The organism is Erysipelatoclostridium sp. An173, assembly GCF_002160495.1.
GTDB lineage: Bacteria > Bacillota_I > Bacilli_A > Erysipelotrichales > Coprobacillaceae > Thomasclavelia > Thomasclavelia merdavium.
Genome location: NZ_NFKR01000010.1, coordinates 1 through 57,671, shown reverse-complemented (window position 1 = coordinate 57,671; position 57,671 = coordinate 1). Strand labels below are relative to the sequence as shown.

The window sequence follows — 57,671 nt, the reverse complement described above, 5'->3', positions numbered from 1 at the left end:
TTAAATTACTTTTCTAAAGTATGATCATTAAAAAAGAATACTGGTCCTTCATCAATACATTTATCTACATCAATAAACTGACTGATAAAATCAAAATATCCGTACTTACCTGATTTTTTTTCATGAAAAATAATACTATCTAACACTTTTGCCAGTACTATGAAAACACTTTTGAAGATATCAGAAAAATTTGCTTGATCTTCTAAATCAACAAATTTTGATAAATAATCATATAGCTGAGTATTTGCATATGGATTACAGATTTGCTCTAATCCATCAGCTAATGATAAAATATCTTCATGTGCATAATCTGTATAATCGCTGGTATATCCGTTTTTTAAATCAAATAAACGATTAATAACAATATTAATGATTTTCTTGGCTTCATAACTATCAATTGCATACAATTCATTGTAAACTAATAAATGCGATTCAACTACATAAAGTTCATCTTCCCACTTCTCTGTATCAGTTTTGATTTTGCCATAATTTCGCGCAATAGCACGTAAATTGGCCCGTTCTTCTTGAATATCAAATACATATTCTCCAGGAATATGATAAATTGGAGTTAATTTATCTAAAAATTTTTTCCATTTTTTACTATCAAATTCATCACTAAAAAAATTTTCTTTAACGTATATTTCGAAATAAAAAGCTAATAATTCAATTGCTCTTTCCTCACTTACTCCATGGTCAATAATTTGTTGATACATTTTGATAGTATTTGGCTCTAGATTATCCTTTAAATGTTCCTCAATTATAGGAATTATACATTGTCTTATAATTACTCTATCACTCATTTTTTGTTCCTTTCGTCTTTTTAATCAATAAATTTTGTTATTTATGAAAACAACAAGTACATCTATCATGTCTTATTATAACATTTTTTCATTCATTATTAAGAATTTATCGATATTAATATAGGATAGTAGAATATTTATTAAGTTATACTCACAAATAGAAAATAAGTTCTTTCAAAAATAAATCTTCACTTTATCAAATAAATGAAAATAATATTTATAGCTACCTATAATATTTCACAAAATAAATTATTTACTTTCTTAGATAACAGTACAAATTAACAAGATTCGTGTATAATAAGCAATGAATTAATTATAGGAGGTTTTATAATTGATACTTGAACAGATTAATCCTGATTTACTAGAATTAGCTAAAGAATCTGATACAGTTTTACAAGATATCTATAAGGAAATTGATGCGGTTTGTCTAGCGAATTCTAACCGTATATTATCTGCATTTATTGATAATAGAGTTTCTTATTCTGATTTTAGTGATATTAATGGATATGGAAATTATGATGAAGGAAGAAATAAATTAGAAAAGATTTTTGCTACTGTTCTTGGTTGTGAAGATGCTTTAGTACGGCCACAAATTATGAGTGGAACAAATGCAATTTATTTAACGCTTTCTGCTTTATTAAAACATGGAGATACGATGATTTCATTAACTGGAGCTCCATATGATTCTCTACAAGAAATGATTGGAATCAGTGGTAATTCTAGTCTTTCTTTAAAAGCAAATGGTGTTAAGTATGAACAGATTGAATTGATTAATGATGATTTTGATGATGAAAGTATTATCAATCGATTGAAAGAGAATAATGTTAAGTTGGTAGAAATTCAAAGATCAAGAGGATATTCTCATCGTAAATCACTTTCTATTTCTAAAATTGAAAGAATTATTAATAAGATCCGTACAGTTAATCAAGATGTTATTATCATGGTAGATAACTGTTATGGAGAATTAGTAGAAACTAAAGAACCTGGACATGTTGGTGCTGATATTGTTGTTGGATCATTAATGAAAAATCTTGGTGGTGGAATTGCTCCTACAGGTGGATATGTTGCTGGAAATGAGATATTGATTCACATGGTTGCTGAGCGTTTAACAGCTCCGGGAATTGGAAAAGACTTAGGTGCAAACTTTAATTTAAACAATACTTTTTTTAAGGGAATATTTATGGCCCCTAATGCTGTCAAAAATGCCTTAAAAACAGCTGTGTTTACAGCTTATATGTTAGAAAAGCTAGGATATTCTAATGTGTCTCCTCGCTATGATGAATTTCGTACTGATATTATTCAAACTTTAGAACTAAAAACTAAAGATAATTTAGTAAGTTTTACTCAAGGTATTCAACAGACAAGTCCTATTGATTCTTTTGTTCATGTTTTGCCAGCACCAATGCCTGGGTATCCATTTGATGAAGTTATGGCTGCTGGTAGCTTTACACAAGGTAGTACGATTGAATTAAGTGCTGATGCGCCTGTTATTGAACCTTATACATTATACTTACAAGGTGGTTTAACATTTGAATATGGAAAGCTATCGATTTTACTAGCATTATCAAATATGGAAAATAAGTTAGATTAAAATGTTTTTCTCGTTTTTTAAAATGGCAATAAGCTATGGACTTTTTGTTATAAAAATGATAAACTTTAGTCGAGATATTATTCAATAATGTATAAAATATCGATACCTATAAAAAATTACAATTGGGAGGTTTATTATGAAACACATTATGACTCTTGAAACTCGTAATCTTTGTGATAGCGCCAAAAACGGTGGTTGTGGTGAGTGTCAAACATCTTGTCAATCTGCTTGCAAAACTAGCTGTGGTATTGCTAATCAAAAATGTGAAAACACAAACAAGAAAAACGAGAAGTAATTTAAATCAAAAAATAATGCCGCCTACTTGGCGACATTTTTTATATTATAAAGGAGAAATTAAAATATGATACATCAATATAAATTAGGTGGATATAACATCGTGCTTGATGTTTGTTCAGGCTCTGTTCACGCAGTTGATGAAGTAGCTTATGAAATGATAGCTAAGTATCTTGATAAAGATAAAGATACATTAATTTCAGAAATGAAAGAACTTTATAAAGATCGATTAGATATTAGCGAAAATGATTTGTATGAATGCTATCAACAAATCACTGAACTTAAAGATGCTGGAAAACTTTTTGCTGATGATACCTTTGAATCGATGGCTGGAACTTTAAAAGAAAAAACATCAGGTGTTGTAAAAGCCTTGTGTCTACACGTTGCTCATACTTGTAATCTTAATTGCTCGTATTGCTTTGCAAGCCAAGGAAAATATAAAGGTGAACGGGCTTTAATGAGTTTTGAGGTTGGTAAACAGGCTCTTGACTTTTTAGTTGAAAACTCAGGAACTCGTCATAACCTTGAAGTTGACTTTTTTGGGGGTGAACCGCTAATGAATTTCCAAGTGGTAAAAGATTTAGTGGCTTATGCTCGTTCAATTGAAAAAGAAAAAAATAAAAATTTCCGTTTTACCTTAACAACAAACGGAATGTTAATTGATGATGAAGTAATTGAATTTGCCAATCGTGAATGTAGTAATGTAGTATTGAGTTTAGACGGTCGTAAAGAAATTCATGATCGTTATCGTGTGGATTATGCTGGCAAGGGAAGTTGGGAAAGAATTGTCCCAAAATTCCAAAAGCTTGTTAAAGCCCGTGGTGGCAAAGACTATTATATGCGTGGTACCTTTACACATGCAAATCCTGACTTTTTAAAAGATGTTCAAACTATGTTAGATCTTGGTTTCCGTGAACTAAGTATGGAGCCCGTTGTAAGCGGGGCTGATGATCCTTCTGCTCTAACCAAAGAAGATATGGAAATTGTAATGGATCAATATGAAAAACTGGCTGAACTTATGTTAAAACACGATAAAGAAAACGACCCGTTCACTTTCTATCACTATATGATTGATCTTACTGGTGGTCCTTGTATTTATAAAAGAATTTCTGGTTGTGGTTCAGGAACTGAATATATGGCAGTTACTCCTTGGGGTGATTTATATCCTTGTCACCAATTCGTAGGTGATGAAAAGTTTAAATTAGGTGATGTTTGGAAAGGTGTAACAAATCATCAAATCCAAGATAAATTTGCTTCATGTAACGTTTACGCTCATCCAGAATGCAAAGACTGTTGGGCAAGACTTTATTGTTCAGGTGGTTGTGCAGCAAATGCATACCATGCTACAGGTTCAATTACTGGTGTTTATGAAGCTGGGTGTGAGTTATTCCGCAAAAGAATGGAATGTGCAATTATGGTAGCCATCAATCGAGCTTTTTCAGGAAATGAATAATGAAAACACCAATTCATGATTTTATTGTCCGTTATAATAAGCAAAATCCCAAACGATTTCATATGCCTGGTCATAAAGGAGCTTCCTATTTAGGGTGTGAGACTTACGACATCACCGAAATCGTTGGAGCGGATAGTTTATATGAAGCCCATGGCATCATCAAAGAAAGTGAATTAAATGCAAGTAAACTTTTTAATTCGCGAACTTTCTATTCAACGGAAGGGTCTTCACATGCTATTCGGGCGATGTTATCACTAACTTTACAATATGCAAAAGAAAAATCTAAAAATCCTTTAATTTGGGCTGCAAGAAATGCTCATAGCACATTTATTAGTGCTGTTGCCTTATTAGACTTTTCAGTAAAGTGGTTGTATTCGCCCCATAATACGTATCTATCTTGTCTAATTGAACCAGATACACTTGATAAAGAATTAAAAAAAGCTAAACAATTACCGGTAGCAATTTATATTACTTCACCTGATTACTTAGGTAATCAAGCTAAAATTTTTGAATTAGCAAATGTTTGTCATAAATATGATGTCTTATTACTAGTAGACAATGCACATGGTGCTTATTTGAAGTTTCTCCCTACTTCATTGCATCCAATTGATTTAGGTTGTGACATGTGTTGTGATTCAGCTCATAAAACACTTCCTGTATTAACCGGAGGGGCTTATCTTCATCTATCAAAAAAACGATTATCTTTTTTAGATAGTGATGTAAAAGAAGCATTTAGATTATTTGGATCTACAAGTCCTTCTTATTTGATACTGCAATCTTTGGATTTAGCGAATGTATATTTAGAACAACTGACAAATAAATTAACTGATTTTATTCCAATTATTGATACTATGAAGCAAAAGCTTGTCGAAAATGGCTATCAGCTTATTGGTAATGAACCTCTTAAATTAACGATTGCTACAAAGGATTATGGATATAGTGGAAATGAATTTGCCAAGTTATTGGCAAAGCAAAATATAATTGTGGAATTTTCTGATCCAGACTATGTTGTTTTTATGTTTACACCTTCACATAAAGAAGCGGATATTCAATATTTGACTGATTATTTAATAAAAATTCCCCGTAAGCAAGCAATTAATACTTCACTACCTCAATTTTCTTATCCGACTGCATCTATGTCAATTCGTGAAGCCATGCTTTCACCTTTTGAAACATTACCTATCGATAAATGTATTGGTAAAGTCTTAGCAAAAGCTTCGGTTGGTTGTCCACCGGCAGTTCCGATTTTGGTTTGTGGTGAAGTAATTGATGAAAAAGCAGTTGAATGTTTTAAATATTATGGAATTCTAAGCTGTCATGTAATAAAATAATTTTGATTAAAGGAGCACTATACATTATTGTGCTCCTTTTTAACTATCCAAATTTTAAAGTATTCTCTTTAAAGGAAAAAGGCATAGACGACTTGCTCGACTATGCCAAATTTATAAATCTTAAACAATTTTTAACAGCTTCCCTTTTGTCCACCATCAATCCGAATAATCGTATTATTGATAAAATTTGCTTCATCACTAATTAAAAACTTAACTAAATAAGCTACTTCTTCTGGTTTACCATAACGATTGACCATTATTTTTTCTGTTTCTTCCTTTAAAAACTCTTCATCATATCCATCCAATTCATTTTCAGTACCAATGAATCCTGGGGCAATACAATTTACATTAACATATGGTGCAAATTCAAAAGCCAGATTATGCGTCATTGAAATTAATGCCGCTTTACTTGCATCATAATCAATACACATTGGATAATAAGTATTAATCCCATTAGTCGAAGAAATATTTATTATTCTTCCATATTCTTGATCGATCATATGACGATATACCCGCTTACTACAATTAAATGCCCCTACTACATTTACATCTAATGTTTTTCTAAATTCTTCAGCATTTTTTAAATGAAATAAGTTTGATAAATCAATTGCAGCATTATTGATTAAAATATCAATTCCACCAAAAGTATCTTCAATCAATGAAACCATTTCATCAACCTTGTCTTCTTTAGAAACATCACATTTAACTATCATACAACGAACATTATATTGTTTAATAATCATCTCTTTCAATGACTCAGCTTCTTTTGACGATGTTAAGTAATTAATTACTATATCATAGCCCTGTTTTGCTAGTTCAATAGCAATAGCTCTACCAATGCCTTGAGCTCCTCCGGTAATTAAGACAATTTTATTCATAATTTTAAAAAAGAGCTTAATTAAGCTCTTCCTGAGTATTTACCATCTGCTGTAAATACAACAATTACTTCTCCTTGTTCAATGAATTGAGGAACTCTTAATGTTAATCCAGTATTAGTAACAGCATCTTTTGTTTGGTTAGATGGTGCTCCTTTAATTGCTGGATCTGTTTCCACAACTGTTAATTCAACTTTTTCTGGAACTGATACTGATAATAATAATCCTTCAAAGAACATTAATGAAACAGTTGAACCTTCAATAATATAGTATTTAGTATCTCCTACTTGTTCTTCAGCCAATTCATATGTTTCATATGTTTCCATATCCATAAAATAATATGTACCATCTGCTTGATATGAATATTGAGCTTCTTTTCTAGAAATGTTTGCTGCTTCAAACTTAGTAGAAGCATTAAAGTTTCTTTCTTGAATTGCACCAGTTTTTAAGTTTCTCATCTTTGTTTTTAAGATAGCAGCTCCTTTACCTGGTTTTACATGTTGAAAATCTAAAACTTGACAAGGATCACCATCAACAATTAAAGTTAATCCTGTTCTAAAATCACCTGCTAAAATAGCCATATATTCCACTCCTAATCTAAATATTTTTTTACATACCTATTTTATCAATTTTATACTAATTCCTCAAGATACAATATGCTAGTTATTCTTGTTTTTCTTTAGTAAGTTCTTTAATATAGCTGCTTCTTTTAATATAACCATAAGTTATATTAGTGAAACATCATATTTTAACGTAAATAAGATATAACTATCATAAAGCAATATTAATAACTATTTCAAAGAAACTATCCTCTTGGTATATGTTTATTAGTATTTAATTTATATCTAAATTCTAATCTCCGACCCCAAAATCAGTAGGTATTCCTAAATAATCATATTTACTATTATTTTTTAAATCGTGATATTCTTCGTCAAACCATTTTATTAATTCTTCATCTCTTTTTATTGGCGTAGAATTATTACGATATATATTTATTGTTCCATGATCAAAATACTTGGTTAGTATTTCAATATCTTTTCTAATCATCTCTTTAGTTTGACCTTGGATACCAACCATTAAACAAGGTGAATCAAAATCTTCTAATATTTCTTCAATTTTGTCAAAATGAACATTTTTATTTAAAATATTGTTTCTCATTTCATCATCAAAAGTTTCGATACCAGTTTTTACTATAATTTCTATTTTAAATTTTTCTCTTAAAGCTTTTATCTTCTTTTTATATAAATAATGAGCTTCAATATATAATCTCTTTATTTTCTTTTCAACAATAATTTTATATATTCTTTCTATTGTTTCATCAGGTAGTTCAAAAAAACTACCTGAATTAATAACTTCTAATACTCCATATTGACCAGTTACATTATTCAATACTTCATCATTAATCTTCTTATTTTCATTTTGATTAACATCATTATCTTCAATATAATCACAAAACGAACACTTACCCCATATACATGGTCTTGACTTTAATAAAACTATCTCTCTTTTATCTTTTTCTAAGATATGACTATAACGCTCCATAATTACTCCTTAATATATTCTATAAATTTAACATTCTTTTCTAATCGTTTAAAAACAAATGTTCCTAAATACAATACAATTGCTTCACCAATAAAAACATACAGTGCATTAATTAAATAAGGTATATGATAAACTAAACTCAATTCCCCACCAATAATTAATCCTGTTGCTAGCGAACCAATTAAAGCCGAAAGATAAATATTCGTTACTCTATTCATAAAATAACATACAACTAATGTACTAAGCGGACCTACGATCCAATCAATAATTCCTAAAGGTGAAGGAATGTTTGCTATAAAACATCCTATTGCTAATCCAGGTATTAGCTTCTTGTTATAAAATGCTAATAATACAACAATCTCTGATAACCTTAATTGCAATTCTCGATATGCCAGCGGTTGGATCATCAAAGTTAACACCGCATAAACAGTAGCAACCATGCCGTTTAAAGTAATCATCTTAATTAAATCTTTTCTTTTTTTCATTTTCTTACCTCTCCAAAATTACAGTTTGAAGCCAAATAATAATAAAAAGTGGCAAAGCCACTTTCATTATTATTCTTAGTTTTTTATACTGGGTTTGGCTTTCGAACCAGTTTATTTAATTCTATTAAAGTTTATTAAAATTTTAATTATTTGTCAACTATCAAAAATATAATATAATGAAATCTTGACTATCTTCATAACTATAAATACGCACAACATTTTTACTTATCTACATTAAATTTACTAATATTAGAATATGTTGATTAATTGCAATATTTAAAAAATATTTTACAAATATTATTAAATTAATGTTTTGTCTTAAAATCAAATATATCTTTTATTCATTTTTAAAGTCGAAAAAATCATTTATTAAAATGTTATGGTGTTCTGTGCATTTTAATATCAAACCATACCGACCTATCACTGCATATAACCTACCATTATCATTAGGGAATTTTACATTATTATTTTTTAAAAATTTACTAGCTAATTTATAATGTAACCACTCTTTTTTATTATAACGATAACAATATGTCCATAAATTTTGTTCTTTTTTAACCGTAATTTAGCACTACATACAGGACATATTTTTTAATAAATTTTTGATTTAACTTGTTAATTTGCTTTTCCATAATTTGTGCCTCCATCCGAATTTGATATTATACCATAAACTTTTACAATAAATGATGTTTTTCCTTAATATTTCGACAATAGTTTTACATAAAATCAAATTTTTTCTGAAGAAATGAAAGCTATATTATTAACAAAGCTTAATCTTATTATCAAAAATTATTTTTAAATTTACCTTTTTTATACTTCATATGTTAAAATTTTCTAAATTTGATAGTTATCTAAATATAAAAATATTAAAATAGATTTGTTGTCAAATATACATATAGACTAATTTATATGTATATAGACATATTTATTTAAACATGATAATATAAGTGAAGTTAAAGCAAGGTGATATAGATGAATGTTTTATTATTTGGTGTTAGTAATGTTGGTAAATCAGCAATTGGTAAACGACTTTCCCAATTATTAGAATACGATTTTTATGATCTAGATAATGAAATAACAAAAGAATATAATATGACTCTAACTGATTTTTTAAATATATATGTTGATGATTATAATCGTCATAAAAGAAAAATAGATTTATTAAACAAATTAATCAAAAAATCAGAAAATTCTGTAATTGCTGTTTCACCAATTAATTACAAAGAACTTCTAAAACCATATCTTAATCGTAGAAATATTTTACCAATCGTACTTAAAGACACACCACAACATATTTTTGATCGATTAATTTTTTCTGACGAATTTGACAATGTTTATATTGATAATGAATATAAAAACAAACACAAACAATACTATCTTGATGAAATTTTACAAGATATTTATGCTTATCATGATATATATCAAGATATAAAATCAGATTTTTTTATTGATAATCGCTCAATTGAACAATCAGCTACTATTTTATGTGATTTAATAAAAAATAATAAACCAATAAAATATGCAGTTGATATTGATGATATCCTTTATGAAATGATATCAACTACAAGCGAATGTGCTTGTATGTATGATACAGTCAGTGGTCGTAAAATTTATATTAGTTTAAATAATCTCTATCCAGCAAGTTATAATGATATAATGGACTTGGTTTTAAATGATGATATTTATATTCAACTACCAACATTGGAAGATCTACTAAGTTTTAATTTTTATGAAGATTATTTAAACGAATTATCAGATGAAGTTATAAAAAATGACTTATTACAAAAATACGATGATATTAATCGAGATTTTCAAGAAGATTTAGATGAGTATGGTTTATTAGATGATTGGCTTCAGTATGAATATAATAAAAATTTGGATTTTGCTAAGAACTGGTGTAAAGCTAATAATATTGATTATGAAATACGCTCAGTCTTTGAAAAGCAGCATCTGTCATCTAATTTATAAAAAGATAAGTTCATATACAATGTCATTAAGTTAAGGCTTTAACTTAATGACATTGGCTTTTAACATAACCTTCATTTTGACTACATAATATTATAATAAGTCAAACTATTATACACATATGTTTTATTTAACAACTACATTTAGAATACCATTTTCTAAATCATTGATATTATATAAAGTATCTAATACATCAAATGTTTCTTTTAAATTGTGTCGAGCACTAATCCACCCTTTTCCATCAGTCACCCAAATAAAAGTAATACCCTGAATTTTATCAATTTCTTCTGCAATATTTTTAAAGCTTCTTGCTGTCTCATTAAGTTTACTTCCACCACTTTTATAAAAGTTAGTTTCAAATGCATAGATTTGATTATTTGTTTTTACAACAAAATCAAATCTTTTAGCTACATCACCAGCGTTAGTTAGCAAAGAAAGATCCATATTCCATCTATCTTCAATTTCTTTTGTATACATCTCTTTGTAGTATTCTACCCCTAATTCTTGAATATATTTTTCTAGCAGATTTTCCATCAAATGACCACCACGATTCTTTCGCCCGTTAGAATCTAATCCGACTTCTACTCCCAAAACATAATCTACTAAATTATTAATTATCCGATTTTGAATCAATTCTTTTAAACCAGTTTCTATCATGAATGTTAAATAGTCATCTATTAAATACTGATCTAAGACTACATTTTTATGGTATTTAAAGTTATAGGTTATAGATTTATCCTTTTCTTGAATCTCTATTTCATTATTTCTAACAGCTATTAATATTGGAATACACTCCAGTATTTTAGGATATTCGGTACATAGTTTTTTAAATTTACCATCGAAGTCTTTTACTCCAATTAATGAATTAAGAATATTTAATTCTATATTAATATTTTCAACATTTTTATATATTTTATCAAAATCTACATAATATTTATAATCTGCAATGTTACTTCTAAATGATTCAATCCACTGATCAAAATCACGTTTCATTATGTACATCACCTACTCTTTTTAATCCGAGTTCGTAATAATCTTTTTCTTTTTCAATACCAATAAATCTTCTGTTTAGTTTTTTACAAATAACACCAGTAGTGAAACTTCCAGCCATAAAATCACAAACAAGATCACCTTCATTAGTACTTGCTAGAATAATTTTTTCTAATAAATACTCTGGCTTTTGAGTTGGATGTTTGCCATATTTCTTTTCACTTTTTGGGGTCAATGATCCAACAAAAACATCTTTCATTTGTTTGCCTCCATTTAATTCTTTCATCAACTGATAATTGAATGTGTACTTAGCATTTTTTAGATTCTTTTTTGCCCACAATATTGTTTCTGTTGAATGAGTAAAGCAACGACATGCAAGATTTGGTGGTGGATTAGTTTTCATCCAAGTAATATTATTTAGTATTTTAAATCCTAATTCTTCTAACAAATATCCTATTATATAAATATTATGATATGTACCAGATATCCAAATAGTTCCGGTATCTTTTAAAATGCGTTTAGCTTCTAATAACCATCTACGATTAAAATCTATTTTCTCTTCAAGACTATAATTTTCATCCCAAGACCCTTTATTTACTGATACTTGCTTACCACCAGAACATGTAATACCACCATTAGATAAAAAATAAGGTGGATCTAAAAATATCATATCGATAGATTTTTCTTTAATACTAGGTAGTATTTCAAAAGCATCTCCATTAATTAATTGAATATCTGAATTATTTTTGTAATTAGTAATAATTACTTCTTCACCATTTCTATTAGAAGAGTCTGAATTAATTAACCTTTTTACACTTACTACTTCAATATTAAAATCTATATATAATTCTCTAATAAATTCGGTATTATGATTTGTTAACATACAATTGACACCCTTTAATGTTAATTGTTTAAAAAGATTTGCTAATCTAATATGTTCTTCCTTAGAAAAGCCTTCTTTTGTATATGATTCAAACGAAGTATCCTTTAATGGTGCATAAGGACTATCAAAAAAAACAAAATCACCTTCTTTGCAATTTTTACATGCTTTTTCAAAATCTTCACAGTTAATAGTTACACTCTGTAAATAATCAGATATTTGTTTTAAATTATCACGATCAAAAGAATTCCCTGTTTTCTTTTGATTAAATGGTACATTAAATAGTCCCTTTGAATTAACTCGATACAAGCCATTAAAACAATGTTTATTTAAATAAATAAACATTGCAGCAAGATCTGTATCCTTAACGTTATTTTTTATCTTATCGTTATAATTTTCTCTAATTTGGTAGTAAAATTCTTTAGGATTATTTACATGTTCGTTATCTAATTGCGTTAATTTATTAATTAATTCATCACAGTTTTCTTTTATACACCTGTAAGTAAATATTAATTCTTCGTTAATATCACTGATAGTTGCATTATTAAATGCAAAATTAAATAAAACCGCTCCGCCACCTACAAATGGTTCATAATAGTCATTAATACTTGATGGTAATCTTTCAGCGATTTTATCTAATAATTGTGTTTTACCTCCAGCCCACTTTACAAATGGTTTCATAATTCACTCCTTTTTCTTTTAGTTACGTACTAAAAGAAAAAAGATCTGAATTAATATTAAATTCGGACCTTTGCTGTTATTTATTCTTTAAATTTTAATCCTATCCATGCATGCCTTTTTATACTTCTTTTTTGAATGCACATATAGTTTCATTGTCGTAGTAGGCGAAGAATGACCTAATATCTCACTTAAACATTTATAATCAAAACCTAATTCAATACATTGACTTGCAAAATAATGTCGCAACGAATGGACGGTAACTTCTGGTAAATTAAGTTTTTTTAATTTGTTTTTAAAACGATATCTAAAAACTCTTGGTTCAATAAATTTATCAGTTTGTGTTAAATAATAGTTAGAATTACATTGAATTTTTAAATATGGTAATAGTGAATCAGGAATAGGTATAATTCTTTTGGAATTAACGGTTTTAGTTTCGGTAATAATTATTTTTGTTTTATTTTTATTTGATACATCTTGTATTCTTTGTAAAGTTTTATTAATCTTTATTTCTTTCGTATTTAAATTTATATCGCTATTTTTAAGTGCACACACTTCACCAATTCTCATTCCTGTACACATTATTAGTAATATTCCTTTACTAAAATAGTTATCATCATCCTTTAAATGATTAACTAATTTACTAAAATCATCAGCATCTAATAATACTACTTTATCCGGTATTTTGTTTATTTTAAAATTTAAATCCATATTTTCAATGTAATTTTTATTAATAGCATACCCAAAGCTTTGCTTTATGATATTAATTAAATCTTTAACGGTTTTTATTGATAAACCCCCTCGATTATCTAATCTACCATATTCCAGTTTATAATTGATAAATTGTTGTATTTCAATTTTTTTGATTTTTGAAATTTGTTTATTATTGAAATAAGGTTTTATATGATGTTCAACATGGAATTTATAAGTTGCATAAGTTGACTCTTTTACATTACTTTTTACTTCTAATAACCATTCATCTAATATTTCATCATATTTTTTTCTTTTTAATAAAATCATTTTATTTACACTCTCCTTTAAATAATTTTATAATAGGATAGATCAAAATCAAAAAAACTGTTAGAATATAAAAAAAGATATCTTTTAGTACGTAACTAAAAGATATCTCAATCGTTTTCATTTAATACATATTCAGTTATTACATCACAATCTTCAGGATATAAAATAATTTCACAGTCATCATACATCTCTTTAACTTTTACTAACGCTTCATCTTTAGAATTTGCTACAACTGTGAAATCTTTTGATAGATGTTCAAGAATAGTTATTTTATAGTTTTTCATTTATTATCACCACGTTTAATAGTTGATCATAATTATTAAAATGTCAATACTATTTTCTATTTCCACAAACGTATATATTCGCCTTTATTATTAGAAAACTTAATTAACTCTAAATCTCTAAGTTGTTGTAGAGTTTGTCTAATTTTAGATTTAATACTATTGTTAGTAGGGTGTTTTTTATGTAGCTCTTCTTCATAACTGTATAAATCTGATAGAGTAAATACATTGTTTTCAAATTGATCAATTATAAGAAATATTTCCTTTTGCCAACCTTTTAAACTTGAAATAATTTCATTAGAGTTTTCTTTTGATAATAGTACTATTTGATGAAGTGTATCTATAGGTTTAATAAAGCTTTCAAGATTAATTGATTTAAATGATTGTATATTATAAGTTGTTTTAAAAATTTCGCAATTGCTTCTATTAAATAAATTATTAATAATAATAGTTTTCAGTTTTTTAAATCTTAATTCTAAAAAATTAATATAAGCATCTTTAAGTTGAGCAAAGTCATTATAATCTTGATCTAACCAATTTAAATCTTCTTTTGTTGTAAAACTAAACTTTTGTTCTATTTCTTCTAATGATATATTTTTTTCTTTTAAAACAAATAAATATTTATCATCTTGGTATAAAGTCTTATCTCGCTTTTTTCTATTTATTTCTTCTCTTAAAAGGCAAAGATTTGCAAAAGAACTTATAGGTAAACCATACTTTACACCCTCGATTTTTGGTAACTTTTTCATCATTGTTTTAAGTTTGCCTTTAGGTGCTAAATGTTCTATATCATAAGTAACATCATCGTCTTGTTCATAAGCAGTAAATGAACGATTATAAATAATACTTAATAATAATTTATCTGCCCTCTTAGGTGTAGCCACCTTCTCAGCCTCATGTCTATTATTGATAACTTGTCTAAACCAATGATCTAATTCATTTTCGATGTTTTCTTCAGTAACATCAGAAGTATAATAATGGTAATTAATCGAAACATCATCCATTCGCTTATCACCTGTCCCGCGCCAATAATCATTTAAAATATCGATAAGATATCTTTTAAATGCATTTTTCCGAAATTCTTTTTTGAATTTTTTAAATGATTTATTTGATCTTTCAATTTCAATATTTCTCCCAATTACTATTTGATTATCATCATATGTTAAAGTAGAATATTTAGCATTAAAATAATTTCCGATCATTGAACATATTTGAAATTCTGTATGATAGATTTCAGAACTATCTCTTTTATTTAGTTTAAAATTTAAATATGGTTTAAGCAATTTATATATTGTGTTAGTAACGTCTAAAATATTAATTAGAAATTGATTTATTTTTTTATCATCCTTATCAAACACAATATTCAATATTTTTGGCATATCAGCTAATTTACTGTTTTTATTTGCAAGACAGCAATTTACCAAATTAAATCCACAACTTTCAACCTCCTTATCTTTTTTTGGTTTCCCAAATAACTGTGGATATCTTTTTATCAACATTTTACTAAAACCAAACAAGACTTGATATAAATTCAATTGTCTTGATTTTCTTATTTCATTAATATCATAACCATCAACCGTAAAGTTTTTATCTAAAATTGAGACATAAAAATTATCAACATAACTAATAATATCATCTAATTTATTATCATCTATTGTATATATTTTAGTTGACCAATTAGCTGATAAAATTTGATATTTGGACAAAATTGTTCCTCTGGAATTAATACGATTAAATACTTCGGGTAGATTGTCAGGATTTCCTGTATAAATGATAGCAGGTATTTCCGCATTGGCCAGATCTTCGCATTCTTCCTTGAATTTTGAAAATAGATCTCTTAAAATCAATGATATCTCAATTATTGATTTATCAGTGCATGTTGGAAATTGTTTTTGGATCTCTTGGGCACAATCAATATAATTTATATTTTTTACATCATTTAGCGTCTTATTATTATCTTTAACCCATTCACAAATAGTATTTTTAATTTTATTTTTGATTGCTTTCTTCTCACCATTAGAGGCAATATGATTGAATATAATTTCTAATGTTTCATCACTAATATCAGAATCTCGATAAAATTTTGCCGGTGAATGCAAATATTCATATATTGTAGAAGACCTTTGTAATCCATCAATTAATTGAAATGTATGATCTTCTTTTTCGTACAATAATATGGTTCCAAACGGATAACCCTTTTTAATAGAATCAATTAGTTTATCTTTCTGACCTTGTTTCCAAACTTGCCCTCTTTGATAATGTGGAACTCTTATATCTCGATTTTTAATTTTATCTGTTAATTCGCTAGCTTTAAATGTTGTTGCTTTCCAATTTGACATTTTTCTACTCTCCTTAATACTAATTAGATCATAAAAAGATCTATCTGTAAAGGGGATAGATCTTTGTCAATATTTAAATATTTTCACTTTTTTAATGGGAAAATAATAAATTTTAATTATTACAACAAGAAATAACACATCAAAACAAAAAAACATATCTCCTTGAATATCCAATGCCAAGATTGAAGAAATAAAAATTCAAGAATAAAAACAATCCTAAAAATACCAATGGATTTCTAAACTTTTCAAAGATGAGAAATAGAATTATGTTTTCGATAAATAGGTATTATAAAATCTGATGAGGAGAAAGATGCCCTTTAAAATATTATGAGGACATGTCGTATATGGCCTTTAAAATTTTATAAGGGGTCTCTATTCCTCATTTTTTGTTATAATCTGATTGTCTGGCTGCCCTAATGTTCGGCAATGAAATTAAATGTTCTAAAACATTATTTACAGCCAAATTTGCCTGAGATGCAACTAAAACCCTTTTATTCTGAGAAACAAATTGATAAATGGCTTCAGCTATTACTTTTGTTTTCCCACTGCCAGGAGGACCTTGCAACAGGCATACATCAGGAGCTGAAACCATTTTTCTCACTGCACTCTTTTGTGGTTCATTTAGATTTGGATTTTTCCAATTACTTATCTCTTTGATATTTTTTGGTAACCTTGCCTTATTAATGTCAAAGAGCCACATATCCAGTCCTTGTGCAATCGTATTTCGGATTTTTTAATCGATAATGGCTTTCTTCAATCTTTTATTTAAAACTATATCACTTAATTGAGACAAGACAACAAATCCATCAGTATCAAAATTTCGATATATTCTTCTAATTAGATCATCTCTTATAAATGAAATGTTTTCTAATTCTATTTCCAAAAGATCAACAATTGATTCAGGTAGTCTAAAAACAAGTTCATGATAAGTAGGGATTTCATATGTATCCTTAATTTTACCAACACATTTTTCTAATGTTAAAGTTTTTTATCCTCAAAAACAACATAATTTCTAAATTCATCCCAAACCTCTAAGTCAATATTTTCAATATCAATTTCTCCATCATTTGAAATAAAATCTAAAGATGCTCCATTATTATTGGAAGTACTTTGTATTTCCGTATCAATACTAAACTTCCATCTATCTTTTGAAGAAGTATTCCCATAAATATTAACTTCATTTTTAGTTAAATATTTTTTAAAATTCTTTAAATCAGTTTCAGAATCAGAAATTGTTAGAAAGTGAATGTTTCGTTCTTCAAAATCAATAAAAAAATAAATATATTTTAATGCGCTCATCCTATATAATGATAACTGTTCTTTCTAGTCAAGTTAGTCATCCCATAACTTCAATTCTGTCATCGTTTTATTTAGCATAGCTTTTGTGTTATCTTCAGTAATTAAATCAAAAAGGCAATTTGCACTAATTTTATTAAATGCAAAACTTACCTTAATAGATATGTCATTTTCTCTTTTAATTGTATTCTCAATAATATTTACATCTTCTAACTGTTGATTAGCAGATTATTTGAACAAAAAAATGAAAGAACGAGTCAAATAAAATTAATAAATATAATAAAAACAGTTAAAATAATTTGAGAAAATAATATGCAAATTATCTTAACTGTTTTATTATTATATTTTTTGTATCTTTCTTACTAAAAATTCTTTCTTATTTTTATCAGTGTGAAAAATTGACACATTTCTAATAACGCAACTTTAGTCTATTCCAGAAGCAAATATTTTACTAATGATTTCATTTATAGATTTATCATTTACCATTAGTTGAGGATAATCAAAATCTATTTTGTTAAACTTTTCAACTAAATAATCAGCTTCTTTATTACTTTTAAATTTATGAAGAATGATTGTATTGCCGTTGTTTTGATTTTTTATTTTTAGACGTATCTTTCTTTAATTTTTTCTGTTTGCTCTTTTTTTTGGATTATAGGGTTTTTGTTCCCCCTTATTTTTGGCACTAAGATATCTTGATACATATACAATTGAAGAATTTTTGTAAGTACAAGCTATCCCTGGAATATGTTTATCATCTTATCCTAATGCATAATATATTTACCAAACTTTTTGCAAAAAAATACAGATACATAATATGTTGATCCATTAACAATTTGTGGTATATCATCCGTTTTTAATAGTTCGATTTTTTTATGTATAGGACAAAACAGCATTTTATCACTTCTTTTTTTATATAAATTATTAGATAGGGTTACTATAAATCTTTATTAATCTCGAATATTAATATTTTATTTATTACATGAAATGTCTTCATCACTACAAATTTAAACATTCTATTCACAAATACTTATTAAAAAATATATAAGTAATTTTTAATATATCAATAAGATTTTTAATTCATCATTTTTATATGAAACCAAATCATTTACTTTTTTATTCAAAAAATAAGAGATATTATTTTCATCAATCGTCAGTTTGAATATTCTATTTTTGTTTTTACTTAATACTCTAAGTTCACTATTTATATTTATTCTCTTCTTCTTAATTCCTTTTACAACATCAGCACCAAATTTATCATAATATTCAATACGATCTTTTAACTTTAACTCAATATCATTTTCGTCAAGAAAATCTAATACATAAATACCACCGATAACATTCAAATATTGTACTAAGGATCTAAAATAGTCTTGTGAAATAATTCTACCATTTAGTTCATAGTAATCTATGACATTTAAGAAAGGGCGTAATAAATGAATATTTCTACTGAAATTACTTGTAAAAACATCATTAATCCTTGTAGCCATATCTTTTCTACCAAGAGTATCTGCAAAATGTAAAGGGTCATCTTGATTAGTCTCATCGTAAAGCATTTTACCTAACCACCATAATTTTGCTAAAGTATGTCTAACTTTTGATTTTGGATCTTGAGAAAAAAAATATCTAGATAGAATATAATTTTCCTTTTTCATGTTGTTAGATTCTCTAGGATTGCTCCATCGTTTTTGGATATATTCAAAAAAATCGCTATGTGCTAATCCAGTCCACAATCTTTCATCACACGCTTGTGATTCAGTCAACTCTTTTAATGCAGGATATAATAATTTGATATTTTCTAAATCCATTTTTGTTGGTTCATCTGGATTTATGTATAATTTAAATGGTTCACAATTAATATTAATTTCTTCAAATGGCTCTTCATATTGTTCATAAATCCATTCATTGTTTAAATCAGAATAATGTGTGATATTAGATTTCACATTAGCTTTAAAATAATCTAAAGCATCCTCTTTAAAGAAATGTAGTTTCACTCTAATCCCCTCCTTCTACTGATGTCAAATCATACAATGCATTTTTAATCGGAGCTTTTAATAGTTCTTGTGCAATAGACACTGACGATTTACTTTCAAAAATCTGACTATCAATACCAATATTTAATATTTCTAATTGTTTAGCAATACATCTATACCAATAACGATCTTCATAAGTTTCTCTCATTGTATAATCCTTAATTTGATCAATCACATATACTAAAACCGGAAGAACGATCATACTATGTATAACCGGTAGCTTATCTTGTCCTTGTAATTGAACAAAATATTGATACATTTCATCCCCTAATTGAATTTTAATTTTATTATCATTTTCTAAATCCACATCCATGTAATCATCCAAATCTAGTTTTTTTACTACAGAGATGATTGATGAGGATTTATAATTTTCTTCTTTATCCTTATCAACTATAAAAGCATAAGCATTATCATATCCTACGATATACCCTCTATTTATACTGAATGATGCGTCCAAATAATCTGAACTAATACCACTTTCTTTATTTATGATGAAATTTTTATTTGCTAGTAATAAACAACATATTTCAACTTTTGCGGACAACAAATGTGAGGCTATCTCGATAACACCTTTCAAATCATTTAATATAAATAATTGTCTATACGCAGTTTTTGAACATTCAACAAGAATGGTTAGTTTTATATCTTCTTTATCAATTCCATTTAAAATAAATTTGTTTGAAATTTTGGTTGTATAAATAATCTTTATTGATTCTTCATCATTTTCTATATTATATTCAAAGGCAAATTCATTTACAATATAATCATCAACGTCACTAGAATAAACAGGATATGAAAATAGCCTATTTCTTATTTGCATATAATTTCACCTCCAAATTACATTGGTAGTCTGATTCTATTGAAAATCGAATTATTTTAAAAAATCCTTTGTATATTCTCCCGATATGTATTGTATTTTGAGTAACTTTTAAATTTCTTCCGTCAGAGGTTGCAGACAGAATGTTAGCCTCAACATTTGTTGTTTCTCCTGAAATATAAACTTGCAATCTGTAATCTTCTATATTTTGATTTACCAATAATTTAATCGTATATTCATTTTTATTAATGTCACTTATAAAAATACGTTTTTTATAATTATTCACTTCTGAAAACTTTATAATTGGCCTATTCCCATCCTTGTCATTTCCTTGATGAGGCGCTCCTTCACCGTTTTTATTTTTACTATGATCATTACGAGGTACATCTTTTGTATCATATTCTCCATTATCATCTAACGATCCAGTATCTTCATATTCATAATATGAATTTTCATTTGATGAAGTCTTATAATTAATCGATTGTTTTACTTTATCTTTTTTATTAATTGTAACTTTAGACTTTTTATTTTCTAAAGATTCATGTTTTTTCTTATCTTTAGATAATTCGTAGAATTCTGGTAGTAAACCTTCCAATCCTTTAATATCAATTTCTTCTCCGTAACTCTCAGTACCTTTTTGAACTATCGTATCCTTAATCCATTTGTTTAAAGTTTTAAGAACTTTTTCTGCCTTTTTTATATTTTTTTCATGGTCATAACGATCTGGCTGCCAACACGTATGGGTAGGATCTTCCATTCTAGCAAAATATTGATTTAATTTTTCTCCTTCCATTGTTAGGATTGCAGAAAATTGAATACTTTTAGAAATACGATTTTTATCAAATAATTTCATGCCATTACTTCTTGACATTAATACCGTTCTATTAGCAAGTGAATCTTTAAAAATTTTGATTTTCAATTTTACCTTTCCAGTTATTCCATCAAAAAGATTAGTATTTTCATATACTTCTTCATCAGACAGTAAAACTTGATAATAATTAAAAGCAGAAGCGCATCCATCAGGTTTGTCTTTGTATTTTTCTAATAGTTCTTTTAGACTATTTTTATTCACTATTACATCTTGAATTTTTACTTCTAATTCAGAATTGTAAATTGCCAAGAGGAAGTTTTCTAAAAGTGATATGATGATTTTATCTTGCCAATCTGAATAATCATTAAATCCCATAATAAATATATCAGTTCCATATTCACTTCTATAATTGATTTCATCTAATTCATCAATCGTCTCACAACATGTTGTTGATCCATCTGACTGTAAAACTCCATAAAATCCATTACCAAACTTTTTCTCTCCATTTGTTATAAAAGTAGCTAATTTAGAAACACCTTGTGCCGCAGATTTTCCATCCTTATCATAAGTGTTAAAGAAAACTGTACGTAAAGATGATGCAGCATAAATAGAAGATTTACCAATCCCATAGCTACCACTATTGGATCCTGTCTTATTTGATACTCCTTCGGAACAAACCATACTAAACCATGATGAATTTTCTTCTTTATCATCACTGCCTGTTAATCCTGTTGTATTAAAATCACTTATACGCAAAACAGGAATATATTCAGACTCAAGAACCTTGCATGCATGATTAAAGAAATCTATAGACTTTTTATTTCCCCTATGTTCCCAATATCTTTTTGCATCATACATATACTCTTTCAATGTTACGTAACCAGGAAAAAATTCTTTTGGGATTGTAGATTTATAAAATTCCAATTTTACTGGTTTGCATCCATTAGTAGCATCTAATGAATTCTGACAAATCTCCCTGGTTAAAGATTCCATTATTTTTCCTTTAAATGTTTCAACACCACTATTTGAAATTCCTTGTATACCTAATCCGTTTGCAGCAGGAAAATTCCATTCTTCCATAATCACATCACCTTTCTAGTAATAACATATTTTTTAAGTTAATTTGTTATAATCATAACTAAATTCATAACAATAAAGTATAATTCTTACATTTGTGATTTATAAATTATACTAAAGATAAAACTTAGTTCCTTAAACAATTACGTTTTCTAAAATCAATCAAATAAAAAATAATATTTATATTTAACACATAATTAATACTTACCAAAGATCTTTAAACTCACAATCAGTACCTATATGCTCTATTATAGTCTATTTTTATAATTATTTTGCATTATTTTTCATATTTCCCCAAATTTATTAACCCTTGTCGATAACAATATATTAATTTCTAAAATAAAAAATTAAATTTCACATTAAAGAGACAAAGGTTAACTTTAGTCTTTCAGCATCTTATAAGTTATTGATACTAGAATAAAAACTGTACCGGTTAAATGGAAGAACTAGCTAGTATATGGTACAATGTCATAAGCTTAAATCAAAAAACAGGAAAGAGGTATATGACAATGACTAAACCAATATTTACAGATGAATTTAAACAAGGAGTAGTACAATATGTGTTGGAGCATCCAAATAAATCTAAAGTAGCTGTTGCTAAACAATTTGGTATTGCTGACAGCACAGTCCATAAATGGCTGTAAGTGGTCTATAATTAACACACTATAAGTGAACCGATGATTGTGAGATAATACTCGCAAAGGAGGTTCACTTATAATGAATAAAAATAACGAAACAATTGACTGGAATGCTTTGATCGATCAATACAAATCCAACCAGAACTTTATATCTATGATCGATTTCTGTAATCGTCATCATGTTTCCATTGATGATATGAAATATCATTATCATAAGCAAAAATCTGATCATACTAAAAAAGTAATTGAGCTTAGATCTATTAGTATGAACAAAAATTCTTTCATCCAATTGGAATATAATGGTTTTAGATTAAAGCTTTTCCCTGGTTTCGATTAAGAACTGCTTAGATCTGTTATCAGATGCTTATCCTATGATTCTTGATGTCAACAATGTCAAACGTATTTACATCATTACTGGTCGCACTGATTTTAGAAAAGGGATGCTTTCTCTAGCCGCTATGGTTAGGGATATCTACGATCTTGATCCCTTTTCTGATGCTGTGTTTATCTTTTCCAATAGAACCAGGAAATCGATTAAGGTTCTTCACTGGTGCATCAATGGTTTTGAACTTTATACTAAGACCGTTACCGACAAATCTAAATATCAATGGCCCAATGATGAAAACGAAGCTATGCTGATCACTAAAAAGCAGCTTAGCTGGCTGCTTGATGGTTTAAGTATTCATCAGTCCAAAGCATTCCATGAAATGAAGCAAAGGATCTTTTGATCCAGGCTCAAAAAGGTATCAAGTTTTTGATACCTGAGCTTTCTTTATGTTCCATGGCATTAATGATTCCAGTTCATCTTCGTTTATGTTTATGTTTCCAGAATCATCCTTTCGCTCAACCATATATTTTAATACCGTGCAGATATATCGGTATGGAGATATACCATTTTCCTTGGCTGTCTGTATCAGCGATAAGATACACGCACTGCTTCTTGCACCATCAGGACTGCCAAAGAATATTGCTGATTTTCTTACGTTGATGACTGGTTTTACACTCAATTCCGTCAAATTATTGGTTAATGGAATTCGTCCATCATCTAGAAAATTATACAGCCATTCTTTATTGCTTATGCTATAGCTTAGTGCCTGATAAAGCGGACTGCCTGGCATGACTTCATCATACAGCTTTTCCAGATATTTATAAAGATCATCAAGTTTCGCCTTTACGCTGATATCTTCACCATTTTCATTTAAATCCTGATTTCGCAGTTCCCTGATCTTATCATAATTATCCTGATACTTTTCTAAGAGTTTTTTATCTGCCTTGAATACTTCTTTGTACATTTCTACAATTTTTATCTCTGGCATATCCTCATGAACATTTTTCCCCTTACCTTTGATATTTTCAACATATTTGCGTCTGCTGTGGGCATGACAAAGACAGCGTGTTACATTCGTTACTTTATTGTATCCTGAATAGTCGTCGGTCAATAGATACCCGCTGTATTCTGTTAAAAATGATTTTGGTATATTGCCATTCCTTCCTCCATCATATTGGTAAAGAATTATTGGGTGTTTAACATATGGCCCTGTTCTATAGATCCATATATATGTCTTTCCTAGACGTTTTTTCCCTTTTTCACCATATATCCTGTAATGTGTTTCGTCGGCCATGATCAGATCATGATCAAGCAGCTTTTTGTGAAGATGATCATAGATAACCATTAAATATTTTTTGGCTGTTTCGATCATCCATCTTGCATATGTGTTTCTGGGAAATATTATCCCCTCTACTTTCATTGCAGATTCAATTCTTTTTAATGGCACTCCAAGATTATATTTCATATCCATCAGATAACCCACGGTTTCTATCGAAACTGGTGATTTATCAAATAATAGTTGTGGTCCTGGTGCTTTTATGATTCCGCAATCATCATTCTTTTCACAGTTTCTACAACCGTATTCGTATATCTTATGAATTCGTAATTTAACTTTTCGGGGGATGACTACAAGTTCTTTTCTCTCGATGACATTCATCAGATGTAGCTGACCACCGCATTTGGAACATGTTTTGTCTTCAGTGTCATGTTCAATGACTTCTGTTTCAATATCTTCAGGAAGATGATTCATAGCATTGATTTTTGGTTTGCGAGAATGGCTTTTGACATTGATTCGTTTTTCATTATATTCATCAGCAGCTGCCAGTTCATCAGCCTCATCAAATAGATCAAGAGTTGGTTGAATGGTAGATATCTTTTCAGATTTTTTACCATATTTGTCATTTTTTAATCTATTCAGCTGATTAAGATATAATTCAGCATTATGCTGGGCATTCTGGTATTTTTGATAATAATCTTCAGCAAACTGTTCTAGCTGTTTTCTGGACATAGTGGAAAAATCCATCAAAAATCAACACCTTTCTATGACAAAAATTATACCATAAACAGGTCTAAAAATATTGGTTTTATGAGATAAAATAAGATTTTTAATAAAATTTACATTCATATTTTAATTGGATTTACATTAAATTTTAAGTGTGTTAATTATAGACCACTTACAATTTTATATATAGTAACAAAGAAAACTCGTAAGTTAAATCAGTTTAAAAACTAGCACTTCTATTTAAAATAGAGGTGCTTTTATTATGCTATATAAAGTTATATTTGTGATATAATTATTGCATGGTTAGGAGGTTACTTATATGCTTGTTAGAAAACATTATATTTTTAAAGGACGAGTTCAAGGCGTTGGTTTTCGTTTTACTACATATCAAAAAGCAACTGCGCTTAATTTAACTGGCTGGGTCCGTAATCTTTATGATGGTTCAGTTGAGGCTTGTTTTCAAGGTGAAGAAACTAAGATACAACAATTAATAAAGGAAATGCAAAATATTCGTTATATTATTATTGATAATATAGAAGTTGAAGATTTAACGATACAACCTTCAGAACATTCATTTGAAATTAAATATTAATATAAAGAAAGGGTAATATGTTGTGGTAATAGTTTTAATAGCGGCAAGATATAAAAGGTTAATGGAATGGATCAATAATAGAAAATATGATGATATTGATGGAATTTATATCATTAAAATTGTGGGACCTAAGGTATTTTTATATATTGCTACTAATCTTGATTTTGAAACAATAGTAGATACGTTAAAAAATAGTATTAAAGCTCAAGGTGGTTTAGCTTATGTTTATGAGTTTTATACTATCTACCGTGAGAAAATAGATTATAATGCCTATATAAGTGCCAAAGTTAAAGATACGATGCGTTATTTCAATACTAAACAAAAAGATTTATCAAATCAGGAATTAGAGGATTTTTTAAAGAGTAATAATATAAAAGGTAAAGATTAAAGATGTTAAAAATTGGAATTATTTCAGATACTCATAATGTATTAAAAGAAGTAGTTATTAATGATTTAAAAGATTGTGATTATATCATTCATGCAGGAGATATTGTAAAAAAAGAGATATTAGATGAACTACAACAACTAACAAAGGTTTATGTAGTAAAAGGGAATAATGATAATTTAGATTTAAATGAAGAAGAATATTTTGAGATTGCTGGTCATTCTTTTTATTTAATTCATGAATTGCATCAAAAAAAGGATGTTGATTTTTATATTTATGGTCATTCGCATCAATTAGCTTGTTATCAAAAGGGGAAAACATTATATTTAAATCCTGGTAGTTGTGGTCGTAAACGATTTTCTTTACCGTTAACATATTTAATATTGTATTTAAATGAAAATAATTATGAAATAGTAATAAAGAAGATTGATTAAAGCAATAAAGACAGTTTTGAAACTGTCTTTATTGTATTTTTAAAATATTATTTATTTTTTGTAAATTGTGGTAAATATTCTTTGTGAGCTTCAATTAACTCATCAACAACGATATTAGCAAGAGCATCACTAGGACATAATGGGTTGATATTTAAAGCAGTAACTGCTAAATCACGATCTCCCGTAACCGCAGCTTCACATACTAATCTTTCAAATGATTTCATCATATGAACATAACCGCTAATTGGTAATTTTAATGCTCCAGTTGCTACTGGTTTTGGACCATCAGCAGTAATGCGGCAAGCAACTTCAACAGCGCTATCCATTGGTAAGTCAGCAATAGCTCCATTATTTCTTACATCAACATATTGAATATCACCAGTATTATTATAGATAGATTGAATTAAGTTACAAGCTGCATCAGAATATTTAGCACCACCACGCATTTCTAATTGTTTAGGTTTAACTGCTAATTCTTCATGACCATATAATTCAAATAATTCATCCTCTGTTTTACTAACAACTTCACCACGAACTGTACCAGTTTTAAATTGTTCTTGTTCTTCTTCTAATTGTTCTTTAGTATAGAAGTAATAATTATGATAAGGACATGGAATAGCCTTTAATCCTTTGATAAATGATGGTGAATATGGTAAAGAAACGAAGTTTTTCATTTGAATAGTATCTTCTTCTTTTAAGTTTGCATAACGATCTAATAATTCATCAAAACGAGAAACACCATTTACAAAAACATCAGTTGCAAAGATAAAGTGATTAACACCTTGGATTTCCATTGTTACATCTTCTTCTTTAGCGTTTAACATTTTTGCAAAACCACTTACCATATTTACAGGAACATTACATAAACCAATTGCCCGTTTAAAATCAGTATAACGATAAATTGCTTCATTAACCATCCCTGCAGGATTTGTAAAGTTAATTAACCAGGCATCTGGGCATATTTCTTGGATATCTTTTACGATGTCTAAAATAACAGGAATAGTTCTAAAAGCTTTAAACATTCCTCCAGCACCGTTTGTTTCTTGACCAATCATACCATGAGAAATAGGAATTCTTTCATCTAAAATACGTGATGGTAAACGACCGATACGCATTTGTGTTGTGACAAAATCAGCACCTTTTAAAGCTTCCTTGCGGTTATAAGATAAAGTGACTTTCATAGGTAATCCAGCTTTTTTAACCATTCTTTGAGCTAACGCCCCAACAGTTTCCAATTTTTCTTTACCTTCAGGAATATCAACTAAGCATAATTCTTTAATTGGTAAAGTATCATAACGATTGATAAAACCTTCAACTAATTCTGGAGTATAACTGCTCCCACCACCAATAGTAACAATTTTTACAGATTCTTTTTTTTCCATTTATCTATTTCTCCTTTTTTAACCTATCGATACTTAAATTATATTGCTTATTAATAAAAATACAATAGCTATAACTTTAAACTGTACTAGTACAATTTGTGCTATAATATTAATGTAGGTGATAAAAATGAAATACTATGAACAAATTGTGGCTGATATAAAAAGAAATATTCAAAATAATAAATACAAACCTGGTGATAAATTACCATCACTAATGATAATGGCCAATCAATATCAAGTAAGCAAGGGGACTGTTTTAAAAGCATATGAAACTTTAGAAAAACAATGTTTAATTTTTTCTAAACCACAAAGTGGATATTACATTGCTGATGGAATTAGAATCCAATCTAATAATCATGAAGGTTATCATTTAGAGACAGGTAACCCTCTAGTAAACAGTCATTTATTTAACGAAATGAAACAGTGTTTAAATATTGCTGCTGAACTTTATTCGTTTAAAACATTAGATTTGACTGTAAGAGGAGTTGATAGTTTAAATGAAATATTACCATCATATTTACAATTAGATGGAATTTATACTAGTGAAAAAAATATTTATTTGATTCAAGGAATCATGCAAATGTTGACGATTTTTTCTAATAGTCCGTTTCCAAATGGAAAAAATACTATTTTAATCGAAGAACCTAGTTACTCGTTTTATATAAAATATTTAAAAGAAATGAAATTACCAGTTAAAGTAATTAAACGAGATCAATATGGTATTGATTTAAAAGAACTAGAACGTATTTTTAAATACGAAAAAATCAAGTTTTTTTATACTATTCCTCGTCATCATAATCCCTTAGGAACTTATTATGACCATCAAACACGAAAAAAAATTATGGAACTAGCAATAAAATACGATGTTTATATTATTGAAGATGATTATTTTAGTCATTATGATCCAATTCCCAAATATTTACCGTTATATTATTTTTCTAATCGAGATCATTGTATTTATTTACGTAGTTATACTAAAACAATTCCATTTATAAGAATTGGTATTGCTGTTGTAGACGATGATTTTATAGAAACAATGGATAAAATGACCAAACTATCATATTATTACTCTTATCATATGCCATCACTAGTTTCACAGGCAACTTTAGAAGCTTATATTCGTAGTGATATTTATCAATTTCAATCTAAAACAATCGCTAAAGAAATTCAAAGTAAATTAAAGGTTGTAAAAAAGATTACAAAAGAATGGGATAATCAAATTATTGAATTAATAGGTGGCAAATCTGGTTATTATTTTACGTTAAAATTTTCAAAAAAGATTAATAGTGATCTATTAGTAAAAAAATTAGAAAAAGAAGATATTTACGTATCAACTAATCATAGCAGCTATTATAACTATAATAATGAGCAAAGTATTAGGTTAAGTATTTCACGAGTTACTAAAGCGGAATTAGAATTTGTTTTAAAAAGAATTTATCAAATAGCTATTAAGCTATATAATTCTTAAAACATATTTTACCAAAAATGGTTGATAATCTTATAAATTAGTGACTCATTATTTCGAAATTCTTTTAATATAATTACAAGCGTAGTCAAAGATATTTACATTGTTTTTTCAATCCTTTTTCAAACAGACTACAAGATATATCTTTCCCCGGATATTTTCATGATTAAAAGATAGCTAGGCAGTTAGCTATCTTTTAATATTATAAAGTGACGATTTTGTAAGGTTATGTAATGCATATCGATGGAAAAATATAGTTATTGTAGTTATTATAATAGTATTAGATATAAAAGAGGGATTTGTATGAAAAAAATTATTTTCCGTTTATTTGTTATCATAATACTTATTGCTTTAATATTTTGTGGATTTTATGCTTATCAAGGTTATAAAGTTTATCAGGATGTAATTGAGGAAAAGAATATTGAACAAAGAGTTGCAGAATTACAAAACAAAGAAGATTATGTAAAGCTTGATGAAATAGCTGATGTATATGTTGAACTAGTTGTTGAAAGTGAAGATCATCGTTTTTATCAGCATCATGGTGTAGACTATATTGGTTTAACTCGAGCTATGTTGACGAATTTAGCTACCTGGTCTTATAAAGAAGGTGGCAGTACGATAACACAACAATTAGCTAAAAATTTATGTCTAAGTTTTGAAAAAAGTTTAGATAGAAAATTTGCCGAAGTATTTATCGCCTGGCAATTGGAAAGAGATTATAGTAAAGATGAAATTTTAGAGATGTATTTAAATATTACATATTTAGGTGAAGGCAATTATGGTATTAAAGCAGCAAGTAACTATTATTACAATGTTGAACCAAGTCAGTTAACTAAAGAGCAGGCCGAAGTTTTGGTAAGAACATTAAAATCACCTAGTGTTTATAATCCATCAATTATTAATGAATAGTTGTTATTTTTCTTGACTTGAAGTTTGCTTTAAGGAGTATAATATAAAAAAGTAATCTTTAGAAGGGATATTAAATTAGTATATGACAAATGAAAAAAGGGAAATAGTTGTAATTGATGGCCAAGGTGGTGGAATTGGCAGTAGTGTTGTTGAAATACTAAAAAAGGAATTAGATGATTTGTTTATAATTGCAATTGGAACCAATAGTGCAGCTACTAATCGAATGAAAAAAGCTGGGGCTGATGTTGTGGCAACAGGTGAAAATGCAATTATCTATAATGCTAAAAATGCTAAGATGATCGTTGGTCCCATTGGTTTTGTTTTTGCTAATTCAATGTATGGAGAAGTTTCACCAGCGATGGCTAGTGCAATTAGTGCTAGTGAAGCAACAAAATATTTTATACCAGTAAGTAAATGTTCTGGACATGTTTTAGGAGTTGAAAATAAATCAATTCAAGAATATATAAAAGAACTGGTAGAAATATTGAAATAAATTTTGTTATTTAATTGGATCTCTAGTCGAATGATTAGAGATTTTATTATTTAAGAATTATAAAAAATGTGTATAATGATAATGTGATTTGATGGAGGTGAAAATGTGGAAAAGTATCAAAAGCAGATTAAACCAATTTTATTTTTAGCTTGGCCAGCAATAATTCAAGAAGCGATGAATGTTGTTGTTTCTTATGTTGATACTGCGATGGTTGGAGCACTAGGTGCTAATGCTTCTGCAGCAGTTGGATTAACATCGACTGTATGCTGGTTAGTAACAAGTATTGCAATTGCTTTTGGGGTAGGGATATTGGCCGTATGTGCCCAGGCTGTAGGGGCTAATAATCATGAAAAAGTCCAAAGAACTGGACAGCAGGCACTTTTTTTTACATTGATAGTTGGGTTGACATTGACGGTTATTTGTGTAGCCATTGCTCCGTATTTGCCGGGCTGGTTAAATGGTGCACCAGCTATTCGTAAGGATGCAACTACATATTTTTTGATTATTTCTATTCCATTATTATTTAGATGTACAGTATTGATTTTATCGTCGTTATTACGTGGTGTCAGTGATATGAAAACACCGATGTTAATAAGTTTATATATGAATTTAATAAATATTGTTTTTAATTTCTTTTTAATTTATCCAACGCGCCAAATATTTGGAATTACTGTTTATGGTGCCAATATGGGGGTTGCTGGCGCCGCTATTGCTACTGCAATATCATTTGTAGCTGGTGGTGTTATGATGTTTGTTCGCTATTATCGAAATCCAACTTTTAATTTTAAGAAAACTGGCTTTCATTTTTATCCAGCTGAATTTAAAGAATGTCTATCGATAGGAATTCCAGTAGTCTTAGAAAGAAGTGTTATTTGTCTGGGTCAAGTTACTTTTTCTTCGCTGATAGCTAAGCTGGGAGTTGTTCGGTTTGCGGCTCATACAATTGCCATTCAAGCAGAACAAGCTTTTTATATACCAGGTTATGGTTTTCAAAGTGCGGCTTCTACGCTTGTTGGTAATGCCATTGGACAAAAAAGTGAACATCGGGTAAAAGAAGTAACTTATTTAATTTGTGCCATGACAGTGTTATTGATGATTATTTGTGGGGGATTATTGTTTGTTTTTGCAGAAAATCTAATGGGCATTTTTACACCTGATCCAGAAGTAATCAGATTAGGAGCCCGGGTATTAAGAATAGTTTCAGTTTCGGAACCGTTCTACGGTATTTTAATTATTTTAGAGGGAACATTCAATGGAATGGGTGATACTAAAGCACCATTTGTATTTTCTTTAATAACGATGTGGGGAATTAGAGTAACCGGCAGCTTTATTATGATTAATTTATTAAATTTAGGAATTGAAGCGGTTTGGGTTATGATGGTTATAGATAATGTTAGTCGCTGCTTTTTATTAGCTAGAAGATTTTTAAAAGGTGGCTGGAAGTATCGTCTTAATACCTAAGCGAGCAATGCTCGCTTTTTTGTAATATAAAAAAGCCACTAGAAATGTGGCTGGATTGTTTATAAGATAATTTTACGTCTAGTTTTCTTACAATGTTTTTCAAATTCTAAAGCAATATGATTCATTTTAGATAATTCACTATAATGATAGTTAATGCGTTCAAAAGTATTATCAATACATTGATAATGATAAACATGACTAACACAATTAATATAGATATGCTGATAGAAACTATCTGTTAATGGATGGTTATTAAAATATTCTTCAAGTAAATGTTTTGGTAAATTATGACAATGGGAAAAAATGTATAAACCGTTGTTTAAATATTTTTGATAATTTTTACTTTTTTGCTCTTTTCTTTCAATTGCATTATCAATTTTTTGCATTACAAATTCTAAATCATCTTCATTATGATCAAAAGGATTTATTTGTAAGATAGCATAAAGTGGTTTTTTAATATCGGCTACAGCTTCCACAGGAGTTAAAGCCTGCGTTACTTCGATTCCATAATTACAATCTGGAATACGTAAATCTGGTCGATCTGATTGGATAATTTGATTTTCTGCAACATTTAAAATTTTCATTAGGGTTAAAGCAGCATATTTTTCAAAATAATTCTTACTATATGTTTCTTTCATACAAGACCTCTTTTTTAAAAAGTGATAATCATTTTAGATTATCACTTAGTGGGTTTATCTTTATAAATATTATACCATAGATATAAATATTTTCATATTTTGAATTAGTATTTTATTACGATAAAAAGTAGTCCATTAATAAAAAACTCCTTGATTAATGATTATTTTACTTGAATATAAGGTAAAAAATAAGATATTGAGTAATTTTGGCGCTTTTTAATTTATTTCACTTTAAGCGCTTACACTAGAGTGCTAAAATAAAAACAAGGAGGAAAGTTATGTTAAAAGAATATAGGTTTGAAGAAATAGAATTGGCAGATGATATTGAGGAATGTTTAGAAAATGCTAAGCTAGAGTTATCTAGAAAACAAATGGTATTAAAAGAAAAGAAATTGCCAGTAGTTGTTTTATTTGAAGGCTGGGGTGCTTCTGGAATTGGGACGACTTTAGGTAAGGTTATTCAAAACATGGATCCCCGTTTTTATACTGTTGAAACAATGAATAAAATTAGTGAGGATGAGACTCGAAAACCATTTTTATATCGTCACTTTATACGAATTCCAGAAAATGGAATGGCAACATTTTATGATCATGGCTGGATGAATGATATTGTAAAACAGTATATTTATCAAGATATTTCTAGAAAAGAATATGTTGCAAGAGTTCAAAGTGTCAATAATTTTGAACGAACATTAGTAGATAATGGTTATTTAGTAATTAAATTCTTCTTCCACATTTCTAAAGAAGAACAAGCTAAAAGAATGAAACGATTATTAAAGCATAAAAATACTAAATGGCGTATTAGTGATGATGATATTTGGCAAAATAAACATTATGATGAATATTTGAATCTATATAATGATTACATGAATCAAACTAATCCAGCTTATGCACCATGGTATGTTATTGATGCTACTAATAAAAAATTAGCGCAATTGCAAGTATTAGAAACTTTAATGAGTTGTATTCAAAATCGTTTAGATCACGAAAAGAAAGATGCCTTGATCATTGATAATATTTATCCACTAAGGGAAACAATTAATCTTAATGAATGTGATTTAAGTTTAACAATCGATGAAGAAACATATCGTAAAGAATTAAAAAAATGTCGTAAAAAACTTAGAAAATTACATAATATTATTTATCGTAAAAAAATACCGGTTATTATTGCTTATGAAGGTTGGGACGCTGCTGGAAAAGGTGGTAATATAAAAAGAGTTACTTCTGGATTAGATCCACGGGGTTATACAGTATATCCAATAGCTGCTCCTGATAAAAGTGAAATTAATCGACATTATCTTTGGCGTTTTTATAAACGCCTTCCAAAAGACGGTCATGTGGCTATTTATGATCGGACCTGGTATGGTCGGGTAATGGTTGAGCGGCTGGAAGGATTCTGTAGTGAAAATGATTGGCAAAGAGCTTATAATGAAATGAATGAATTTGAAAAAGAATTGTCTGATTGGGGTGCAGTAGTAATTAAATTCTGGGTACAAATTGATAAAGATACGCAATTAGCAAGATTTACAGAACGTCAAAACACACCAGAAAAACAATGGAAAATTACTGATGAAGATTGGCGTAATCGTGAAAAATGGGATTTATATGAAAATGCGGTTACTGAGATGTTACAAAAAACTAATACTGAATTTGCACCATGGTTTGTATTAGAATCTAATGATAAAAAGTATGCTCGTATTAAAGCAATGAAAATAGTCATTGATGAAATTGAAAAGAAAATTAAAGATGTTGATTAAAAGCTAACGTAATAGTTAGCTTTTAATAATTGTTATTTTTTTATCAAAAAAATAATTACAAGATGAAGTATTTATGATAATAAATTACAAATAAATTAAAATTGTTTGATAATAAATAATCCCTTACTAAAATAATTAGTAGCAAGCGGAGGAAGAAAAGATGAGTAAATTAGATAATATTAAAGCAATTATGTGTGATGTAGATGGCACATTATTAAATAATGAAGGTATTGTAAGTCCAATGACTGTAGAAGCAATAAAAAAAGCTCGTGACAAAGGAATTTTATTTGGTTTAAGTACTGGTAGAGATGTTCACAGTGTTAAAACACTTTTAAAGACATGGGGAATTGCAGGCTTAGTAGATACTATAGTTGGTACTGGTGGAAGTGAAATCTATGATTATCAATTAAATGTTGAAAAATCAAGCTATCCTCTTGATGGTGAATTAATCAAAGACATTATGCGTCATTATGAAGGCATGGATTTAAATTTCGCTATTCCAGATCAAGGAATATTATTTTCACCTAAAGATGATGAATATATTCGTAAATTAGCAAAAGATGATCGAGTTGATTATCAAGTAGTTGATTTTAATGAGTTTTTAAGCAAACCACGTGCTAAATTAATAATAATTTGTAAACCAGAGTATATGGATACTGTTATTGAAAAAAGTAAATCTTTTTCAAATCCAAATTATAAATCAGCTTCATTAAAAACAGCTAGTATTTTATATGAATATATGGATCCACGAGTATCTAAAACTAATGGTTTAAAAGAAGTTATGAAATTACACGGTATATCTATGGCTGATATATGTTCATTTGGTGATGCTGATAATGACTATGATATGACTTTAAACGCTGGTGTTGGTGTTGTCATGGAAAATGGTAGTGACAAAACTAAGAGTGTTGCTGATTATATTTGTGATGATAATGATAGTGATGGAATTGGTAAATTTATCGAAGAGTATATTTTATAAAAAATTTTAAAATATTATAATTAGTTTAAAAAGATAAAAACAGAAATTCGTTTGAATTTCTGTTTTTTGATTATCAAATTTAAAAAGTGTTAGTAATAGAAATTTTTTAGCTATTTAAAATGCCACTAGATATTATTTCATCAACTAAAATAGCCAATTTGTGTGGCTGAATATTAAAACTGCTATTATACCACATGTCGCAAACTCCTAAAAATCCAGAAGTAATAAATTTAAAATATATTTCATAAATTTCATCATCATTAATTTTAAATTCTTTTTTCCATGTATCGAAACAATAGATTTTTACAATTTCAATCAATTTAGATGAAAAAGAAATATCACCATGTTCACCAATTAATACCATAGTTAAATCACGATTTTCATAAATATATGAAAACAGTGGGTCTAAAAGATCCAAAGGACGATTTAATTTATAATCATTTAAAATTTTATGAAGATCTTCAATTATTTCATTTTCAAGACATTCAATCATATCATAAATATCTTTGTAATGCAGATAAAAAGTACCGCGATTTAAATCACATAAATCAGTAAGTTCTTTAACTGAAATTTGATTTATAGGCTTTTTTTTAAGTAAAGTAATTAAATTATTAGTTAAAATTTTTTTGGTTTTACGAACACTGCGATTGTTACTTGATTTGTTTACCATAATATCAACTCCTTTTTTAAAAATGTTGATTTTTCAACATTAGCTAGTAGATTGCATATTGAATATACCAATCATTACTGCATATAATTTAATTATAGTTAATAAATAAACAAGTGTCAATTTATTAACTATATGTTGATTTATAAACTTACGTTTATTAAAGGAGGTTAAAATGGATGCATTTATTGAAAAAATACTAAAGCATCGTCGTATTATAATTGTTTTTTATGTGGTTTTAGCTTTAATGAGTGCCATATTATCAACATTTGTAGCTGTAAATTATAATATTAATGATTATTTACCAGAAAGTGCAGCTTCAACGATTGCTTTGGAGACAATGGAGAATGAATTTGATAGTGATGTACCTAACGCTAGAATTATGGTTGAAGATATCTCTATTCCTGAAGCATTGGAGTTTAAAGAACAATTATTATCAGTAGATGGTGTAAATTCAGTTACGTGGTTAGACGACTCACAAGATATAACAGTTCCATTAGAAATGATGGATTCTAGTATTGTTGAAACATATTATCAAGATAACAGTACTTTATATAGTGTTGCATTAGATACGGATAAAGCCATTACTGCCATTGATGAGATAAAAACTTTAACAACAAAAAAAATTAGTTTAACGGGTGATGCAGTTTCGACAGCCGCTGCAACTGAAGCCACGGAACCTGAAGTTAAAAAAATTGCTATAATTGCAGTAATTGTTGTCTTTGTAATTTTATTTTTAACTACAACATCATGGGCAGATCCAATAATTTTTATGCTGACAATTGGAATAGCAGTTTTGATCAATCGTGGGACTAATATATTATTAGGAGAAATTAGCTTTGTTTCTAATGCTGCCGGTAGTATTTTACAGTTAGCTGTTTCTATGGACTACTCAATTTTTTTAATGGATCGTTTTGCAACCTATCGTAAAAGTGGTGATGATAGTGTTTTAGCAATGACCAAGGCTGTAAAAAACTCATTTAGTTCAATTAGTGCTTCTGCATTAACAACAATAATTGGTTTTGCAGCTTTGTTATTAATGAAATTTAAACTAGGTGTAGATTTGGGATTAGTAATGACTAAATCGATTATTATCACGATAATTGTAGTTTTTACATTTTTACCAGCAGTATCGGTACAGTTTTATAAAGTGATTGAAAAATTTGAACATCGTTCATTTATGCCAACATTTAAATATTTTTCTAAATTTGTTTTGAAAATCAGATATGTAATGGTAGTTATCTTTTTTGTTTTGGCAATTCCTTGCTATTTTATACAAAATCAAAATACTTTTTATTATGGCTCTAGCCATATATTAACAAATGGAACGGAATATTATGAAGATACTACTAAAATTGAAAGTATCTTTGGTAAATCGAATCAAATGGTTTTAATGGTACCAAAAGGCTCAACAGCGATAGAAGGACAGTTATCAGATGAATTGAATCAGCTTGATTATGTCAAGGATATTATTTCTTATGTTGATAGTGCTGGGGTATCAGTGCCTAAAGAGTATTTGGATGAAAGCTTACTAGATCAGCTTGATGGTGAAAATTACACTCGCTTTGTTTTAACAATTGACAGTGATTATGAAGGTGACCAGGCATTTGATAATGTTCAAGAAATTAAGCAGATTACTAGTGAATATTACGAAGAATATCATCTTGCTGGTACAGTACCTTCTACTTATGATATGAAAAATGTAACAACAGCAGACATGAAACTAGTAAATGCAGTAGCTATCATAGCAGTATTTATAATCATTGTTTTAACTACTAAAACTATTTTATTACCAGCAGTATTAGTTTTAGTAATTGAAGGAGCAATTTGGGTTAATCTATCATTGCCAGCTTTAACAAATGAACCTATTTTCTATATTTCATATTTGATTATTAGTTCAATTCAATTGGGGGCTACAGTTGATTACGCTATTGCTTTTTCAAATCGATATTTAAATACTCGTAAAAAGCGCTCTAAAATATCAGCATTAGATCATGCTATTAGATATTCGACTTTACCTATTTTAACGAGTGGATCAATTTTAACAATTGTAGGTTTTATATTGGGAAAAATTTCTACTCATGGAATATTAGCTGAGTTAGGAATCTTATTGTATCGAGGAACGTTATTTAGTTTGATGTTTGTTTTACTAGCGTTACCTGGTTTTTTAACTTTATTTGATCGCTGGATTTTGAAATTTAGGTTTTCTAAAAATAGAAAGGAAGTTATTAATGATGAAAATAAGTAATAAAATATTGGTTTTAGGGCTTTGTAGCGTAGTTGCTGGTAATTGTATTATTCCGATTCAAGGAATTGAACCTTCAAGTCCTAAAGAAGAAGTTATTTATGCAAATTTAAATCAGGATGGTACTGTTGATGAAAGTTATGTAGTTAATATCGTTTATCCTCAAAATAATAAATTAATTGATTATGGAAATTATAGTCAGGTAAAAAATTTGAGTAGTACTGATAAATTGGTTTATAAAAATAATCAGGTTAAGGCAACTACTGATGAAGAAAAATTATCTTATCAAGGATATTTGGAAGATCCAAGTTTACCATGGAACTTTAAAATTAGTTATTATTTAAATGGTAAAAAAATAGCGGACAATAAGGTTGCTGGTTGTAAAGGAAAATTAACTATAAGAATCGAAATTACTGAAAATAAAGATGTTAATGAAGTGTATTTTAATAATTATGCTTTACAAATAACAGCTAGTTTAAACAGCAATAATTGTAAAAATATTATTGCAAATGGGGCAATGATTGCTAATGCTGGTGATAATAAACAAATTACTTATACACTTTTACCTGGTAATAGTGAAACATTAGAAATTACTAGTGATGTAACAGATTTTGAAATGGGTGGAATTTCTATTAACGGAATTCGTTTAAATTTAGCGATAGATAAAAGTAATATTAATACTAGCTTGATAGATAATAAAATTGGAGAAGTACAAAGTGCTGTTAATCAATTAGATAGTGGGGCTAATGATCTAAATATTGGTGCTTCATCGTTAGATCAAGGAAGTAACGATTTAGTAAATGGCATTAATCAAATTAAAACAGCCTTAGTTACTTTGAATCAACAGTCTGATAAATTAACAAGTGGTTCAAAAGAAGTACAAGAAGCATTATCTATAATCGATAGTACATTACAAAAAATAGATATTGATGCTACAAAAATAAATCAATTAATTGATAGCACCAATCAAATTCAAACAGGTATTAGCACTTTAGTAGCCTCTTTAAATTCAATGAATCAGGCGATCGAACAATATAAAAATGCAACTGGTGGATCAATTAGTTCAGTTTATAATCAAAGTGAAGAAATGATTGCTAAGTTGGAGTCGTTAATTGCTACCGATCCAGCCAATAGTGAATTTTATAGTCAATTAATTATTTTATTAAAGGCAGGAGCTGAAAGTGAAAAAATTTTAGAGCAATTTAATAACCAGTTAAGTCCGGACATTTCAGGGAACACTGTTATTAATGGGGCTTTGATGTTAGAAGAAAACTATCGATTATTTAATCAAGAGATAATTAATTTAGCAAATGAATTAACAACGATCTTAGAGAACATGGATCAACTTAAAACAGGAATTAGTACCCTGGCTGCTAACTATGGTAATTTAAATAATGGTTTTAATAACTACACTAATGCTTTAAATCAGATTGTAGAGGGCTATGAACAAATATATACAGGATCTTTAACGCTTGCTAATGGTACTAGTGATTTGTATCAAGGAACACAAGAATTAGTTAAAGGAACAACGGAATTCAAAAATCAGACTAATGATATTGACTCTATGGTTGATGATTCTATAAGTGAAATGTTAAGTGAATTTAGTAATGATGATTACCAGGTTGTATCTTATGTTTCTTCTAATAACAGTACTGTTTATGATATTCAGTTTGTTATTACAACACCAGCAATTGAAAAAAAGGTAGAAAAGAAGCAAACAGTTAAAGTAGAGAAAGAAAAATCTATTTTAGAAAAATTTTTAGAATTCTTTGGGTTTTAAAGTTGTATAGTTAATAATGATTTAAAATGATACGATTCAAATTAGTAAACAATAATGTTTATTAAAGAGAATCGTATTTTTAATATTTCTATAATTAAATAAAGATAATGCAACTTTACCTATTAATTTAAATAAGATAAAATTAGGTGAGGAAGGTGATTTTATGCAAATTACAGAATATTTTCCTAATTTTTATATTATAGATGATGGACATGTACGTGAATTTTTGATTATAGGATCAACTGAAGCTTTATTAATCGATACTGGTTTTGGAAATACTGATCTTAAATCTAAAATTCAAAAGATAACTAACTTGCCAGTAAAAGTTGTTCTTAGCCATGGTGATAAAGACCATAGCGGTGGTTTAAAACAATTTGATGAATGTTATGTTCATAAAAATGATATGCCTTTAATTGATGGTAATATAAAAGTTAAAGAAATCAATGAAGGTGATATTTTAGAAGCTGGTGAGTATAAATTTGAAGTTATTGAAATTCCTGGACATAGTTATGGCAGTATTGCTTTTTTAGATCGTAATAAAAAACTGCTTTTACCAGGTGATAGTGTTCAAACTGGGCCGATATACATGTTTGGTCAACATCGAAATTTAGATTTATATCTTCAAAGCTTAGAAAAATTATTAACTTATCAAGATGATATTACAACGATTATACCAAGCCATCATCATTATCCATTAACTAAAGAATATATAAATTATTGTTTAGAAGATGGGTACTTATTAAAAGAAAAGCAAATAAAAGGAATAAAACATCAGACTTTACCATGTTACGAATATACTGGTAAACATGTTTCCTTTTATTATTAAATGATTAGAAGGAGGAATTTTAAAATGTTAGAAGTGGGAAGTCAAGCACCTGATTTTACATTATTAAATCAAAATGGTGAAGAAATAAGTTTAAGTCAATTCAAAGGAAAAAAAGTTATTTTATATTTTTATAGTAAAGATAATACACCTGGATGTACTAAACAGGCTTGTAACTATGCTCAAAATTATCCTGCGATAGAAGAAAATGGGGCACTAGTAATAGGGATAAGCAAGGATAGTGTTAGTGCTCATAGTAAATTTGCTCAAAAATATCAATTACCATTTATTATTTTATCTGATCCTGAAACAAAAGTATTACAAGCCTATGATGTTTGGAAACTAAAAAAAATGTATGGACGTGAATTTATGGGTGTAGTAAGAACTACATATTTAATTGATGAAGAAGGGAAAATTATTAAAGCGTTTGGAAAGGTAAAAGCAGCCAGCGATGGCGATAAAATGTTAGAAGAATTAACTAATAGCAAGTAGTTTAAATTGACTCTTTTTTTAATAATAGTATTATGCTATATTACTGATTATAAAAGGAGGTTTTTTATGATTAAATTAATTGCAACTGATATGGATGGAACTTTTTTAGATTCTAATAAACAGTTTGATCCAGAATTCATTGATATATTTTATAAATTAAAAGAAAAAGGAATTAAATTTGTTATTGCTAGTGGTAATCAATATTTCCGTTTATATCAAAAGTTTTTACCATTAAGTGAACAAATGTATTTTATAGCTGAAAATGGTTGTTTTATTGCAGAAGGTTCTCGTGAATTGTATCATAATACATTATCAGTTGATTGTTTAAAAAAAATAAAAAATATTTTAAAAGAATATCCTCAATTACCAGTTATTATGTGTGGACGTAAAGGAGCTTACATTTTAGAAAAAGATAGAGATTTTGAAAATATTGTTAAAATGCATTATTGCAACTATCAATTTGTAGCTTCATATGATGAAATAGATGATGAGATTATGAAAATATCTATTAATGATCCTGAAGGTAAAATTGAAGAAAAATTAGCTTTAATTGAACCATTGCTTCCTGAAGAAGTAAAGATAGTTACTGCAGGAAATGTCTGGATGGATATTCATAATAAAGAAATCAACAAAGGAATTGGGATGCGTTTTTTACAAGCTATTTATGAAATAGAACCAGATGAATGTATGGCATTTGGAGATCAAATGAATGATTATGAATTATTACAGCAAGTTAAATATGGCTATGCAATGGAAAATGCAGTTGATCCAATTAAAGAAATTGCTTATGGATTAACTGCTTCAAATGATGAACAAGGTGTCTTATTGAAAATTAAAGAAGTATTAGACCTAACATAATTGTTAGGTCTTTTATATATCATTTCATATTAATAATATGTTTAATTTTCTCGATATTTTTTAGATAATGTGATACCTAATCCAGCTAACATCATTGTTGCTACTAGTGGCATAAAATAGATATCATCACCTGTTTTAACGCTAGTTACAGTATTGTCAACTGGTTTTGTTTCTGTTGCTGGTTTAGTAGTGTCTGTACTTCCATCAGGTGTTCCACCAGGAATTGTATTAACATCACCAAGGAATAAAATATGAGCTAACAATAGTGAGCTTTGATATGTAAATTCACCATTGTTGATAGCTGTTTTTAAATTATTTAGTGTTGTTGATAAAAGATTTAGATATCTTTGTGAATGAACATTAGTTTTTTGCAATTCTGCTTCAGCTATTGTGATTATTTTATTATAATCGTTATCAGGACTAAGTACTAAATCATCAAAAGCATTTATTAACGCAATATATGCATCTAATATTTCTTCGTTTGTAGCATTTGGGTCGTTATAAATAGCCTTGATTTCAGCCATTATATTATCAAATGTGGCTTTTGATTCAGCAGTATAGCTAAAAAAACTCAATGAATATTCATAAGATGTAATTTCATAAAGAAGTCTTTCTTTATCCATTTTTTCATCTAATTGATATGCTGATACTTCAGCTAAAATTTTAGCAAGACGATCAATTTCGTCGCGATTATTTGAGTCCATAACATTCATCAAATTATCATAAGCTTCTTGTAACTTTGCTAAAGATTCAACAGTATAAACTGCTGTCATTTTTAATTCTAATTCTGCTTCTGTAATTAAGTCTTCTATTTGAGAATCTGGTAAATAGCGGTCATAGTTATTAACAGCATTATTAAGACGATGATATGCGTTATCTACTTCTTCTTGAGTTACATTTGGATTATTGTATACTGTGTTAGCGTTTTCTAATGCATCTTTAATTTCTTGTTTTTGATACATTGGATAACCTTCTTGGGCTAATAGAGCATCATAATCATATTGATTAATAAGTCTTTCTAAATTACTTTTATCTACTGTGTTTAGCTGTATGCTTTCATTGTTGTTTTCCTCAACAGCCATTGCAGGAACAATGTAGGCTGTTGATAAGGAAAATGTAACTGCTAAAGTCATAGTTAATTTAAATAATTTTGTTTTCATTTTTCCCCTCCTGATTTGATATTCGATTGTGAAATGATATATAAATAATTATATCATGATTATAACTGCATAATCTGTTGCTTAAATATACATTTTATTACATAAAATATTGATAATTTAATCAAAATAGAAAAAAAACAGCATATCTGCTGTTTTAAAGTCGGAGTGAGAACCTATAGTTATTTAAAATTATCATTTTAGTTTGTTGAACTTATAATTTTTATGTCATATTTTAAATAAGTAAAATATTTTAATAAATTACAAATATAGAATGATAATTTATTATTTGATTCAACTAAATCTAATAGGTTTTTGAAAAATTATCTTTTATTAATAACTAAAGAAAGCTTACCAATGATTCTAAAGCCAGCTTCATTTTCTTGATTAATTACAATTGGTGAATAATCTGGATTTGCTGGTTGTAAAATGATGCAACGATTTTTGTTGTCACGATAAAACTTTTTACAGGTTGCAACATTGTCATCAATAGTAAAGCATCCTATATCACCATTTCTTAAAGTGTTGATCTTTTCAAAAACAATTAAGTCACCAGGATTAATATTTTCATCAATCATACTATCACCATTTGCATATTGACAAAAATATTCTTTTTGAGGTGATAGTAATGATTCAGGAAGTGAAATATATTCATCAATATTATCATCAACAAACATCCCAGTTCCACAACTGACATCATTATATAAGGGCACAACGATTGAATCAGATATTACTGGTTGATTGCTTTCTTCAAAGCCTAAAAAATAAGAGGGCGAAACATCAAATATTTCAGATAATTTTTGAATTGTATCTTTTTTGAGGTTGGAAACTCGATTGTTTTCATATTTAGCAATGGCTGATTTTTTAACACCAAGCAGGTTACCAAGCTGTTCTTGAGTTAACCCTTTTTCTTTTCGTAATTTTTTGATTCTTTCACCAGTCATACTGTTACCTCCTTGTGTCTTAATTTTACTATTTTTTAATTGATTAAGCAATAGATATTTATAAAGTGTCTTAAAAAGATATTTTTTATTGACAAACTCGGAAAATAGCGATATATTAAAAGTGTCTAATAAAGATACAAATAAAACATAATTAATAATAAAGATGAATAAATAGATACTTTTTATTGGGAGGTAAAGGATATGAATAAAAAAGAAGTTAATTTTAGTGGTAGAGGTATTATTACAATTGTTAGTGGAATTGTTATTTTAGGTTCAACAATTGCAGGATTAAGCGGATATTTATTGGATTTAATCATGTTATAATTCACATACTATATATGAGGTGATGTGATTTTGATAAAAAAGGATTCTAAAGTTAAGAATCAAGATGAACTTGATTATGAAAATCATATTGTAGAATATGATAAACAATACTTGGATAATTCAAATGCTCAAGAGTAAAAATCAGCAATAGCTGATTTTTTTAATAATTAATAAGTTTTATAATTATTATATATTAGGAGGTAAAAAATGATCAATTTTTGATATGCTACAATTAGTGATTTAGATTTTTTAGTTGAACTTAGAATTCGTGATTTAAAAATGTTTTCAAATCAAAATATCAACCAAGATACAATTAATAATATTAAAAAATTTTATCAAAATGGTATAAAAAGTCAGACCTGTTTTACATTATTAGGATTTGATAATGATAATTTTGTCGCATCTGGAACTTTGTATCTGTATAATATAATGCCATCAAATGAAAATCCTTTAGGTAGGGTAGGACAGTTAACCAATATTTGGGTAAAAGAAGAATATCGTCATCAAGGGATAGCCACAAAAGTTGTAAAAGAACTAATTGCATTAAAGAAAGATGAGTGCGGCATGGTTTGCTTAAATTCGTCTCATGAAGCTAAATCGTTATATCAAAAAATAGGGTTTAAAACAAAAGAAAATTACATGGTAATGATGCTTTAGAATTTTTATCTAAATTATGGGTGAGTTTCTAAGATGATTTGTAAACGTTTACACGATATATTATAATAAATACATAAATTTCTATTATATGTGGGGTGATGATATGGATGAATTTTTGCAAGAAATTAATGCAACAGTATATATCAAATGGATATTGTTGCAAAACGGTAAGGATGGTTTAGTGATAAAAGCCGATCTTCATGATAATAATACAATTATCATTGAAAATGATGTAGTAACTGGGAAGATTATTTTTTATGGTAATGCTATTTTTGAAGAAGAATTAACCGATCGTCAAACTAACGATAAGATTTTTTATTTACATTTTCAATTGACTTATTTAAATCATGCGGTGGAATTATTTAAAGAAATGATAAATTGTGCTAAAGAAGTAACCAATCGGCCATCAGTACAAGTACTTTTATGTTGTAGTGGTGGATTAACGACAACTTTGTTTGCTTACCGTATGCAAGAATTAGCTAAACTTGAAAATTTGCCGTATGAAATAGAAGCTACTGGTTATTCACGTTTATTTGAAATAGCTAATGAGTATGACATTATTTTACTAGCACCTCAAGTAGGTTATATGTTACCTCAAGCTAAAAGGAGGTTACCATGTAAAGAAGTCTTAGTAATTCCGGCAAAAGTGTTTGCGACAAATGATTTTTCAGGAGCTTTAAAATTAGTTTCTAACTGGTATCAAAATAAGGAGGAAATGTCAAATGAACATGAGTGATACTAAAACTTTGAGGCAAAAAAACCGCGATAAAATTTTAGCAGCTTTTATGGAACATGAATTATGTACTAAAAATCAGCTTGCCTTAGCAACCGGCTTAAGTTTGGCAACAGTAAGTAGTATTTTAAACGAATTATTAAAAAGTAGTGAAGTATTGTTTGAAGATATGGAAAATCCTATAAGTAAAGAAATCATGCCATATTATTATTTAAATAATGATTTTTCAAGATTTTTATCAATTTCAATCAATAAAGAATATCGTCGCGTCCATTTAATATATCGAGTTTATAATTTATCTGATGAAGTTATTTACAGTGATGAAGTAATTAAAAAAATTGTTAAAATTAATGACATTTATGATATTATTAATATTGTTAATTCAAAATTTGATAATATTAAAGTTATTGGAGTAAGTGTACCGGGAATAATTAATGATGGTAAAGTAACTTCTACGGGATTGATTAATTTTAATGATATAGAATTATATTCTTTATTAAAAAATAAATATAGTCAAAAAATTGTTTTAGGCAATGATGTAAATACTGCAGCAATTGGTTTTTATTTAACTGAAAAAAACTATGAAAATGTATGTTTGCTGTATCAACCTGGAGAAGGATATGGTGGGGTAGGAACTGTAATAAATGGTCAATTAATAACCGGTAAAACTAATTGTGCTGGTGAGATTCAATATTTGCCATTAAGCAATGAAGATCAATTAAAATTATTACAAACTCCTCATGGTACCATTGAATTATTGAGCAAGATAGTTGTTTGTTTAACGGCAATAGTTAATCCTGAAATTGTTGCTATTAGTTGTACTAATTTAGAAAAAGCCAGTGATCTTGATGAGACGCTTGAATCTATGGTGCCAGCTAAGTATTTACCAAAAATAAAAAAAGTAACCAATTTAAATGATTATATCTTAGTAGGGTTACAATTTATTTGTAAAGAAGTGTTAAAAAATAATTTTATTAATAAAAAATAACTTAATATTACAAGTATCTTTGAAAAAAGGTACTTTTTCTGTTTATAATAGAAAGAGGTGGTAATATGTTAGAGAAAGATATTGAATTATTGATTATGTGTTTAAAAGAGTATATTAAAGATATTGATGGTGAAAAGTTTAAAGAGATTTTTTTAGGATATGTAGAGTATATGGCTCGAAATTATGGTCAGGATTGTATTCTTGATGAATATGATATGATGATGAATATGGTAAATAATTTTGCTGAAAAACATCAGCTTGACCTTAATACACTAACACCGTTTAAACGTAATGTTTTATATCATTGGATTAGAGATAATTATGATGAAAAAGATATTTTGGATTTATATTATTTTAATGAAGAAATTAATGCTTTAGAATGTTTTATTGATACTGTAAATAGTAAGTATCAATAAGGGGTTGCAAAAATAGTTTAATTTATTATTATTATATTGAAATGAGGTGAAAGGATGTATAGATTTTCTTGCTAAAAATTTAATCAACAGTGTTTTGTACTGTTTTTGCATGCAAGAAAATATATCCTTTAATATTATTTATATCTTTAATACGATTTTTTGTGCTACAAGAATATATTTTCTTGTAGCAATTTTTATTAGGAGGGATATAAATGGCATTATTGGAAGTAAAAAATTTAACTTTTCGTTATGATAATCAAATCGAAAATGTTTTTAATGATGTTAGTTTTAAAATTGATACTAATTGGAAATTAGGTTTAATTGGTCGTAATGGAAAAGGTAAGACGACTTTATTAGATTTATTGATGGCTAAATATCCATATCAAGGCTATATAACACCAGGTTATTATTTTGATTATTTTCCATATCCAGTAAATGATCCTAGTCAAACTACAATGGCTATTATTGATGATATTTTAGGTGAATATCAGCTTTGGGAATTAGAAAGAGAATTATCATTATTGGAAGTTGATGAAGATGTTTTGGAACGACCATTTAATACATTATCTAATGGTGAGCAAACTAAGGTAATGTTAGCGGCATTATTTTTAAAACCACATGACTTATTATTAATAGATGAGCCTACTAATCATTTAGATTTACATGGTCGAAAATTACTAAGTAATTATTTAAAAAGAAAAAGAAGTTTTATTTTAGTTAGTCATGATCGTAATTTCATTGATAACTGTGTTGATCATATTTTAGCTTTGAATCGTGAAAGCATTGAAATAATAAATGGTAATTTTACAACCTGGTATGAACAAAAACAAAATCAGGATAATCTAGAAGTTAAAAAGAATGAGAAACTAAAAAAAGATATTAAAAGATTACAAAAAGCAGCTAAGCAAAGTAGTATCTGGTCAGATAAAGTTGAAAAGAGTAAAAATGTTAAGGTAGCAGGACTTAAACCTGATAAAGGATATGTTGGACACAAGGCAGCGAAAATGATGCAACGTTCTAAAAACTTACAACGTCGTCAAAACGATGCGATTGCTAAAAAAAAGAATTATTGAAAGATGTTGAAACTGTTGAATCATTAAAGATGATGCCACTAACGTATTCTAAAAAAACATTAGTTTCTTTTAATGATGTAAAAATCTTCTATGATGATAAAGTGATTGTAGAAAATGTTAATTTTACAATTAACCAAGGTGATCGTTTAAATTTAGTGGGAAGAAATGGTTCTGGGAAAAGTAGTATTATTAAGCTGATTATGAATCAAAAAATAGATTATCAAGGACAGGTTATAATTGGTTCAAATTTAAAAATTGCTTATCTATCACAAACTGATGATCATTTACAAGGTAGATTAGATGATTTTATTGATAAACAACAGCTTGATCAAAGTTTATTTAAAGCTATATTGCGTAAATTGGATTTTTCACGTGATTTATTTAATCAGAATATTGAGACATTTAGTAAGGGACAAAAAAAGAAAGTAATGCTAGCAGCATGTTTATGTACACCTGCTCATTTATATATTTTTGATGAACCGTTAAATTACATTGATATTTTTACAAGAATCCAGATTCAAGAGGTTATTTTAAAATATCAGCCAACTATATTATTTGTTGAACATGACCAGTATTTTTGTAATCAAATAAAAACAAAAAGTATCAATTTATAAAAAAAGAATTATGGTTTACTCTGCCATAATTCTTTTTGCTATATAGAACATTCCGATAACTTCTTTATCATTCTACTATCTACGCATCTATCTAATAATTTTATTGCTTAACCTACTATTTTATTTTTAGTTATCGAAATATTCTTTAAAAAAGGATTCGTTCTAAATTTGAATTGATTTCCATCCATCATTATTTTAATATCACGATTATTTGGTATTTTTAGAAAACAATTTAAATTATTAATGAATAATTATATTGGAAACTGTTTTTAGACGAATTCTATGAAATCTCTTCAAGTTCAAATCCATTTTTTCTAATCATTTCTCATTTTAATTTTTAAAATTTACTTAACTAATATTCACTTCATCTATTCTAATCATCACTTTTGATAATTAATTTAGCATTTAATCTTTTAACCATTACTACTTTTTAATTAACACTTTTATTTATTTTGCTTATCGATGAACTTTTTCACATCTACTATTCTAATTTTTATTTTTTAATAATCTTTTTTAACTAATATAACTTTTGATCAATTTTATCTTTGTTAATTAATTATTTATCAGACCTTTTTCTAATCAACTTTTTAATTATTTATAGAATCATCATTTTGAACAGGTAAATTTTTATTTTTTATTGATTATTTAAAACTGTCTTTTTTAATTAATTTAACTTTTGATAAATTATTAATCTTTGTTAATTATTTTTTATAAGATTATTTTAATTAGCTTAGTTTTTTATGAACTTTTCCATCTTCGCTAATTTAATTTATCTTTGATGATTATTTAGTTTTCAATGAACTTTTGTTAATTATTTCTTTTTATTATTATTGTTTGAAATAATTAGTTTTAGGATTTGTTTTTAGAACTCTTCCTTTTATCTACTTCAAATATATATTAAAAAGATGCGTTATGCAAGCATCTTTCAAATGTTGTTGTTTTTATTTATTTTTACTAGTTTTGTAGTATAATTAGACTTAGGGAGCCGAAAAAATTTTGAAAGAGAAGGGATTATCTATGAAGAAAATATTTAAGATATTTCTTGTATGTATGATGATTTTAACTGTTACAGCTTGTAGTGGTGGAAATGAGTCTAGTGATACTGCAACAAAAATAAAATGGAATAAAGAAAATAAATTTGCTGATTTGATTTCTTTTAAAATTGAAGCAATTGATCAAACTAAAATGATTACTCCAGATGTAATTGGAACCTTATATACTTATTTTGAACCTGCTGATTCAAAAAATGTACTTTTGGATTTAATGATGTGGGTTACTAATGTTACAGATTCAAACTTAAAGTTAAATGATGAAATAGAAGCTATTTTTACGATTGATAATACTGAATATGTGGCTTCATTATTAGCCTCAAAAGATAATGGTGGATCACTTACTAGTGATGTATCTTTAGAAGCTAATACTGCTAATAAGGTTCATTATTATGTTGAAGTTGATCCTGAAAAATTAGATCAAAAAATAGAGTTTAGTTTAAATACAAAAGTAGAAGAAGATTCTGATGAAAATAAAAAATCAGCGACATTAGATTTTGAATTAAAAGATGCAAAAGAAAATTATGAAGCTAAAAATCTTAATGATGTGATTACTTTTGATGGATATAGTGAAATGACTTTGCAAGCTGCTAATATCGCTAAAGAAGTAGCTCCAGCGAGTCCGGTGGGATTATATACATATTATAAAGTAAATGATGAAAATAATAGTTTTGTTGATTTTACAACAGTTGTAAAAAACATTAGTGGTAGTGATATTATGGCTTCAAATATTGCCACTGTAAATTTATTGGATGTTAATAATAATCCATATCCTGCGACAGTTGTTTATGAAAAAGATGATCATAGTAATTTAGAAGCAGCTTCTTCATTGACACTAAAAAATGATCAAAGTGCAATTATTCACTATATTTTTGAAGTTGGTGATGATGTAGTAAATGAGGCTAAATCAATTAGAATTTCTAGACAAGGAAAAGTATATATAATAAATATTTAAAAAAATCTAGTTAATACTAGATTTTTTAAATCACAAATTTAATTAGTTATTAGTAGGAGGGAAACTATGGCTGAAAAGAGAGGATTAATGACAGAGGGAAGCATTGCTAAACAGCTAATATTATTTGCGATTCCTCTATTGATAGGAAATATGTTTCAACAGCTTTACAATACAGTTGATAGTATTGTAGTTGGTAATTATATCGGTGATCAGGCTTTGGCGGCAGTTAATTCTAGCGGGCCTATTATTGATATGTTAGTAAGTTTTTTTACTGGATTATCATTAGGAGCAAGTGTGTTGATTTCTAATTATTATGGTGCTAGGGAAGATAAAGGGGTATTTTGTAGTGTTCATACTGCGATTGCTTTAGGTATTGTTTCTAGTATTTTTGCCACGATTGTGGGGGTTGTTTTTACACCAATGATTTTAAGTTTGGTAAAAGTAGATGCTGCAGTAATTGATCAAAGTATTACATATTTGAGAATTTATTTTTTAGGAGTATCCGGGTTAATAATTTATAATATGGTAAGTGGAATTCTAAGAGCTGTTGGAGATTCTAAACACCCATTATATTTTTTAATTGTATCATCATTTATTAATATTGTATTAGATTTATTATTTGTTGTTGTTTTTAAAATGGGGATTGCTGGAGTAGCAATCGCAACTTCAATTGCTCAAGTAGCTAGTGCATTATTGTCAATCTATGTTTTAGTAACTAGTAAAGAATCATATCGGTTAGAAATATCTAAAATAAAATTTTATTATGAAGATTTAAGAAAGACAATTAAAATAGGAATGCCTAGTGCAATGCAAAATGCAGTTGTTTCTTTTTCTAACATTATTATGCAAACAAATATTAATGTATTTGGTGCATATGCAATGGCTGGAAATGGTTCATATACTAAAATTGATGGTTTTGCAATTTTGCCGGTTATCAGTTTATCAATGGCATTAACAACTTTTGTGGGTCAAAATAAAGGTGCTAGAAATTATGATAGAATTAAACAAGGGGCTAAAATAGGGACTTTAATTAGTTGTGGGACAATTCTTGTATTGAGTGTATTAGTTGTTTTTTCAGCACCATATTTATTACAGATCTTTTCATCAAATCCTAAAGTTATTGAATATGGTTTAATAATGATGCGCTGTTTAGCACCGGGATATTTATTTTTAACGCTTTCGCAGGTCATTTGTGGTATTTTAAGAGGAGTAGGAAAGACAAACATCCCTATGGTTGTTTTAATAGGGTGCTGGTGTGTTTTTAGAGTTATCTGGGTTATGATAACTACTAACTTATTCCATAATATAGTCTTTGTTGATCTTGGCTGGCCTGTTTCATGGGTGTTAAGTACTACGATTTTAATTATTTATTATTATAAAGCTAATTGGTTGGAAGAATAGCGGTTTTTAAATCGCTATTTTTTATATTTTTATATTGAAAAGTAGAATTTTGGAATATAAATAAATTTTTTAGCACTTGGGTTGACAAAGTGCTAAAAAGTATTATAATAATTTTAGCACTAAGATATGGCAAGTGCTAAAGATAAAAGGAGTGATTAACATGATTAAGCCATTACATGATAATGTTATTTTAAAAAAAGAAGAAGTAGAAAATAAAACATCTAGTGGAATTATTTTAACAACTGAAACTAAAAAGGAACCAGGTGTTGCTAAAGTTGTTGCATTAGGTCCTGATTGTAAAGCTGATATTAAAGTAAATGATAAAGTTGTATATAAAGAATATTCAGGAACTAATATTAAAGTTGATGATGTAGAATATATTGTAATTGAAGAAAAGGATATTTTAGCTTGTATAGCTTAAGGAGGTAATTTAAGATGGCAAAAGAAGTAAGATTTTCAAGTGATGCTCGTAAAGCAATGTTGAAAGGGGTAAATACTTTAGCTGATGCTGTTTGTATTACTTTAGGACCTAAAGGTCGTAATGTTGTATTGGAAAAAAGTTATGGTTCACCATTAATTACTAACGATGGTGTTAGTATTGCAAAAGAAATTGAATTAGAAGATAAATTTGAAAATATGGGTGCAAAATTAGTATATGAAGTTGCTAATAACACAAATGATGTTGCTGGTGACGGTACTACTACTGCTACAATTTTGGCTCGTAATATGATTGTTAATGGAATGAAAGCTGTTGACAAAGGATGTAATCCAGTATTAATGCGTGAAGGTATTGAATATGCAAGTAAAGAAGTTGCAAAAACAATCTTAAAAAATTCACGTCAAGTTGAAACAAGCAGTGATGTTGCTAGTGTTGCTACTATTTCAGCAGGAAGTAAAGAAATTGGTGATTTAATCGCTAAAGCAATGGATAAAGTTGGTCGCGATGGAATTATCAATGTTGATGAAAGTAATGGCTTTGATGATGAATTAGAAATCAGTGAAGGTATGCAATATGATAAAGGTTATGTATCTCCATACATGGTTTCTGATCGTGAAAAAATGACTGTTGAATTAGAAAATCCATATGTATTAGTAACTAATTCAAAAATTAATAATCTTCAAGAAATCTTACCAGTACTTGAACAAGTATTGAAAACAAATCAACCATTATTAATTATTGCTGAAGATTATGAAAATGAAGTAATTTCTACTTTAGTTTTAAATAAATTACGTGGTACATTCAATGTTGTAGCTACAAAAGCTCCTGGATTTGGTGATAACCAAAAAGAAATGTTACAAGATATTGCTGCATTAACAAATGCTAAATTCTACAACAAAGATTTAAATATGAAATTAGAAGATCTTCAATTAGATGAGTTAGGAACAATCAAAAAAGTAATTGTTACTAAAGACAATACAACAATGATTGGTGCTAATGAAAATAATAGTGAATTAAATGCTCGTATTGAAGAAATTAGATCAAGAATTGCTGATACTACTAATGAACATGATAGAAAACAATTCCAAGAAAGACTTGGTAAATTAACTAATGGTGTTGCAACTATCAAAGTTGGAGCAACAACTGAAAGTGAATTAAAAGAAAAGAAATTAAGAATTGAAGATGCTTTAAATGCTACTAAAGCTGCTGTTGCTGAAGGTATTGTAATTGGTGGTGGAGCTTGTTTAGTTGAAGCATATAAAGAATTAAAACCAGTTCTTAAAAATGATAATGTTGATGTTCAAAAAGGTATCAATATTGTAATGGAATCATTATTAGCACCTATTTGCCAAATCGCAGAAAATGCTGGATACAATAGTGAAGATATTGTTGATATGCAAAAGAATGCTGATAAAAATATCGGATTTGATGCTAAAAATGGTGAATGGGTTGATATGTTTGAAAAAGGAATTATCGATCCAACTAAAGTTTCTCGTAGCGCATTGTTAAATGCTGCAAGTATTTCAGCATTGTTTATTACAACTGAAGCTGGAGTGGCAGAAATTAAATCAGATGAACCTGCAGCACCTGCTATGGCTGGTGGAATGTATTAAAAAAATATTGGGATATGTAAATTTACATATCCCATTTTTATAATTGATAGATTATAACCATTAAAGGCATTGTTATAGCACTGAAAAACACTGTCATTATATTCATAACACTAGCATAACCAGGATGCTTATTATACAATTGAGCAAACTGAGTAATTGTTGCTGCAGCTGGTGCACTAGCTGCTAAAACAGTTATCAAAAAAATCTGTGAAGCATCTGATGTCAATGTTACAAGACCACTTAATTTAAAGACAGTTATGATAATTAATGGATAAACCACTAAACGCATCAAAGAAATTAAATAAGTTCGTTTTTCACTGAAAATATTTTTTAAGTTCATTTCTCCAATTAACATTCCAATAACGATCATTGCTAATGGACCTAACATCCCACCAACGGTATCGAATGTTGATAAAACAAGACTTGGTAATTGAATCTGGAATAAAAATAAACAAATCCCAACGATAATGGCAATAACATTAATATTTAAAAAGATCTTTTTTAAGTCATAGTTTTTTTCATTGCAAACTAAACTTTTAGCATGTGTCCATAATAATATAGTTTGGACAACCATGTAGCCGCTAGTATATAAAACCCATTCTTTACCTAATATGGCACCAACTAAAGGAATAATTAGATTACCAGAGTTTGAATAAATTATAGTTGCTTTTTCAATTGGCGCAAATCCAAATATTTTAGCTAACAATTGCGTTAAAGGGATATAGATAAGATGTACTATAATCGCTCCTAGAAAAGCTAATCCCAAATCAATTAATTTATCGGGTGTAAATTCAATTGAAAATGATGTTAAAATCGCACATGGTGAAGCAACAAATAATACTAACATTGAGATTATTTTACTATCATCAGTTGTTAAAGTTTTGGTTTTTACTAACAAAAAGCCAAAAAAAATCATAATGAATAATTGCAGTATTTGCTGCATTAGTAATAAGCTTAAATCCACTGCTATCTTCCCCTCTTATTTGTATTTCTTGAGGAATTTTATCACATAAAGCGTTAATTTTAGTGATTATTTCAAAAACTGAAACATTCTGCCATTTAAATCCGCATAAAATCAAGGGTTTTAACCAGTAAAAAGTCCTAAATTGTACCTCGTAAGTAACAAATAAGTAACAAAGATTTAAAATGATGGAACCTTAATTTTTATTAGTTCTTTATATAAATCATCAATGACTGTATCAGTGTAAGTATCGAAAGTTAGATCCTTAAATTTGTGACCTAGAATGAGTTTTCTAGCAAATATATCAACATCATATTTTTGACATAACGTTGCAAAAGTATCACGAGTATCGTGCAAGGTATGTTTCATCCCTAAATCATTCATCAATGGATAAAAATAATTTTTTTAAAATAAGCATAGCTGTAATCTATTATCCTTTTCTTTTTATCAGCTAAAATTAGTTCTTTTACAAAAGGCAGGATGAATAGGTACCACTCTGTCTATACCGCTTTCTGTTTTTAATACGGTTTCAAAATAATAAAAATCCCCATGCTTTTTTATTTTATTTGTTTCGATACTCAACAGTTCGTTTGCTCTCAATCCAGTGTAAATGTAGATTAGAACAATTTTAGCTGCATCACTGTTATCGTCTATCAGCATTTTAATTTCATTCGTAGAGAAAGCATAACGTTTAGTTGATTTTTTATTTTCATCACATCTAATGTATTCAGTATAGTTATTGTCTCTAGAAACGTATTGATGAATAACTGCATATTCGAATATTTTCGAACACAATACTTTCATATGTATCTTTGTACCGTATCCTGCTTTATCATGATCAAATATTTCCTGCAAACCAGCAAGAGTTATCTGTGATATCTTTCTATTGTAAAGTGATTTAAAACGGTTAATCCAGGCTTTATACCAAACTTGTGAAGATTTAGATAGTTTTGATAAATCTTCGTCATATATTATGTCAAATATTTGTTTGAATGTAGGGGTATTCTTTTCACGCTGATCAACTAGCTTTTGGAAAGTGTCTGGTGCAAGGACACTTGCTTCCTTATCGGTTATGGTCTTTTTGTTTGTCAATCTATAAAGCGTTAAGGCATCATCAGATTCCTGCCATGTTTCAAATGTACCTATTGAAACCTGAATCTGATTACCGGTTAATGTATCATAATCGGTTGTTACTTTAGCGCAGAAAGTTTTTCTTCGTTTCCCTGATAAATTTTGACTACGGTACCGGCTTTGTTTGGTCTGCGTTTAAATATTTGCTTTCTAGCCATAATTAAAGCGCGTCCTTTCAATTGTCATTTGCCTTGAACATGCTCTTATGGTAAAATTGAGTACGTAATATAAAAGTTAAAATAAGATTACCCAAATTGTTGCAGATAAGTGGTTACACTTTGCATTAATCAGGGTAATCTTTTTTGATATAATTCTTTCCTGTAAAGGAGTGAA

57 protein-coding genes and 1 riboswitch are annotated in these 57,671 nt (G+C 28.0%); of the genes, 33 read left to right on the top strand and 24 right to left on the bottom strand.

Going from position 1 to position 57,671, the window contains the following annotated elements; all coding sequences use genetic code 11:
- Positions 1 to 5 precede the first annotated feature (5 nt).
- Positions 6 to 800: a hypothetical protein gene (locus tag B5F09_RS06255; protein WP_087372722.1), complete on the bottom strand. Its 795-nt coding sequence runs from the start codon at positions 798 to 800 to the stop codon at positions 6 to 8.
- A 331-nt stretch (positions 801 to 1,131) separates the two neighbouring features.
- On the opposite strand from B5F09_RS06255, the gene B5F09_RS06250 reads away from it, so the two are divergent.
- The 4 genes from B5F09_RS06250 to B5F09_RS06235 all read left to right on the top strand — a co-directional run bounded on the left by B5F09_RS06250 (position 1,132) and on the right by B5F09_RS06235 (position 5,469).
- The gene (locus tag B5F09_RS06250) at positions 1,132 to 2,391 is read left to right on the top strand and encodes a methionine gamma-lyase family protein (RefSeq protein WP_087372719.1); all 1,260 of its coding nucleotides are present in this window, start codon (positions 1,132 to 1,134) and stop codon (positions 2,389 to 2,391) included.
- 136 nt (positions 2,392 to 2,527) lie between these two features.
- Positions 2,528 to 2,686, top strand: a complete 159-nt coding sequence (gene scfA / locus B5F09_RS06245; RefSeq protein WP_083784286.1) for a six-cysteine ranthipeptide SCIFF — start codon at positions 2,528 to 2,530, stop codon at positions 2,684 to 2,686.
- Between the two features lie 66 nt (positions 2,687 to 2,752).
- Entirely contained in the window at positions 2,753 to 4,138 is a 1,386-nt protein-coding gene (gene scfB, locus B5F09_RS06240) for a thioether cross-link-forming SCIFF peptide maturase (protein ID WP_087372716.1), read from the top strand.
- Positions 4,138 to 5,469 (top strand): aminotransferase class V-fold PLP-dependent enzyme, encoded by a 1,332-nt coding sequence (locus B5F09_RS06235; RefSeq protein WP_087372713.1) that lies wholly within the window; start codon positions 4,138 to 4,140, stop codon positions 5,467 to 5,469. Before scfB ends, B5F09_RS06235 begins: the two co-directional genes overlap by 1 nt.
- A gap of 131 nt (positions 5,470 to 5,600) precedes the next feature.
- Here the strand turns inward: B5F09_RS06235 and B5F09_RS06230 are convergent, their stop codons facing one another.
- The 4 genes from B5F09_RS06230 to B5F09_RS06215 form a co-directional block, all read right to left on the bottom strand.
- Positions 5,601 to 6,347 (bottom strand): SDR family NAD(P)-dependent oxidoreductase, encoded by a 747-nt coding sequence (locus tag B5F09_RS06230; protein WP_087372710.1) that lies wholly within the window; start codon positions 6,345 to 6,347, stop codon positions 5,601 to 5,603.
- Between the two features lie 20 nt (positions 6,348 to 6,367).
- The gene (efp, locus tag B5F09_RS06225; protein WP_087301718.1) at positions 6,368 to 6,925 is read right to left on the bottom strand and encodes an elongation factor P; all 558 of its coding nucleotides are present in this window, start codon (positions 6,923 to 6,925) and stop codon (positions 6,368 to 6,370) included.
- 271 nt (positions 6,926 to 7,196) lie between these two features.
- Entirely contained in the window at positions 7,197 to 7,886 is a 690-nt protein-coding gene (locus B5F09_RS06220; RefSeq protein ID WP_087372708.1) for a radical SAM protein, read from the bottom strand.
- A gap of 2 nt (positions 7,887 to 7,888) precedes the next feature.
- A complete protein-coding gene (locus B5F09_RS06215; protein WP_087372705.1) occupies positions 7,889 to 8,371 on the bottom strand; it encodes a QueT transporter family protein in 483 nt (160 codons plus the stop codon).
- A gap of 69 nt (positions 8,372 to 8,440) precedes the next feature.
- Positions 8,441 to 8,487: riboswitch (PreQ1 riboswitch) on the bottom strand.
- Positions 8,488 to 9,343: 856 nt separating this feature from the next.
- Here B5F09_RS06215 and B5F09_RS06210 point away from each other — a divergent pair.
- Positions 9,344 to 10,339 carry a UPF0158 family protein gene (locus tag B5F09_RS06210; protein ID WP_087372702.1) on the top strand — a complete coding sequence of 332 codons (996 nt, stop codon included), beginning with the start codon at positions 9,344 to 9,346 and terminating at the stop codon, positions 10,337 to 10,339.
- A gap of 123 nt (positions 10,340 to 10,462) precedes the next feature.
- Here the strand turns inward: B5F09_RS06210 and B5F09_RS06205 are convergent, their stop codons facing one another.
- The 10 genes from B5F09_RS06205 to B5F09_RS06160 all read right to left on the bottom strand — a co-directional run bounded on the left by B5F09_RS06205 (position 10,463) and on the right by B5F09_RS06160 (position 22,558).
- Entirely contained in the window at positions 10,463 to 11,329 is an 867-nt protein-coding gene (locus B5F09_RS06205; protein WP_087372698.1) for a type II restriction endonuclease, read from the bottom strand.
- A complete protein-coding gene (locus B5F09_RS06200) occupies positions 11,319 to 12,887 on the bottom strand; it encodes a Dam family site-specific DNA-(adenine-N6)-methyltransferase (RefSeq protein ID WP_087372695.1) in 1,569 nt (522 codons plus the stop codon). Before B5F09_RS06200 ends, B5F09_RS06205 begins: the two co-directional genes overlap by 11 nt.
- A gap of 87 nt (positions 12,888 to 12,974) precedes the next feature.
- Positions 12,975 to 13,904, bottom strand: coding sequence for a site-specific integrase (locus B5F09_RS06195; protein ID WP_087372691.1), 930 nt, complete (start codon positions 13,902 to 13,904; stop codon positions 12,975 to 12,977).
- A 107-nt stretch (positions 13,905 to 14,011) separates the two neighbouring features.
- Positions 14,012 to 14,188 (bottom strand): DpnD/PcfM family protein, encoded by a 177-nt coding sequence (locus B5F09_RS06190; RefSeq protein WP_087372687.1) that lies wholly within the window; start codon positions 14,186 to 14,188, stop codon positions 14,012 to 14,014.
- 56 nt (positions 14,189 to 14,244) lie between these two features.
- Positions 14,245 to 16,524: a DUF262 domain-containing protein gene (locus B5F09_RS06185; RefSeq protein WP_087372684.1), complete on the bottom strand. Its 2,280-nt coding sequence runs from the start codon at positions 16,522 to 16,524 to the stop codon at positions 14,245 to 14,247.
- A 379-nt stretch (positions 16,525 to 16,903) separates the two neighbouring features.
- The gene (locus B5F09_RS06180; protein WP_087372681.1) at positions 16,904 to 17,224 is read right to left on the bottom strand and encodes an AAA domain-containing protein; all 321 of its coding nucleotides are present in this window, start codon (positions 17,222 to 17,224) and stop codon (positions 16,904 to 16,906) included.
- A gap of 278 nt (positions 17,225 to 17,502) precedes the next feature.
- Positions 17,503 to 17,823: a hypothetical protein gene (locus B5F09_RS06175; RefSeq protein ID WP_087372678.1), complete on the bottom strand. Its 321-nt coding sequence runs from the start codon at positions 17,821 to 17,823 to the stop codon at positions 17,503 to 17,505.
- A 1,049-nt stretch (positions 17,824 to 18,872) separates the two neighbouring features.
- Entirely contained in the window at positions 18,873 to 19,811 is a 939-nt protein-coding gene (locus tag B5F09_RS06170) for a DUF6339 family protein (RefSeq protein ID WP_087372675.1), read from the bottom strand.
- A 1-nt stretch (position 19,812) separates the two neighbouring features.
- The gene (locus B5F09_RS06165; RefSeq protein ID WP_087372672.1) at positions 19,813 to 20,670 is read right to left on the bottom strand and encodes a hypothetical protein; all 858 of its coding nucleotides are present in this window, start codon (positions 20,668 to 20,670) and stop codon (positions 19,813 to 19,815) included.
- Positions 20,654 to 22,558 carry a hypothetical protein gene (locus B5F09_RS06160; protein ID WP_087372670.1) on the bottom strand — a complete coding sequence of 635 codons (1,905 nt, stop codon included), beginning with the start codon at positions 22,556 to 22,558 and terminating at the stop codon, positions 20,654 to 20,656. Before B5F09_RS06160 ends, B5F09_RS06165 begins: the two co-directional genes overlap by 17 nt.
- Positions 22,559 to 23,064: 506 nt before the next feature.
- On the opposite strand from B5F09_RS06160, the gene B5F09_RS15295 reads away from it, so the two are divergent.
- From B5F09_RS15295 to tnpB, 3 genes are all read left to right on the top strand, one after another.
- Positions 23,065 to 23,199, top strand: coding sequence for a transposase (locus B5F09_RS15295; RefSeq protein ID WP_143357489.1), 135 nt, complete (start codon positions 23,065 to 23,067; stop codon positions 23,197 to 23,199).
- A 73-nt stretch (positions 23,200 to 23,272) separates the two neighbouring features.
- Complete coding sequence (locus tag B5F09_RS06155) at positions 23,273 to 23,530, top strand: hypothetical protein (protein WP_087372667.1); 258 nt, start codon at positions 23,273 to 23,275, stop codon at positions 23,528 to 23,530.
- A gap of 34 nt (positions 23,531 to 23,564) precedes the next feature.
- Positions 23,565 to 23,921, top strand: coding sequence for an IS66 family insertion sequence element accessory protein TnpB (gene tnpB, locus B5F09_RS06150; protein WP_087372663.1), 357 nt, complete (start codon positions 23,565 to 23,567; stop codon positions 23,919 to 23,921).
- Positions 23,922 to 23,939: 18 nt separating this feature from the next.
- Here the strand turns inward: tnpB and tnpC are convergent, their stop codons facing one another.
- On the bottom strand, positions 23,940 to 25,544 hold the full coding sequence (gene tnpC, locus B5F09_RS06145; RefSeq protein ID WP_087372660.1) for an IS66 family transposase: 1,605 nt from the start codon (positions 25,542 to 25,544) through the stop codon (positions 23,940 to 23,942).
- 298 nt (positions 25,545 to 25,842) lie between these two features.
- Here tnpC and B5F09_RS06140 point away from each other — a divergent pair, with 298 nt between their 5' ends.
- Genes B5F09_RS06140 through B5F09_RS06130 form a run of 3 tightly spaced genes read left to right on the top strand, consistent with a single transcriptional unit; the run spans position 25,843 to position 26,934 of the window.
- Positions 25,843 to 26,115 carry an acylphosphatase gene (locus tag B5F09_RS06140; RefSeq protein WP_087372657.1) on the top strand — a complete coding sequence of 91 codons (273 nt, stop codon included), beginning with the start codon at positions 25,843 to 25,845 and terminating at the stop codon, positions 26,113 to 26,115.
- A gap of 22 nt (positions 26,116 to 26,137) precedes the next feature.
- Complete coding sequence (locus B5F09_RS06135; protein ID WP_087372653.1) at positions 26,138 to 26,503, top strand: hypothetical protein; 366 nt, start codon at positions 26,138 to 26,140, stop codon at positions 26,501 to 26,503.
- 2 nt (positions 26,504 to 26,505) lie between these two features.
- Positions 26,506 to 26,934: a metallophosphoesterase family protein gene (locus B5F09_RS06130; RefSeq protein WP_087302163.1), complete on the top strand. Its 429-nt coding sequence runs from the start codon at positions 26,506 to 26,508 to the stop codon at positions 26,932 to 26,934.
- A gap of 47 nt (positions 26,935 to 26,981) precedes the next feature.
- Here B5F09_RS06130 and B5F09_RS06125 read toward each other — a convergent pair whose 3' ends face one another.
- Entirely contained in the window at positions 26,982 to 28,316 is a 1,335-nt protein-coding gene (locus tag B5F09_RS06125) for a 6-phospho-beta-glucosidase (protein WP_087372650.1), read from the bottom strand.
- A 127-nt stretch (positions 28,317 to 28,443) separates the two neighbouring features.
- Between B5F09_RS06125 and B5F09_RS06120 the strand changes: the two genes are divergently transcribed.
- From B5F09_RS06120 to B5F09_RS06105, 4 genes are all read left to right on the top strand, one after another.
- Positions 28,444 to 29,784, top strand: coding sequence for a PLP-dependent aminotransferase family protein (locus B5F09_RS06120; protein ID WP_087372647.1), 1,341 nt, complete (start codon positions 28,444 to 28,446; stop codon positions 29,782 to 29,784).
- A 300-nt stretch (positions 29,785 to 30,084) separates the two neighbouring features.
- Positions 30,085 to 30,690 carry a biosynthetic peptidoglycan transglycosylase gene (locus tag B5F09_RS06115; RefSeq protein WP_087372644.1) on the top strand — a complete coding sequence of 202 codons (606 nt, stop codon included), beginning with the start codon at positions 30,085 to 30,087 and terminating at the stop codon, positions 30,688 to 30,690.
- Between the two features lie 82 nt (positions 30,691 to 30,772).
- Positions 30,773 to 31,183, top strand: a complete 411-nt coding sequence (locus B5F09_RS06110) for a DUF3842 family protein (RefSeq protein ID WP_087302155.1) — start codon at positions 30,773 to 30,775, stop codon at positions 31,181 to 31,183.
- 105 nt (positions 31,184 to 31,288) lie between these two features.
- Positions 31,289 to 32,644, top strand: a complete 1,356-nt coding sequence (locus tag B5F09_RS06105; RefSeq protein ID WP_087372641.1) for an MATE family efflux transporter — start codon at positions 31,289 to 31,291, stop codon at positions 32,642 to 32,644.
- A 59-nt stretch (positions 32,645 to 32,703) separates the two neighbouring features.
- On the opposite strand, the gene B5F09_RS06100 is transcribed toward B5F09_RS06105, so the two are convergent.
- On the bottom strand, positions 32,704 to 33,282 hold the full coding sequence (locus B5F09_RS06100) for a hypothetical protein (RefSeq protein ID WP_087372638.1): 579 nt from the start codon (positions 33,280 to 33,282) through the stop codon (positions 32,704 to 32,706).
- 278 nt (positions 33,283 to 33,560) lie between these two features.
- Here B5F09_RS06100 and pap point away from each other — a divergent pair, with 278 nt between their 5' ends.
- Positions 33,561 to 35,039 (top strand): polyphosphate:AMP phosphotransferase, encoded by a 1,479-nt coding sequence (gene pap / locus B5F09_RS06095; RefSeq protein ID WP_087372635.1) that lies wholly within the window; start codon positions 33,561 to 33,563, stop codon positions 35,037 to 35,039.
- Between the two features lie 160 nt (positions 35,040 to 35,199).
- On the top strand, positions 35,200 to 36,018 hold the full coding sequence (locus tag B5F09_RS06090) for a Cof-type HAD-IIB family hydrolase (RefSeq protein ID WP_087372632.1): 819 nt from the start codon (positions 35,200 to 35,202) through the stop codon (positions 36,016 to 36,018).
- A 106-nt stretch (positions 36,019 to 36,124) separates the two neighbouring features.
- Here the strand turns inward: B5F09_RS06090 and B5F09_RS06085 are convergent, their stop codons facing one another.
- Entirely contained in the window at positions 36,125 to 36,688 is a 564-nt protein-coding gene (locus B5F09_RS06085) for a TetR/AcrR family transcriptional regulator (RefSeq protein WP_087372629.1), read from the bottom strand.
- Positions 36,689 to 36,860: 172 nt separating this feature from the next.
- On the opposite strand from B5F09_RS06085, the gene B5F09_RS06080 reads away from it, so the two are divergent.
- From B5F09_RS06080 to B5F09_RS06060, 5 genes are all read left to right on the top strand, one after another.
- Positions 36,861 to 38,933: an RND family transporter gene (locus B5F09_RS06080; protein ID WP_087372626.1), complete on the top strand. Its 2,073-nt coding sequence runs from the start codon at positions 36,861 to 36,863 to the stop codon at positions 38,931 to 38,933.
- Positions 38,917 to 40,710, top strand: a complete 1,794-nt coding sequence (locus B5F09_RS06075) for a hypothetical protein (RefSeq protein ID WP_087372623.1) — start codon at positions 38,917 to 38,919, stop codon at positions 40,708 to 40,710. The genes B5F09_RS06080 and B5F09_RS06075 overlap by 17 nt, the downstream gene beginning before the upstream one ends.
- Before the next feature lie 163 nt (positions 40,711 to 40,873).
- A complete protein-coding gene (locus B5F09_RS06070; protein WP_087372620.1) occupies positions 40,874 to 41,536 on the top strand; it encodes an MBL fold metallo-hydrolase in 663 nt (220 codons plus the stop codon).
- Positions 41,537 to 41,560: 24 nt separating this feature from the next.
- Entirely contained in the window at positions 41,561 to 42,025 is a 465-nt protein-coding gene (gene bcp / locus B5F09_RS06065) for a thioredoxin-dependent thiol peroxidase (RefSeq protein WP_087372617.1), read from the top strand.
- 66 nt (positions 42,026 to 42,091) lie between these two features.
- The gene (locus B5F09_RS06060; protein WP_087302051.1) at positions 42,092 to 42,883 is read left to right on the top strand and encodes an HAD family hydrolase; all 792 of its coding nucleotides are present in this window, start codon (positions 42,092 to 42,094) and stop codon (positions 42,881 to 42,883) included.
- Between the two features lie 41 nt (positions 42,884 to 42,924).
- Here the strand turns inward: B5F09_RS06060 and B5F09_RS06055 are convergent, their stop codons facing one another.
- A complete protein-coding gene (locus B5F09_RS06055; protein WP_087372614.1) occupies positions 42,925 to 44,043 on the bottom strand; it encodes an FIVAR domain-containing protein in 1,119 nt (372 codons plus the stop codon).
- Positions 44,044 to 44,363: 320 nt separating this feature from the next.
- Positions 44,364 to 44,984 carry a LexA family transcriptional regulator gene (locus tag B5F09_RS06050; protein WP_087302055.1) on the bottom strand — a complete coding sequence of 207 codons (621 nt, stop codon included), beginning with the start codon at positions 44,982 to 44,984 and terminating at the stop codon, positions 44,364 to 44,366.
- A gap of 201 nt (positions 44,985 to 45,185) precedes the next feature.
- On the opposite strand from B5F09_RS06050, the gene B5F09_RS15290 reads away from it, so the two are divergent.
- From B5F09_RS15290 to groL, 11 genes are all read left to right on the top strand, one after another.
- On the top strand, positions 45,186 to 45,308 hold the full coding sequence (locus B5F09_RS15290) for a hypothetical protein (RefSeq protein ID WP_255375594.1): 123 nt from the start codon (positions 45,186 to 45,188) through the stop codon (positions 45,306 to 45,308).
- A gap of 279 nt (positions 45,309 to 45,587) precedes the next feature.
- Complete coding sequence (locus tag B5F09_RS06045) at positions 45,588 to 45,965, top strand: GNAT family N-acetyltransferase (RefSeq protein ID WP_239404270.1); 378 nt, start codon at positions 45,588 to 45,590, stop codon at positions 45,963 to 45,965.
- Positions 45,966 to 46,068: 103 nt separating this feature from the next.
- On the top strand, positions 46,069 to 46,701 hold the full coding sequence (locus B5F09_RS06040; protein ID WP_087372611.1) for a PTS sugar transporter subunit IIB: 633 nt from the start codon (positions 46,069 to 46,071) through the stop codon (positions 46,699 to 46,701).
- Complete coding sequence (locus B5F09_RS06035) at positions 46,688 to 47,686, top strand: ROK family transcriptional regulator (RefSeq protein ID WP_087302061.1); 999 nt, start codon at positions 46,688 to 46,690, stop codon at positions 47,684 to 47,686. The genes B5F09_RS06040 and B5F09_RS06035 overlap by 14 nt, the downstream gene beginning before the upstream one ends.
- Before the next feature lie 65 nt (positions 47,687 to 47,751).
- Positions 47,752 to 48,102, top strand: a complete 351-nt coding sequence (locus tag B5F09_RS06030; RefSeq protein WP_087372608.1) for a hypothetical protein — start codon at positions 47,752 to 47,754, stop codon at positions 48,100 to 48,102.
- A gap of 212 nt (positions 48,103 to 48,314) precedes the next feature.
- Complete coding sequence (locus B5F09_RS15365) at positions 48,315 to 49,175, top strand: ATP-binding cassette domain-containing protein (protein WP_272482086.1); 861 nt, start codon at positions 48,315 to 48,317, stop codon at positions 49,173 to 49,175.
- Positions 49,172 to 49,789, top strand: coding sequence for an ATP-binding cassette domain-containing protein (locus B5F09_RS15360; protein ID WP_272482085.1), 618 nt, complete (start codon positions 49,172 to 49,174; stop codon positions 49,787 to 49,789). The genes B5F09_RS15365 and B5F09_RS15360 overlap by 4 nt, the downstream gene beginning before the upstream one ends.
- A 1,017-nt stretch (positions 49,790 to 50,806) precedes the next feature.
- Complete coding sequence (locus B5F09_RS06020; RefSeq protein WP_087372605.1) at positions 50,807 to 51,793, top strand: hypothetical protein; 987 nt, start codon at positions 50,807 to 50,809, stop codon at positions 51,791 to 51,793.
- 66 nt (positions 51,794 to 51,859) lie between these two features.
- The gene (locus tag B5F09_RS06015) at positions 51,860 to 53,194 is read left to right on the top strand and encodes an MATE family efflux transporter (protein ID WP_087372603.1); all 1,335 of its coding nucleotides are present in this window, start codon (positions 51,860 to 51,862) and stop codon (positions 53,192 to 53,194) included.
- Positions 53,195 to 53,354: 160 nt separating this feature from the next.
- The gene (locus B5F09_RS06010; protein WP_087302070.1) at positions 53,355 to 53,615 is read left to right on the top strand and encodes a co-chaperone GroES; all 261 of its coding nucleotides are present in this window, start codon (positions 53,355 to 53,357) and stop codon (positions 53,613 to 53,615) included.
- Between the two features lie 14 nt (positions 53,616 to 53,629).
- On the top strand, positions 53,630 to 55,246 hold the full coding sequence (gene groL, locus B5F09_RS06005; protein WP_087302072.1) for a chaperonin GroEL: 1,617 nt from the start codon (positions 53,630 to 53,632) through the stop codon (positions 55,244 to 55,246).
- 37 nt (positions 55,247 to 55,283) lie between these two features.
- Here the strand turns inward: groL and B5F09_RS06000 are convergent, their stop codons facing one another.
- The 3 genes from B5F09_RS06000 to B5F09_RS15175 all read right to left on the bottom strand — a co-directional run bounded on the left by B5F09_RS06000 (position 55,284) and on the right by B5F09_RS15175 (position 57,299).
- Positions 55,284 to 56,210: an AEC family transporter gene (locus B5F09_RS06000; protein WP_087372600.1), complete on the bottom strand. Its 927-nt coding sequence runs from the start codon at positions 56,208 to 56,210 to the stop codon at positions 55,284 to 55,286.
- Between the two features lie 177 nt (positions 56,211 to 56,387).
- A complete protein-coding gene (locus B5F09_RS15180; RefSeq protein ID WP_239404269.1) occupies positions 56,388 to 56,576 on the bottom strand; it encodes a hypothetical protein in 189 nt (62 codons plus the stop codon).
- A 78-nt stretch (positions 56,577 to 56,654) separates the two neighbouring features.
- The gene (locus B5F09_RS15175; protein ID WP_239404268.1) at positions 56,655 to 57,299 is read right to left on the bottom strand and encodes a hypothetical protein; all 645 of its coding nucleotides are present in this window, start codon (positions 57,297 to 57,299) and stop codon (positions 56,655 to 56,657) included.
- Positions 57,300 to 57,671: the final 372 nt, after the last annotated feature.

Excerpts from the sequence above, each read along its gene's own strand:
- B5F09_RS06175 (WP_087372678.1), bottom strand. The coding sequence starts at position 17,823 with ATGAGCGCATTAAAATATATTTATTTTTTTATTGATTTTGAAGAACGA.
- B5F09_RS06205 (WP_087372698.1), bottom strand. The coding sequence starts at position 11,329 with ATGAAACGTGATTTTGATCAGTGGATTGAATCATTTAGAAGTAACATT.
- B5F09_RS06235 (WP_087372713.1), top strand. The coding sequence starts at position 4,138 with ATGAAAACACCAATTCATGATTTTATTGTCCGTTATAATAAGCAAAAT.
- B5F09_RS15180 (WP_239404269.1), bottom strand. The coding sequence starts at position 56,576 with ATGAAACATACCTTGCACGATACTCGTGATACTTTTGCAACGTTATGT.
- B5F09_RS06010 (WP_087302070.1), top strand. The coding sequence starts at position 53,355 with ATGATTAAGCCATTACATGATAATGTTATTTTAAAAAAAGAAGAAGTA.
- B5F09_RS06125 (WP_087372650.1), bottom strand. The coding sequence starts at position 28,316 with ATGGAAAAAAAAGAATCTGTAAAAATTGTTACTATTGGTGGTGGGAGC.
- B5F09_RS06180 (WP_087372681.1), bottom strand. The coding sequence starts at position 17,224 with ATGTGGCTCTTTGACATTAATAAGGCAAGGTTACCAAAAAATATCAAA.
- bcp (WP_087372617.1), top strand. The coding sequence starts at position 41,561 with ATGTTAGAAGTGGGAAGTCAAGCACCTGATTTTACATTATTAAATCAA.
- B5F09_RS06045 (WP_239404270.1), top strand. The coding sequence starts at position 45,588 with ATGTTTTCAAATCAAAATATCAACCAAGATACAATTAATAATATTAAA.
- scfB (WP_087372716.1), top strand. The coding sequence starts at position 2,753 with ATGATACATCAATATAAATTAGGTGGATATAACATCGTGCTTGATGTT.
- B5F09_RS06085 (WP_087372629.1), bottom strand. The coding sequence starts at position 36,688 with ATGGTAAACAAATCAAGTAACAATCGCAGTGTTCGTAAAACCAAAAAA.
- B5F09_RS06185 (WP_087372684.1), bottom strand. The coding sequence starts at position 16,524 with ATGTCAAATTGGAAAGCAACAACATTTAAAGCTAGCGAATTAACAGAT.
- B5F09_RS06020 (WP_087372605.1), top strand. The coding sequence starts at position 50,807 with ATGAAGAAAATATTTAAGATATTTCTTGTATGTATGATGATTTTAACT.
- B5F09_RS06070 (WP_087372620.1), top strand. The coding sequence starts at position 40,874 with ATGCAAATTACAGAATATTTTCCTAATTTTTATATTATAGATGATGGA.
- B5F09_RS06090 (WP_087372632.1), top strand. The coding sequence starts at position 35,200 with ATGAGTAAATTAGATAATATTAAAGCAATTATGTGTGATGTAGATGGC.
- B5F09_RS06140 (WP_087372657.1), top strand. The coding sequence starts at position 25,843 with ATGCTTGTTAGAAAACATTATATTTTTAAAGGACGAGTTCAAGGCGTT.
- B5F09_RS06130 (WP_087302163.1), top strand. The coding sequence starts at position 26,506 with ATGTTAAAAATTGGAATTATTTCAGATACTCATAATGTATTAAAAGAA.
- B5F09_RS06035 (WP_087302061.1), top strand. The coding sequence starts at position 46,688 with ATGAACATGAGTGATACTAAAACTTTGAGGCAAAAAAACCGCGATAAA.
- B5F09_RS06155 (WP_087372667.1), top strand. The coding sequence starts at position 23,273 with ATGAATAAAAATAACGAAACAATTGACTGGAATGCTTTGATCGATCAA.
- B5F09_RS06200 (WP_087372695.1), bottom strand. The coding sequence starts at position 12,887 with ATGAAACCATTTGTAAAGTGGGCTGGAGGTAAAACACAATTATTAGAT.
- B5F09_RS06015 (WP_087372603.1), top strand. The coding sequence starts at position 51,860 with ATGGCTGAAAAGAGAGGATTAATGACAGAGGGAAGCATTGCTAAACAG.
- B5F09_RS06160 (WP_087372670.1), bottom strand. The coding sequence starts at position 22,558 with ATGGAAGAATGGAATTTTCCTGCTGCAAACGGATTAGGTATACAAGGA.
- B5F09_RS06060 (WP_087302051.1), top strand. The coding sequence starts at position 42,092 with ATGATTAAATTAATTGCAACTGATATGGATGGAACTTTTTTAGATTCT.
- tnpB (WP_087372663.1), top strand. The coding sequence starts at position 23,565 with ATGATTCTTGATGTCAACAATGTCAAACGTATTTACATCATTACTGGT.
- B5F09_RS06080 (WP_087372626.1), top strand. The coding sequence starts at position 36,861 with ATGGATGCATTTATTGAAAAAATACTAAAGCATCGTCGTATTATAATT.
- scfA (WP_083784286.1), top strand. The coding sequence starts at position 2,528 with ATGAAACACATTATGACTCTTGAAACTCGTAATCTTTGTGATAGCGCC.
- pap (WP_087372635.1), top strand. The coding sequence starts at position 33,561 with ATGTTAAAAGAATATAGGTTTGAAGAAATAGAATTGGCAGATGATATT.
- efp (WP_087301718.1), bottom strand. The coding sequence starts at position 6,925 with ATGGCTATTTTAGCAGGTGATTTTAGAACAGGATTAACTTTAATTGTT.
- B5F09_RS06040 (WP_087372611.1), top strand. The coding sequence starts at position 46,069 with ATGGATGAATTTTTGCAAGAAATTAATGCAACAGTATATATCAAATGG.
- B5F09_RS06030 (WP_087372608.1), top strand. The coding sequence starts at position 47,752 with ATGTTAGAGAAAGATATTGAATTATTGATTATGTGTTTAAAAGAGTAT.
- B5F09_RS06050 (WP_087302055.1), bottom strand. The coding sequence starts at position 44,984 with ATGACTGGTGAAAGAATCAAAAAATTACGAAAAGAAAAAGGGTTAACT.
- B5F09_RS06100 (WP_087372638.1), bottom strand. The coding sequence starts at position 33,282 with ATGAAAGAAACATATAGTAAGAATTATTTTGAAAAATATGCTGCTTTA.
- B5F09_RS06055 (WP_087372614.1), bottom strand. The coding sequence starts at position 44,043 with ATGAAAACAAAATTATTTAAATTAACTATGACTTTAGCAGTTACATTT.
- B5F09_RS06210 (WP_087372702.1), top strand. The coding sequence starts at position 9,344 with ATGAATGTTTTATTATTTGGTGTTAGTAATGTTGGTAAATCAGCAATT.
- B5F09_RS06220 (WP_087372708.1), bottom strand. The coding sequence starts at position 7,886 with ATGGAGCGTTATAGTCATATCTTAGAAAAAGATAAAAGAGAGATAGTT.
- B5F09_RS06215 (WP_087372705.1), bottom strand. The coding sequence starts at position 8,371 with ATGAAAAAAAGAAAAGATTTAATTAAGATGATTACTTTAAACGGCATG.
- B5F09_RS06120 (WP_087372647.1), top strand. The coding sequence starts at position 28,444 with ATGAAATACTATGAACAAATTGTGGCTGATATAAAAAGAAATATTCAA.
- B5F09_RS15295 (WP_143357489.1), top strand. The coding sequence starts at position 23,065 with ATGACTAAACCAATATTTACAGATGAATTTAAACAAGGAGTAGTACAA.
- B5F09_RS06075 (WP_087372623.1), top strand. The coding sequence starts at position 38,917 with ATGATGAAAATAAGTAATAAAATATTGGTTTTAGGGCTTTGTAGCGTA.
- tnpC (WP_087372660.1), bottom strand. The coding sequence starts at position 25,544 with ATGGATTTTTCCACTATGTCCAGAAAACAGCTAGAACAGTTTGCTGAA.
- B5F09_RS06110 (WP_087302155.1), top strand. The coding sequence starts at position 30,773 with ATGACAAATGAAAAAAGGGAAATAGTTGTAATTGATGGCCAAGGTGGT.
- groL (WP_087302072.1), top strand. The coding sequence starts at position 53,630 with ATGGCAAAAGAAGTAAGATTTTCAAGTGATGCTCGTAAAGCAATGTTG.
- B5F09_RS06230 (WP_087372710.1), bottom strand. The coding sequence starts at position 6,347 with ATGAATAAAATTGTCTTAATTACCGGAGGAGCTCAAGGCATTGGTAGA.
- B5F09_RS15365 (WP_272482086.1), top strand. The coding sequence starts at position 48,315 with ATGGCATTATTGGAAGTAAAAAATTTAACTTTTCGTTATGATAATCAA.
- B5F09_RS06115 (WP_087372644.1), top strand. The coding sequence starts at position 30,085 with ATGAAAAAAATTATTTTCCGTTTATTTGTTATCATAATACTTATTGCT.
- B5F09_RS06165 (WP_087372672.1), bottom strand. The coding sequence starts at position 20,670 with ATGCAAATAAGAAATAGGCTATTTTCATATCCTGTTTATTCTAGTGAC.
- B5F09_RS06190 (WP_087372687.1), bottom strand. The coding sequence starts at position 14,188 with ATGAAAAACTATAAAATAACTATTCTTGAACATCTATCAAAAGATTTC.
- B5F09_RS15290 (WP_255375594.1), top strand. The coding sequence starts at position 45,186 with ATGAATAAAAAAGAAGTTAATTTTAGTGGTAGAGGTATTATTACAATT.
- B5F09_RS06195 (WP_087372691.1), bottom strand. The coding sequence starts at position 13,904 with ATGATTTTATTAAAAAGAAAAAAATATGATGAAATATTAGATGAATGG.
- B5F09_RS06255 (WP_087372722.1), bottom strand. The coding sequence starts at position 800 with ATGAGTGATAGAGTAATTATAAGACAATGTATAATTCCTATAATTGAG.